The following is a 53961-nucleotide window of genomic DNA, read 5'->3' on the forward strand; positions in this document are numbered from 1 at the left end:
AAGCCTGCACTCCACGGAAAATCGGCAGGTAACCCCACAACCGAGATAAAAAATGCGCAGTATATTGCTCAACTGATCTTAGTTACGCATGATGCAACACATACCTGACTTTTACCCTGGAAGACGCCCCGCAATGAATGAGCAATCCCGCAGCCTGACCTCGACCCTGTTCCCGGTTGGCCTGCTATTAATAGCCATGGCGTCGATTCAGTCCGGCGCCTCCCTGGCCAAGAGCATGTTCCCGGTGGTCGGCGCTCAAGGCACCACAACCCTGCGCCTGATTTTCGCCAGCGTGATCATGATCCTCCTGTTGCGCCCCTGGAAGGCCAAGCTTACCGCCCGCTCACTGCAGACCATAGCGGTCTACGGCGTGGCGTTGGGTGGCATGAACCTGCTCTTCTATATGTCGCTGCAAACCGTTCCACTGGGCATTGCCGTGGCACTGGAGTTCACCGGCCCCCTGGCCGTAGCAATCTACGCGTCACGCAAGGCCATCGACTTCCTGTGGATTGGCCTGGCCATCGTCGGCTTGCTACTGCTGGTCCCCACTGATGCGGCCAGCGCGAGCATTGACCTCATGGGGGCCGGTTATGCACTGGCAGCGGGCGTCTGCTGGGCGCTGTACATTCTCTTCGGGCAGAAAGCCGGCGCCGACAATGGCGTGCAGACAGCCGCCCTGGGCGTGATGATCGCCGCTATCTTCGTCACACCCTTCGGTGTTGCCCACGCCGGCACTGCCTTATTCACGCCATCGCTGATTCCCGTCGCACTGGGCGTCGCAGTATTGTCCACGGCCCTGCCCTACACCCTGGAAATGATCGCCCTGACCCGAATGCCAGCGCGCACCTTTGGCACCCTGATGAGCGTTGAGCCTGCCATTGCAGCCATGTCCGGCCTGCTGTTCCTCAATGAGTACCTGTCAGTGGCCCAGTGGATGGCCATCAGTTGCATCATCCTGGCTTCGGTGGGTGCTACTTTGACCATGGGCCGTGAAGCCAAACCTATGGTGGCGACTGATTGAGAAACATTCCTACAAAGGTCTGGCATTTCTCTTTCAATTAGGCCATGTTTAGTCGCTATCCGGCATTTGACATGGACAGTTCGGATAGAGAACTTACACCCCGTAAAGCAAAAGCGTAGGCTGTCAGGCTCGGTTGCCAGACCCGAGACCGCAATAGGGAAAGGAATGAAACGATTTTTGGTATTTATAGCAGTACTTGCCATCGCAGGATGCGCCGCAACCTCTAAAACCGAAGTCAAGCGCGGGAAGAAAGGCCTGCATATCAATTGCTCCGGCCTTTCCTCTTCGTGGGACCAATGCACGGCGACCGCCGTCAAGGCGTGTGGACCAAAGGGCTACAGAGTCGTCGCCAAGTCCGGGGACAGCGTTGAAGACTCGGGGGACTATCCCTTCGGCCTCAACCCTGCCGGCTATACCAGCCGCAGCATGATTATCATCTGCAAGTAACAGCATCGGCGCTCGCGGTTCAGCGAGCGCCTATCTGGCGTGTGATCTCTTCGTAGCTCGAGGACAACACGCTGCTCTGGATCTGCGGGCTCACCAGCATTCGCGCCACCACCAATGCCCCGACACATTGCGACAGAATCGCCCACGCCAGGCTGTCACTCTGCAGAATGGCTGCCCAGTTCTCGTGCAACCGGCAGATCCAGTGCTCGGCCTGCTGGCGCACCGCAGTGTCGGCACGGGCAATTTCGGCGCCCAATGCTGGCAGTGCGCACCCGGCGCCTGGCTGTTCGACATGGGCCATGCTCAAGTAGTGCTTGAGGCAACGCTCCAGCCTGACGCGACTTAATTCACCGTCGCCACTCAAGCGCTCAAGACTCTGGCGTAATTCACGCTCGACGATTGAGGCAAAGAGCTCGTCTTTCGACGAGAAGTGACTGTAGAACGCACCGCCACTGAGACCAATGGCTTTCATCAAGCCATCCACTCCCACGGTGGCAAACCCCTCCTGCTTGGCGGACACCGAGCTGCTTTCCAGCAGTTTCTGCCGGGTTTCCAGCTTGTGACTGGCTGAGTAACGCATCGCTGCTCCCAAAATTGCATCGTCTTGACGTCGCGCTGATCGTAGCATAACGTTCGTTTAGTTAACGACCGTTTACCAAAGAGCGATGACTATGACCACAGCTACCCATAACAACAAAGTCGTGCTGGTTGTCGGTGCCGGCGACGCCACTGGCGGAGCCATTGCCAAACGTTTTGCCGAAGAAGGATTTATCGCCTGCGTCACTCGGCGCAGCGCCGATAAGCTGCAGCCGCTGGTTGACGCGATCAATGCCAATGGCGGCCAAGCCCACGGCTTTGCCTGTGATGCGCGCAAGGAAGAGGAAGTCATTGCGCTGGTCGAGCAGATCGAGAGTCAGATCGGCCCCATTGAAGCGCTGGTCTTCAACATCGGCGCCAATGTCCCCTGCAGCATCCTCGAAGAAACCGCGCGCAAATATTTCAAGATCTGGGAGATGGCCTGTTTCTCGGGGTTTCTCAATGCCCGCGAAGTGGCCAAGCGCATGGTCACCCGCCAACGCGGCACGATTCTGTTTACCGGGGCCACTGCCGGCCTGCGCGGCGCCGCAGGTTTTGCTGCATTCGCCGGGGCCAAGCATGGTATCCGTGCCCTGGCACAAAGCATGGCCCGGGAGCTGGGGCCGCTGAACATCCACGTCGCGCACGTGGTGGTCGATGGCGCCATCGATACCGACTTTATTCGCGACAGCTTCCCGGAAAAATACGCACTCAAGGCCGAAGACGGAATTCTCAACCCTGAGCACATTGCCGAGAACTACTGGTTCCTGCACAACCAGCCGCGCGATGCGTGGACCTTCGAGCTGGACCTGCGACCCTGGAGCGAACGCTGGTAAGCACTGCCTCCCAACAATAGTCAGAGTGCATCGAACATGAGCAAGTGCGTGGAGTTTTTCTTTGACCTGGGCAGCCCGGCCACTTACCTGGCCTACACCCAACTGCCAGGCATCTGTGAACAGACCGGCAGCCAACTGATTTACCAACCGATGTTGCTCGGCGGGGTATTCAAGGCGACTGGCAACGCGTCACCCGCAACCATTGCAGCCAAGGGGCGCTACATGTTCCTGGACCTGGATCGCTACGCCAGACGCTACGGCGTCGAGTTTTCGCTCAATCCGCATTTCCCGATCAACACCCTGTTGCTGATGCGCGCTGTCACCGGCATGCAGGTGCACCATCCCGAACGTTTCCTCGACTTTATCGACTGCCTGTTTCGGGCGCTCTGGGTCGATGGGCGCAACCTCAACGACCCGGCGACCGTTGCCACAGTCCTCACCGAGCACGGCTTCGACCCGCAGGAGGTACTGGCGTTGACCGTCGACGATGAGGTCAAGGCCGCGCTCAAGGACAAGACCGAGCAAGCGATTGCGCGGGGAGTATTTGGCGCGCCGAGCCTGTTTGTCGGTGACCAGTTGTTCTTCGGTCAGGACCGCCTGGACTTTGTCCGCGAAGCATTGAGCTGACGCAGCGCGCCGCAGCCGCAAGGGCTGAGGCGCACTCTGTAGTCAAATGGCAGCAGTGCGCGTGAGCAACCACTCAAGCGCTGGCCCTTCGAGCAACGGGCTCAGGCGCCGGCGCACTTCGGCGTGATAGCCGTTGAACCACTCGCGCTCATCCTCGGTCAGCAAGGAGGTTTCCAGGCAGCGGGTGTCGATCGGACACAGGGTCAGGGTTTCGAACCTGAGGAATTGACCAAATTCGCTGCTGCCCGCCTCGCGGTTCAACACCAGGTTCTCGATACGTACCCCCCAGCGTCCCGGACGATAAGTGCCAGGCTCGATGGAGGTAATCATCCCCGGCTGCATCGCGGTCTGTGGCGCGGCCGCCGCCTGATAGGCAATCACCTGCGGGCCTTCGTGCACATTGAGGAAGTACCCGACGCCATGCCCGGTGCCATGACCGTAATCCACGCTTTCGGCCCAGATCGGCGCCCGCGCAATGGCGTCGAGCAGCGGCGAGAGAATGCCCCGCGGAAACTGCGCACGGGACAAGGCGATCACGCCCTTGAGGACTCGGGTGCAGTCGCGTTTCTGCTCGGCAGTCGGCGTGCCGACCGGGACCATCCGAGTAATGTCGGTGGTGCCGCCCAGATACTGGCCACCGGAATCGATCAGCAGCAGGCCGTCGCCTTCAATCACCGCATGCTCTTCTTCGGTCGCGTGATAGTGCGGCATGGCACCGTTGGCGTTGTAGGCGGCAATGGTGTTGAAGCTCAGCGAGACATAACCCGGGCGTCGGGTCCGAGCCGCGGTCAGGTGTTCGTCAATGGTCAGCTCGGTAATACGCTCGCGCCCCAGCGCGCTGTCGAGCCAGGTGAAGAACTCGCAGAGGGCAGCGCCGTCCTGCTCCATGGCCTGACGAATGTGCTCGGCATCGGCCAGGCTTTTCTGCGACTTGGCCAGGGTGGTCGGGTTCAAACCCTCCACCAGCTTCACGCCGCTGTGCAGGTTGCCCAGCAGGCCGGCTGTGACCCGCGCCGGGTCGATCTGCAGGCTGCTGCCACCCGGAATGGCCGCCAAGGCCGCAGCCACTTCGCTGTAATCGCGCAGCGTCACGCCGTCCTGCTCGAGGATCGCCCGCAGTGGCGCATCGACTTTGCTCAAGGCCACAAACAAGGTTGCCTGCTGCTGGCTGATCAGCGCAAAGGACACGAATACCGGGTTGAACGACACATCGGCGCCACGCAGGTTGAACAGCCAGGCAATGTCGTCGAGGGTGGCGATGAAGTGCCAATCGGCACCGCGGGCGAGCAGGGTTTCGCGCAAGGTAGCGAGCTTGTCGCCACGGCTGACGGTCGCCTGGGGTGGCAAGTGCTGATAAATCGGTTGGTCCGGCAAGCTCGGGCGATCGCTCCAGACTTCGCTCAACAGGTCGAGATCGGTGCGCAGGCGTGCCCCGCGCTCTTCCAGCTTGCTACCCAGGGTACGCGCCGAGGCAACGGCCATAACCGCGCCATCCACCGCTACCACGCAGCCTTCCGGCGTTTGCTCGGCCAGCCACTCCAGAGGCCCCGGCTGGCCCGGTTGCAGTTTCACCAACTCGATACCGCTGCCCTTGAGTTCCTTGCCCGCCTGTTCCCAGTAACGGCTGTCGGCCCAGATGCCGGCAAAGTCCTGGGTGACGATCAGTGTCCCGACCGATCCATGAAAGCCCGACAGCCACTGCCGCCCTTGCCAGTAACCCGGCAGGTACTCGGACAGATGGGGATCGGCCGACGGCACCAGCAACGCGTGAATACCCTCCCGGCTCATCAGCTCGCGGGTGCGCGCCAGGCGCTGGGGGACCGTTCCCTGGGTCAAAGGCTGCGTACTCATCATGTCTCCTGCTAACCACTTCAATATTGTTATAGGGCGCTGACTTATGGTCGGCGCATCAGGGTTGGGCGGTCGCCCAGAACGCCGGTGCACTGGCGGTTGCCGCCTTGATCAACTGGGCGGCCTGATCGATATCCTGCTCACGGGTGAAGCGCCCAAGGCTCAAGCGAATCGTGCGCCCCGCCGCCCGGGCATCGTGGCCCAGGGCCAGGAGCACATGGGAGGGAGCGTTGCTAGCGGAATTGCAGGCCGAGGTCGCGGAGAACGCTATCGAAGCGCTCAACGCCTGGGCATTGAACTCGCCTTCGTGGAAGGTCAGGCTCAGGGTGTGGGGAATACGCTGGCTCGGACTGCCATTGAGCCGCAGGCCCGCGATGCCTCCGAGTTGCTCCAGCAAGCGCTCGCGCAACCGCGAGATGATCCCGGCCTCCTCGGCAAAGTGTTCGGCCGCCAATGCAAAGGCAGCGCCCATGCCCGCGATCTGATGAGTCGCCAGGGTGCCGGAGCGTAAGCCGCCTTCGTGTCCGCCACCATGGATCTGCGCCTGCAGGCGCTGCTCGGCCCGCGGGCCGACGTAGAGCGCGCCGATGCCCTTGGGGCCGTAGATCTTGTGGGCGGAAAACGACATCAGGTCGACCGGCCACCGCGCAAGGTCAATCGTCACCTTGCCCGCGCCCTGGGCGGCATCGACGTGGAACAAGGCCCCGTGTTCGCGCACGCGCTGGCCGATGGCCGGGATGTCGTTGACGGTGCCCAACTCGTTGTTGACCAGCATCAGCGACACCAGGAAGGTGTCTTCGCGCAGCGCCGCGCTGACCGCTTGCGCGGTGATCAGGCCATCGGCGTTGGGCAGCAGATAAGTCACATCGACCCCGGCATCCTGCAATTGTCTGGCCGTATCGAGGATCGCCTTGTGTTCAATCTGGCTGGTGATGATGTGCCCGTCCGGCTGTTGGCGGGCCTGGGTCACCCCCTTGAGGGCCAGGTTGTTGGATTCAGTGGCACCGGAGGTCCAGACGATCTGGGATGCCTGCGCACCCACCAGGTCGGCGACTTGCTGACGCGCCAGTTCGACCGAACAGCGGGCCTGCTGGCCAAAGGCATGGGAGCTGGAGGCGGGGTTACCGAAGTTGCCGTTGAACCCCAGACAATCGACCATCACCTGGATGACCCGCTCATCCACCGGCGTGGTGGCGGCGTAATCAAAATATAAAGGACGTGTATTCATAAAAAAGGCTCGCAGAGCAGGTTCCGGGATCAGGTGCGGCGGATGCACTCACTGCGCGGTGCCCGCTTGCGATGGCGCATGACGGCAGGAGTTCCAGCAATACCTGATCGGATGCAGTTAAAGAAGGACAACTTCATTAAAAGTGCGTAGGAACGCTCCTGAAGTTGAGCTTAACAGGCATCTGCCACCGGGTTGAAGCACCAGTCAGCCAAAGCTCTGCTGCAACATGGGGTACAGCGAAGCCACCAGCAACAATGCCATGCCCCAGTTGAACAGGCGCAGCCAGCGCCGGTCCCGCAGGACATTGCGCAACAGCGAGCCACAGACCACCCAGACACCGACGCTGGGCAGGTTGATCAGGGCAAACACGGCCGCGATCACAATCACATTGGTGAAGTAGCCCTGCAGCGGTGTATAGGTACTGATGGCACCAATTGCCATGATCCAGGCCTTGGGATTGACCCACTGGAAGGCCGCCGCGCCCAGGTAGCTGATGGGCTGGCCGCGCCCCTCTTCGCTGTCCGAGACCGGCCCTGCGTGGGCAATCTTCCACGCCAGGTACAGCAAGTAGGCTGCGCCGACAAAACGCAGCACGTTATAAAGCAGCGGATAGGTTTGAAATACCGCTCCCAGGCCAAACCCCACGGCCAGCACCAGGACAAAAAAGCCGCAGGTAATCCCCAGCATGTGCGGGATGGTACGGTTAAAGCCGAAATTGACCCCGGAGGCCAGCAACATGGTGTTGTTCGGCCCGGGCGTGATCGAAGTCACCAGGGCAAACAGAGCAAAGCCGAGCAGTACATCCAGGGAGAGGGTCATGGTGCGATTCCATCAGGTCAGTCAGGACTCGACCCTATCGCAGCGTCCACACGGCGGGCACGCACAGTTAGCAAAAACTTCAAGCAGTACAGTCGCTCAACTCGCCCGGCCGTGCAGTTGTGGGGAGCGCTCGGCGTTCATCTCGGCCTGCGGGTCAAATCCGCCGGCTTTGCTTGGCTGGGGTAGCAACTGGGCCTTTTTCGCCTGGTATTCATCAAACGACAAGCCACGACGACTCAGCGCTTCCAATGCCAGTTCGCGGCTTTCCTCCGCCGAATAAGGCCGCAGTTCCGGGGCCGGGTGAGTGGCGCAACCGGCAAGCAGCGAGACGATCAACAACAATGTGGCGCTGGGTAAATGATTCATGGGGGCGATTCCTGAGAGCTGTCCTGAAGCAATGGACACAGGCTACGCCCCAGCCTTTCTCGAGAAAAATCATCGCGCTCGATAGTCCTTATCGAGTTTTTTGCGCGTTAGCGCGTCCTAGCCCACCAGGCTGCATTGCAAGGCATTGTCCGGGCTGCGCTCAATGCTGCGCAGAACCTGGAACGAGCCGAAGGTCACACCCTTGGCCTGATGGGTGCGGATCAACTGCCAGAAATCCTGCTCACCGCTTTCGAAACTGCGAAACGCCGCCTCACCTGCCTCACGGGTTTGCCACTGCAGGTAATTGAGCACTCGCCGTCCGTCATCGCTGGCCTGCACACTGGCGCTGAGAAAGCCGCTGTGGTGCTGGGCCAGTCGCTCGGTCTGGGCGGATAACGCCGATACCAGACCATGTTGTTGATGGGGCTCGATCTCGAATTCGATCAGTTGGGTAAAACTGCGATTGTTCTCTATCGATTGCATGAGGATTCCCCCTGGCACGTAAGTCGCATCTTGCGAATTGAAGGTTGGCAGGATAAAACCTCTAGTTAAGTCAAGGTCAAGTGGCAATTGAAATGATCAGCAAGGAACACCTGCACAAAGAGTTGAGTGTCGGGCAACTGGCGCAGCGCAGTGGCGTGGCGGTTACCGCCCTGCACTTCTATGAGTCCAAGGGGCTGATCCACAGCAACCGCAACCCGGGCAACCAGCGTCGTTACCCACGGGAAGTGCTGCGCCGGGTGGCGTTGATCAAAGTGGCCCAACGCCTGGGCATTCCCCTGGCGGAAATCGGCGCGGCCCTCAAGTCCCTGCCTGACCATCGCGCGCCGACGGCGGCAGACTGGAAACTGCTGTCGGAAAAATGGAGCAATGACCTTGATGAACGGATCCGTCAACTGAGCCTGCTGCGCGACAAACTCAATGGCTGTATCGGTTGCGGTTGCTTGTCGATGGAGGCCTGCCCGCTGCGCAACTACGGGGATGTGCTGGGTGAGCAAGGCGCCGGCGCGCAGTTGCTGGTACCGGGTCATTGATAGCCCCTGATTGATAGCCACTTGCTGGCCATGCAGCAACCCGTCGGCCGATCCGTGGCGACATCAGGGCTGGCCTATAGTTACTCGACCGCAAATCGGCGAGAAACAGTGCGCCATCCCCCACCCACCCTGGAGAACCGTCATGAGCGTTAAACCCATCCCGGAGGGTTATCACAGCATCACGCCTTACCTGGGAATCCACAAAGCTGCCGAAGCCATCGAGTTCTACAAAAAAGCCTTTGGCGCCACTGAGGTCATGCGCCTGTCGATGCCCGACGGCAGCATCGGCCATGCCGAACTGCGTATCGGTGACTGCCCGATCATGCTTGGCACGCCGTGCGACCAAGGCCCCTTGAGCAATCCCGACACCTCGCCCTCAGTCGGCCTGCATCTGTATGTCCAGGATGTGGATCAAAGCTACGCCCAGGCAATCAACGCCGGTGGCATCGTGGTGTCCGAGGTCAAGGACCAGTTCTACGGCGACCGTTCGGGCACCCTGAAAGACCCCTACGGCCATTTATGGTTTCTGGCCACCCGCAAGGAAGACCTGACTCAGGAGCAGATCGAACAGCGCGCCAAGGACATGTTCAATCAGCAATAATCCCCAGCCCCTATAGGAACTGGCTTGCCCGCGAACCACAATCTTCAGCCTGAGTGCTTGTTTTCCGGGCGCTGGCGATTGTTTTTGCTGGCAAGCCCGGGCCAACCATTGCGGCGCCTGCAGCCATGAATGCGTCTTGGAAACATTTGCTTTCATATTGTTTTTCGGGATTTTTGATTCTCATTCGTCTTAAATAGATGCAGCAGGTCGCGTAGGCAAAAGCTACGGCCGGCTTTTTCGGGAATCACGGTGCATCCACACCGCTCCTCTCATCGAATCAAGACCCTCATTCATGTCGAAGAAGTCCCGTTCCAAACTGTGGTTTCTGGTGCACAGCTGGCTGGCATTGCCCATCTGGTTCTTTGTACTGATCGTCTGCGTCACCGGCACCCTGGCGGTAGTCAGCCAGGAGATCGTCTGGCTGGCCAATCCGGACATCCGTGCCGGCCAACCATCCGACGACGCCGAACTGTTGAGCTATGACCAGGTCATTGCCGCAATCAAGCAGGCCGAACCACTCACTATCGTCGAATCCATCAGCCGCCCGGATGAATCGCACTTCGCCCTGTCAGCCCAGGTGAGCTACCCGGACGGACGCTCGGTCGAGGTCTATGTGAACCCCTACAGTGGCGTGATTCAAGGGATCAGCCCGGACTTCAACTTCCAGGCCTTTACCCGTGCACTGCATGGCTGGTGGCTGGTGCCCTTTACCAACGGTTTCAGCTGGGGCTGGTACCTGGTGTCGTTCCTCGGCATTCCACTGCTGGTGTCTTTGATCACTGGCCTTGTGGTGTACAAGAAGTTCTGGAAGGGCTTCTTCAAGCCCACCCTGCGGTTCAACCACGGAGCGCGGATCTTCTGGGGCGACTTCCATCGCCTGAGCGGCATCTGGTCGATCTGGTTCATCGCGGTGATTTCCATCACCGGCATCTGGTTCTTGATCCAAGCCCTGTTGTTCGACAACCAAATTTCCATCTCCAGCGAGCCGGTGGTCCCGGTGGTCGCCCGCGAAAGCGTGCCCCTGTCGGCTGATGGCTCCCCGCCGAAAATGCTCGACCTGGACAACGCTATCCTGATCGCCCAGGAGAAAATCCCCGGTTTGGAAGTGAGCTTCGTCAGCCTGCCGAGCAACGCCTACAGCCACCTCAACATCGGTGGCCGTGGCTGGTATCCGCTGATGTTCCAGACCGCCACGATCAACCCCTACAACGGCGACATCGATGCCTCGCGGCTGCTCTCGGACCGCACCGGCCTGGAGTTCGTCACCGAATCCATGCGCCCGTTGCACACCGGCGACTTCGGCGGCCTGTGGATAAAACTGATCTGGTTCTTCTTCGGCCTGGTCCTCAGCATGATGGTGCTCAGCGGCTTGCTGATCTGGACCAAACGCACCGCCCTGGCCACCGCCCACGCGCTGAAGCGCAGCAACAAGACGCCCCGCCCGGCCAAGGTCGAACAGCCAGTGGCAGCCATCAACGACAACTCGCCGGAGGGTAACCTGTGAGCAAGGCCATCACCGCAGTCCCTCCTTCGCGCCTGAGCGTGTTCTGGCGTAAATGGCGCTTTCACATCAACATCCTGCTGCTCCTGATTCCACTGGGGTTCATGCCCAAGTACTTCGCCGACGTCGCGCTGTTTCGCGGCGACAGCGGCCTGGGTGAGCGGGAAGTCGGTGAAATCCAGGTCGGCCCCTGGAGCCTGCGCCTGGCCGAACTGCGCAATCAGGAGCCGCAACTGTCAGGCCCGGCCGGCTACATGAAGAGCTTTAACGCGGCGCTGTGCCAATCCTGCATCGGCCAGGTCAAGGCGACTTACCTGCGCATTGGCAAACCCCGCAGCCTGCGCGCCGCCGGGGTGATTTTCTTCGGCGCCCCCTATCGCATGGGCGCGACCTTGCCGATCCCCGAGAAGAGCAAAACCGACGCCGAAATCTGGATCACCATGGAAGGCTGGGACGGCAGCATGCATCAGGCGGCCGTGCCGCTTGCCCAAGCATCCCCGGCCACTATCGCCTGGCTGAACAAACAAGGAGGCAAACCATGACCGTTGCCCGCAGCTTGACCCCTTTGCGCCTGCTTGGCAGTGCGCTGGCCCTGGCCCTCGGCGCGGGCTTCAGTGCCCAGGCGCTGGCCCACAACCCGATGTGCGAATGCAAGGCCATCGACGCCGAGCAGATCCAGTGCACCGGCGGCTTCTCCGATGGCAGTGGCGCTCCTGGCGTGACCCTGGATGTGATCGGCTATGACGAAACCATCCTGGTGCCGGGCAAACTCGGCGCCGACTCGACCCTGACCTTCAAGAAGCCCGGATCCGAGTTCTATGTCTTGTTCGACGCCGGCCCAGGCCACGTGGTCGAGATCGACCAAGCGGATATCGAGGCCCCATGAGTACGCCCACCACACAGCTCGTCCGCCCGGCCGGTGCCGGCCATGAAACCCTCTACGTACTGTTGCTGTGCCTGGCGATTCTCGCGGTTGCCGGCTCCGTGGTGCTCTGGCGTGGCGAGCCCGAGGTGGTCAGCAGCGTGCAGACCCATCAACTGGATGCGCGGCGCGATCTCGGCGCCTCGGAGCAAGGCATTTATGCCGACCTGCGGGTGACCCTCGATGAAATCCACCTGCTGCGTGAAGAGCAGCAAGCCCTGCCGACCCCGCAAGTCCTGGCCGACGAGGGTTTTGCGCCTTTCGCCCAAGACGCCAGCTCCGTCAGCCGTGGCGCTCACGCCTGGCAGTTGCTGGGCAGTGGCGCGTACTTCGGGCAGAGCCAGGCACCAAGTGTCGCCGGTTCCTTCCTGATGCGCCTGAATGCGCACGGCAACACCGAACCGGATATCTGGCTCAACCGCAGCGCCAGCCTCCAGGCCCCTGCCGATCTGGCCGACGCCGCGCTGATCAGCGCAGGCTGGCAGCAGGTCATCGCCCAATTCGACGCCGGTGTCACTCGCCAGCATCGTCACTGATTTGCGTATTTACCCCAGAGAAGACCGTTTGCTCATGCCTAGTTCATCTGCGCACCATCGTTTTCTGTACCGTGCACGCCTGCTACTGGCAGGCCTGCTGGCCCTGGTGGTCATGCCCCTGGCCAGCGCCGAAGAGGCCAAGCGCCTGCGCATCGGCATCACCTTGCATCCGTACTACAGCTACGTGGCCAATATCGTCGGCGACAAGGCCGAAGTAGTGCCGTTGATTCCGGCCGGCTTCAATCCCCATGCCTATGAGCCTCGTGCCGAAGACATCAAGCGCATCGCCGGCCTGGACGTAATCGTGCTCAACGGAGTCGGCCACGACGACTTCGCCGACCGCATGATCGCCGCCAGCGAAACCCCCAACGTCAAGGTGATCGAGGCCAACGAAAACGTGCCGCTGCTGGCGGCCACCGGGATTGCCGCGCGGGGCGCAGGCAAGGTGGTGAACCCGCACACTTTCCTGTCCATCAGCGCCTCCATCGCCCAGGTCAACAACATTGCCCGGGAGCTGGGCAAGCTTGACCCCGCCAACGCCAAGACCTACACCCAGAACGCCCGCGCCTACGGCAAACGCCTGCGGCAGATGCGGGCCGACGCCCTGGCCAAGCTGACCAAGGCGCCCAATGCCGACCTGCGGGTGGCCACGGTCCACGCGGCCTACGACTACCTGCTGCGCGAATTCGGCCTGGAAGTGACCGCCGTGGTCGAGCCGGCCCACGGGATTGAGCCGAGCCCGAGCCAACTGAAAAAAACCATCGACCAACTGCGCGAACTGGACGTCAAGGTGATCTTCTCGGAGATGGATTTCCCCTCCGCCTATGTCGACACCATCCAGCGTGAGTCGGGGGTAAAACTCTACCCGCTGTCGCACATTTCCTACGGTGAATACAGCGCCGAGAAATATGAAAAGGAAATGACCGGCAACCTCGACACCGTGGTCCGGGCGATCCAGGAGGCCGGGGCATGACCATCCAGCAAACCCTCACCACGCCACTGGCCGGACCCGCCATCGAGTTCGCCGACGTCAGCCTGACCCTTGGCCGCACGACCATCCTCGACCAGGTCAGCTTCCAGGTCCAACCCGGCAACGTGCACGCCCTGGTTGGCCCCAACGGCGGTGGCAAGAGTTCTCTGATCAAGACGCTGCTTGGGCAAATGCCCCACCAGGGCCGCTTGAGCCTGCAATGGCCGGGTGAGCCCGGGACCATCGGTTATGTGCCACAGGCCCTGGAGTTCGACCGCGGGTTGCCGATGACCGTCGACGATTTCATGGCCGCGATGTGCCAGCGGCGTCCGGCGTTTCTCGGCATCAGCCGGCACTACAGTGTGGCCATCGGCGAAGCCCTGGAACGGGTTGGCATGCAGGACAAGCGCAAGCGCCGCATGGGCGCGCTGTCCGGCGGTGAACGCCAGCGCGTTCTGCTGGCGCAGGGCTTGATCCCGGCGCCCCAGTTGCTGGTGCTCGATGAGCCGATGTCGGCCCTCGATGAAGCCGGTATCCAGGTGTTCGAACGTTTGCTGGGAGACTGGCGTCAATCCGGGATCAGCGTGCTGTGGATCGAGCACGACCTGGAAGCCGTCGGCCGCCTGGCCGACCGCGTCACCGGCCTCAATCGCCGGGTGCTATTCGATGCCACACCCAAACAGGCCCTGACCCCGGAGCGTTTGCTGAGCCTGTTTTCCACCCACCCACGGACGAGCGGGAGCGCTGCGTGATGAGTTACGAAGCCTTTCGTTTGATGATCCAGGGCTGGGCGTCTTCCGGCTATCTGCCCGAAGCGCTGGCCTACGGGTTTGTGGTCAACGCCCTGCTCGCGGGCCTGTTGATCGGCCCGGTACTGGGCGGCCTGGGCACCCTGGTGGTGGTCAAGCGCTTTGCGTTTTTCTCCGAAGCCGTCGGCCATGCGGCGCTGACCGGCGTGGCCATCGGCATCCTGCTCGGCGAACCCTACACTGGCCCCTATGGCAGCCTGTTCGGCTACTGCCTGTTGTTCGGCATACTGCTCAACTACCTGCGCAACCGCACCGGCCTGGCGCCGGACACCCTGATCGGGGTGTTTCTCTCAGTGTCGCTGGCCATGGGCGCGAGCCTGCTGCTGATTCTCGCCGGCAAGATCAACGTGCACATTCTGGAGAACGTGCTGTTCGGTTCGGTGCTGACGGTCAACGGTAACGACCTGCTGGTGCTGGCCATCGTCGGCACGCTGGTGATGGGCTTGAGCCTGCCGCTGTACAACCGCATCATGCTGGCCAGCTTCAACCCACAACTAGCAGCCGTTCGCGGGGTGGCGGTGAAGACTCTCGACTACCTGTTCGTGATCCTGGTGACGCTGATCACCGTGGCGGCAGTAAAAGTCATCGGCGCGATTCTGGTGGGCGCCCTGCTGGTTATTCCAGCCGCTGCGGCGCGCCTGTTGAGCCAATCGCTCAAGGGCTTTTTCTGGTGCTCGGTGCTCATCGCCACCATCAGCACCCTGTGCGGGATTCTCGCGCCGATTGTCTTCGACCTGCCGATTCCGTCCGGTGCGGCAATCATTCTGGTGGCCGGTATCGCCTTCGCCCTCGCCGCCATTGCGCGCGGTGTGGTGCCCAGCCTCAAAGGGAATATTGGATAAATGGCTTTCTCCATGCGTCAGCTGACTTTGGCCATCGCCCTGTGCGGCCTGGCCACCAGCAACACCTTCGCCACCGACCGCTTCGAACCGATGCGCCTGGTGGCCAATAACGGCGTCGGCAACACCGTGCTGCATGCGGCCACCTCGGCCCACAAAGTGCGGGTGCTGGCCTCGCTACCCATCACCTATGGACTGGCCAACAGCCTAGTCGAAGGCAGCGAGATCATCCTGGAACGGGCGGCTGCGGCCAACCTCCCCGGCTCGCGCCAGGCCGCCTACTTCACCGGTCGCGGCGCACCCGCGCTGCACAAATTGTCCATGGACGCCGATGCTGTGATCGGCCTGCGCTCGATCTGGGCGGATGACCCGCTGTACCCCAACGCCCGACGCAGCAATATCCGCATCATTGAAATCGACGCGGCGCGCCCGGTCGATGGCGCGCTGCCTGGCGTGGCGCTCCAGCCGGGCACCAGCGACGGGTTGAACAGCCAACCGTGGATGGCCACCAACAACATGGGGCGCATGGCTGACGTAATCGCCGCCGACCTGGTGCGCCTGGTGCCAGAAGCCAAACCGCAGATCGAGGCCAACCTGGCTGCGCTCAAGCAGCGCCTGCTCAAGCTCAGCGCCGACAGCGAAGCGAAACTGGCCGAGGCAGACAACCTCAGCGTGTTCAGCCTCAGCGATCACTTCGCTTACCTGATCAGTGGCCTCAATCTGGAGCCGGTAGGTGTCGATGCCCGCGCCGATAACGAGTGGACGGCCGACGCCCTGCAACAACTGAGTACCACGCTCAAGGACAACGACGTGGCACTGGTGCTGCATCATCGCCAGCCGTCGGCCGCCCTGCAGGCCGCCATAACTGCCGCTGGCAGCCAACTGCTGGTCCTGAGTACCGAGGGGGTGGACCCGGTGGCCGAACTGTCCGGCAACATCGAACAAGTACTCAACGCCCTGCTGCAGAAGTCCTGAAGCGCCCCGCCTGATTGCGCGGGCCCCGGTGCCCGCGCTTACAAAATCCCTCAAGAAACCCCGTCCCTGCCGGTGCTAGTCTGCCCCGCACATAATCAGGACCGACCAGGATGGGGTCTTCACCATGAGTGACTATATCTCGCTGAACAAGGCCAACTGGGACGAGCGCGCCCCGCTCCATGCGGCCTCCAGGGACTACGCGACCCAGGCCTTCGTCGAGGCCGCAGATCATCTGTCGCAGGTGGTGCGCTTCGACCTGCCATTGCTGGGCAACATCCGCGGGCTGCGCGGGGTGCACCTGCAGTGCCACATCGGCACCGATACCCTGTCGCTGGCCCGTCTGGGCGCGCAGATGAGCGGACTGGATTTTTCCCCCGCGGCCCTGGTCCAGGCGCGCTCCCTGGCCCTGCGCTGTAACACACGGATCGACTATGTCGAAGCGGATGTCTACAACGCCTGCTCCGTATTGCCCGCGGCCTCCTTCGATCTGGTCTACACCGGCATCGGCGCATTGTGCTGGCTGCCGAGCATCGACGCCTGGGCGCGCACGGTCAGTGGCTTGCTCAAGCCCGGTGGCCGGCTGTTCATTCGCGAAGGGCATCCAGTGCTCTGGTCACTGAATGAAAGCCGTGCGGACCTGTTGTCCATCGAACAACCCTACTTCGAGCGCGAGACTCCGCTGGTGTGGGATGACGACAGCACCTACGTCGATACCGACGTTTCACTCAAGGCCACACTGACCCATGAGTGGAACCACGGCCTGGGGGAGATCATCAGCGCACTGCTGAACCACGGACTGGCCATTAGCGGATTGGTCGAGCATCAGAGTATCCCCTGGGACGCCCTGCCAGGGCAGATGAGCCGCGATGAACAAGGTGAATACCACCTCAAGCAGGCACCTTGGCGCCTGCCGCTGAGTTACACCTTGCAGGCCATCAAGCACGGCGCCTGAAGCGCAAACACGAAAAAGCCCGTTGAACCGAAGAATCAACGGGCTCGGGGGGCATCAATTGCTTCGCGGGCACGCCTTGCTCCTACGGGCCTGGGGTCAGGCCTGGAGCGGCATGGTCAGCTCGACGCGCAAGCCATCAGGACGGCTGTCGAAGTGCAGGACACATTCGCAGCGCTGGACAATTGCCTGGACAATCGCCAACCCCAGGCCACAACCGGTGCTCCCGCCGTTGCGCCAGAAGCGCTGGGTCAGGTGCTGCAGGTCATCGTCGGCGATTCCCGGACCATGGTCGCGGACCTGGAAGCGCACTCGATTAGCAGTGGTTTCCAGGCTCAGCTCCACCGGTCCGTCATCGGGTGTATGCCGCAGCGCGTTGTCCAGCAGGTTACGCAAGGCGGCAATCGCCAATACCGCGGGCATCTGCAGCGGTGCCTGGGAACAACCCGGCGGCACATGCAACTGGATCCGCCGGCGATCACCGCTGGACGCGTCCTGGATGGCCAGGCGGGCGACCTGCTCGGCATTGCACTGCACGCCGTCGTCGAACGACAGGCTGCCCTCGACCCGTGCCAACAGCAACAACTGCTCGAGGGTCCGATGCAGACGATCGGCACCCTCCTCCGCACGAGCCAGGGATTGGTCGCGGGCCGCGCCCTCGGTCATGCGCGCCACTTGCAGATGGGTCTTGATCGCCGTCAGTGGACTGCGCAGCTCATGGGCGGCATCGCCGGTCAGGCGCCGTTCGCGTTCGATGGCCTTGCCGATACGCTGGAACAGTTGGTTCTGGGTTTCCAGCAACGGCTTCAATTCACTGGGAAATGCCTGCAATTGCAAGGGTTCCAGCGAGTCGGCATTGCGCCGCATCAAGGCTTCGCGCAGACGGTTGAGCGGTGCCAGGCCCTGGCCGATCCCCAGCCACAACAGGCACAGGCAGCCGAGCAGCGCCACCGCCACCGGCACCGAGGCCGCCAGCAGAATCGACATGTTCAGGGCCTCGCGCTCGATCTGCCGATCCGCCGTGGTGATCCGCACATCGCCCCGAGCCAGGGTGAAGCTGCGCCACGGAGCGCCGTCGATCATCTGGTCGTGGAAGCCCATCTTCTCGGCTTCCAGCGCCTGTTCGGGATGATTGTGGCTGCGGGCCAGAATTTCGCCGCGCAACGAGCTGACCTGGCAGGCCATACCCCCAGGCACGTTCAGTTGTTCGGCGCTGAAATGGGTGCCCTCGCCCTTGCTCGGCAGGCTCGGCAACTGCTCCAGCAACCCGGCTACCATGCGCGCCGACGCCACCAGACGCTGGTCGAGGGAAAACATCATCTGGTTGCGCAGGTCACTGAGCATCCAGGCCGCGGCCAGGGCCCAGATCAGTGCAAATGCGGCGCCGAGGGTCAGGCTCAGGCGCAGGCGCAGACTCATCACTTGCTTGGCCCTGCCCCATCCGCCGGCCCCAGGCGATAGCCCAGGCCGCGCACGGTTTCAACGATGCCTTTGCCGAGTTTGCTGCGCAAATGGTGGATATGTACGTTCAGCGCGTTGCTCTCCAACTCGTCGTTGAAACCGTACACGCTGTCCTTCAGTTGCTCGGTCGACAGCACCCGGCCGCGGTTATGTAGCAGCGCTTGCAACAGCGCTTGCTCGCGACGCGAGAGGTCCACCGGCTGGCCGGCCAACAGGGTTTCCCGGCTGCTGGGGTCATAGCTCAGGGCGCCATGCTCGATCAGGTTGACGCTGCGCCCCGCAACCCGGCGCAGCAGGGTGTGCAAGCGCGCGGCCAGTTCGCGCAGGTCGAAGGGTTTGAGCAGGTAGTCATCGGCACCGGCTTGCAGGCCGTCGACGCGGTCGGTGACCGAGTCCCGGGCAGTCAGGATCAGCACCGGAATCTCCAGGCCCTGGTGGCGCAACTGCTGCAGCAGTTTCAGGCCGTCTTCGTCCGGCAACCCAAGGTCGAGCACCATCACATCGAACTCGGCAACCTTGAGCATGGCCCGGGCCGCAGATGCCGTGGCCACATGCTCGACGGTCAGGCCCTGAGCGGTCAGGCCGGCTACAATGCCGCTGGCAATCAGCTCATCATCTTCACAGACAAGTACATGCATGGTGAGACCTGTAGAAAAATGTTGATTAAGAAGGCGACGGATTAAGCGGACATTATGCACCGCCCGCCGTTGCCACAAGGATAACGCGGTTAATCATCGGTTAATCGTCACCCCTCATGGTGCATCCAAATTGCACCGGTATAAGGCTTGCTCATGCGTCGTCTGTTTTTACTGTTCCTGGTTTTTTTTGCCAGCCTGGCCCAGGCCGCGTCGAACCCGTTCGAGACCAAACCCGATTTCCTGCCCGTCGGCAAAGCCTTCGTTTTTACCTCCGAGCGTCTTGAGTCGGGCGAAACCCAACTGTTCTGGCAGATAGCCGACGGTTACTACCTGTACCAGAAGCGCATGAGCTTCAACGGCCTGGCCGAGGCCCACAAGCCGGCATTGCCTGAGGGCGAGGCCCACAGCGACGAGTTCTTTGGCGACCAGCAGGTCTACCGCCAAGGACTGGAACTGAAGATCCCGGCCGGCGCCACCGGTCAGATCAAGGTCGGCTTCCAGGGCTGTGCCGATGCCGGCCTGTGTTACCCACCACAGACCCAGGTGGTCGACCTCGGTGGCGGCGCGGCGCAAGCCAACGCCAGTGAGGCGCCGGACCAGGCCCTGGCCAGCGGCCTGCAACAACACGCCCTGGGTTGGAGCCTGCTGGTGTTCTTCGGCCTGGGCCTGCTCCTGGCCTTCGCCCCTTGCTCGTTGCCAATGCTGCCGATTCTCGCCGGCCTGGTGGTTGGCAGCGGAGCCAGCGCCAAGCGCGGCTTTGCCCTGGCCGGCAGCTACGTGGTGAGCATGGCGCTGGTGTATGCCGCGCTGGGGGTCCTGGCCGCCCTGCTGGGGGCCAATTTACAGGCCCTGTTGCAGAACGCCTGGCTGCTCGGCAGTTTTGCCGTGATCTTCGTGCTGCTGTCGTTGCCAATGTTCGGCTTCTTCGAACTGCAACTGCCGGCCGCCCTGCGTGATCGCCTGGAGAATGCCAGTCGCAAGCAAGGTGGCGGCAGCCTGGTCGGCGCGGGCATCCTCGGTGCGCTGTCCGGCTTGCTCGTGGGGCCGTGCATGACCGCACCGCTGGCCGGCGCCCTGCTGTACATCGCCCAGAGCGGCAATGCCCTGCACGGCGGGCTGATCCTGTTCAGCATGGGCCTGGGCATCGGTTTGCCGCTGCTGCTGCTGGTGACCGTTGGCAATCGATTCCTGCCCAAGCCCGGCGCCTGGATGAACCTGCTCAAGGGGGTTTTCGGCTTCCTGTTCCTGGGTACCGCGCTGGTGATGGTGCGCCCAGTGCTGGACCCGGTGCTGTGGGTCGGGTTGTGGGGTGGACTGTTGCTGGTCATCGCCTACAGCGCCTGGCGCCAGACCGAAGGTTTTGGTCGCGCCACCCACCTGTTCGGGGGCCTGGCCCTGTTGTCCGGGTTGTGGGGTAGCCTGCTGCTGATCGGGGCCGCCGGTGGCAGCGACGACCTGTTCAATCCGTTGCAGGTGTATCGCGCGCCGAGCTCCAGCGCGATCGCTGCGCCGACCGCCCACGATGCCTTCATCACCGTCAAGGAGCCCGCCGAGTTGCAACGCCAGCTCGACGATGCCCGCGCCCAGGGCCAATGGGTGCTGCTGGACTACTATGCCGACTGGTGCGTGTCCTGCAAGATCATGGAGAAACAGGTATTCGGCAAACCCCAGGTCATGGAGGCCCTCAAGGAAGTGCGTCTGCTGCGCCTGGACGTGACCGCCGACAACCCTGCCAGCCGCGAACTGCTCGCTCGCTACAAGGTTCCGGGGCCACCCAGCCTGTTGTGGATCGGTGCCGACGGTGTCGAGCGTCGCAGCCAGCGCATTACCGGCGAGGTCGATGCCGCCGGTTTCCTGCAGCGCTGGGACATTACCCGGGACGCGCGCTGATGCTGACCTTCACCCTCGGTACCTTCGCCATCGCCCTCAATCACCTGCTGCTGATCAGTGCCCTGGCACTGGCGACCTTTGTCGGCTGGCGGGTGGCCAAGCGTGGCGGAGATAACCCCGAGTCGGTGCTGTTCGGCCTGTTCATGCTCGGCATGCTGGCGGCGCGCCTGGCTTTTGTCGCGTGGTACTGGCCCCACTACCGCAACGATCCCTGGCAGATCATCGACCTGCGCGACGGCGGCTTCCTCGCCTGGCCGGGGGTGATCGTGCTGTTGCTGGCCGCCTTGTATCGCGGCTGGCGGCGACCCGGGCTCCGACGCCCGATGGGTTTCGGCGTCGCCAGCGGCCTGGCGTTCTGGCTGCTGGCAAGCCTGTCGCTGAGCATCTACGAACAAGGCACGCGCCTGCCGGATATCACCCTGCGCAACGCCGCCGGGGAAACCCTGCAACTGACCGACTACCAGGGCGGCCCACTGGTAATCAATCTGTGGGCCACCTGGTGCCCACCCTGCCGCCGGGAAATGCCGGTGCTGGAAAACGCCCAGCAACAACGCCCCGACCTGACGTTCCTGTTCGTCAACCAGGGCGAAAGCATGCAAAGCGTCGCTACCTTTCTCGAGACCCAAGGCCTGAGCCTGAGCAACATGCTGTTCGACCGCGGCGGCCGCCTGGGCCAGGCCGTGGGTTCGATGGCCCTGCCGACCACGCTGTTCTATAGCCCGGACGGACGCCTGCTGAGCAGCCACCTGGGCGAACTGTCCAATGCGAGCCTGGCCCACGCCCTGGAAGCCTTCGAGCCCTCCACCCCTGCCACAGCACCCGCCACCTCTGTAAGGAAACTGCCATGCCCCGCCTCCGCCACCTGCTGACGCTGACCCTGGGCGCTGCCCTGTTGCACCTGCCGTCGGTGCAGGCCGAAGAACTGCCCGCCGCGATCAAACAGATGGAAGCCAAGGGTGCAAAAATCATTGGCAGCTTCGATGCGCCCGACGGCCTGCGCGGGTATGCCGCGCAATACCAGAACCGCGGCATGGCCTTGTACCTGACACCCGATGGCAAACACGTATTGCTGGGCAATTTGTATGACGCCGAAGGCAAGGACCTGAGCGCCGAGCCGCTGCAAAAACTGGTGTATGCACCGATGGCCAAGGAGGTATGGGCCAAGTTCGAGACCAGCCACTGGATTCAGGACGGCAACCAGGATGCACCGCGCGTGGTGTACCTGTTCAGCGATCCCAACTGCCCTTACTGCACGCTGTTCTGGGAGCAGGCACGGCCTTGGGTGAAGTCCGGCAAGGTGCAGTTGCGACACATCATGGTCGGCATCATCCGTGAAGACAGCCCGGGCAAATCCGCCGCCCTGCTGGCCAGCAAAGACCCAAGCAAGGCCTTGGACGCCCACGAGAAGGCCGGCAAACAAAGCACCCTCAAGGCGCTGAAAACCATCCCGGCAGACGTGCAGGCCAAGCTCGACGCCAACTTGCAGTTGATGGACGAACTCGAACTGTCCGCCACCCCGGCGATTTTCTACCTGGACGCCAAGGGCGAACTGCAACAGCAACAAGGCGCGCCGTCGCCGGCAAAACTGGCCGCGATACTCGGGCCGAAATAACCCACCGCTCTCAACGACATTGCAAGACTCGGCAGCCTTTTCGCTGGCAAGCTCCGCTTGCCAGCAATGAGCCTGGATTATCTTCAACGTAGGACCGTCAACGATTGGCCAGGAATGCCAACAACGCCTCGGTGACGAATTGTGGGTTTTCCAGATTGCAGATGTGCCCCGCCTCGGGCACCAGTTGGTAAGGGCAACCGATCAACTCGGCCATTTCCATGGTTTCTGAAGGCGGCCTTGGCGTGTCCTGCTCCCCGCACATCAACAGCGTCGTATCCGGGCTCAATTGATTCAGGCGCGCCAGCATGTCTTCGCGACCGAAGGTGATACGCCCCAGCGGCACGATGCTCCTGCGCAGCCGTTCGGCTGGCAGCGCGGCCAATGAGTCGCGCAACTGTCGATACAACGCTGATTGCGGGTCGATTCCCGGCCGGAAGAAGATTGGCACCACGACATCGAGGATCTGCGGTGTAATTGCACCCGCCTCCTCAATCTGCTTGAGCAGTAAGAAATAGTATTGCCGAGTGGCTTCGGGCTCAGCCCCCAGGTACGTGTCCATCAGTACCAGGGCGCTTATGCGTTGCGGGTGCGACAGGGCCAGGCGCGCTCCCCACATTCCGCCCACTGAAAGACCCACCAGTGCGACACGCTCAATGCCCAGGTGATCGAGTAACGCCAGTGCCTGGCGCGCCAGGTCATTGAGTGAAGCGGTTCCCTGCGGCAGCGTCCCGGACTCCCCGTGCCCCCACAAATCCAGGGCAATCACCCGATAGTGTGAGGACAACGCGGCAATCTGCGGCGCCCACATGGCATGGTCCCACAAGTAGCTTCCAGCCAGGAGCACGGCAGGGCCTGTGCCCTGATCAACATAGTAAAGGGGCTCACCATCAATAGTAACGAAGGGCATCCTGTATCTCCTGCGTAGGCTCTGTTGAAAAAATGCCCGCAAAGACTGTCCCGCCCGGGTACCTCCGTCAATTCAAGCCTTAACAGTAGATATTACAGAGCCCCCGACAACAGAAACCACGACCGCGATCTGCAGTAATGGCTATCTCAAACTCACAACCGGCTTACACGCGATGATCTCCCCCAATGGTTCGACGGCTTTAACAATTAGTCTAAAACACCGAGCGCAAGTTAATCCTTCACTGCATTCCAAAGATGAAAAGCAACACTAACAAACTGTAAAACACCCACAAAGACTTCCACCAATAAAAATACTACTTTCAGGGCTTCAAAAACCCATTGAAAAGTAGAGCTCATACAATGAACAGCATCAGCGACTACACACGCAACTTTGAACGCAGCGCCAATATCAGCGAACTCAGAATATCTGCAAAAATAGCCGAGGAAAACTGGGCAGGCACCGATGACAAAGTATACATAAGCATGGGCCATCATAATAACTTCCAGTTGTTTTCCGACGCCCCCAGGGTGGGTGAAATCATTAGCGTTGACATTGATATTTCCCGCCTGTTCGGAAAACAAAGCATTCACATCAGTGAACTGCAAAATATCTCCCTGCACCAAGTACCTATTGCTCACCCCATCGCCAGCGACAACTGGGAGCTAGAGTCGCTGATACTGACCGCCAATGGCGTTTTCACTAACCGTTCCTTCAAACAAATTCATCAGTGGCTGCATGCCTCTTCCTCACATCTCCAGCAGGTTTGGGCTGGACATATCAATTGGTCAGACTGGAGCAACTCCGACAATCGTCCCGTCGATATCAACACCCAAACCTATCCCGTGCGCTGGATGCCCTGGATCGGCGATATCAAATCATGGCGAACCTACGATCCCTCGACTATCGAGGGCACAGGCCAACTGGTCGGCATGGTCGATGGAAGGCTGCTGGGCGAACTGTTGAAAGACCGACAGACAGAAGTACTAACGCCAAACACCCCCAACGATAGTTACACCTGGGTGTATACCCCAGAGGGTGCAATTATCTACAGGCGTTGGAAACATGAGTCGCGAAACGACTACATCAGGCATAGCCAACTGGGCAGTGGACGACCGGTCATCTGCGCAGGCGAATTCAGAATAGAGAGTGTCAACGATGGTATTGCCTTGCGAGACGTTATCGCTAGCGTCAATGACGCCTCCGGCCACTATCAACCCGATGGAGGATTATGTTTGAAGTACGTAGAGGAAAAGCTCAACGGATTAGGCATTGATACCGATGATACCCATTGGTACTTCAAACAAAAATAAGTCCTCTGTAACGACTTCGCGGCAGGTCGGATCGAGACCCGACCTACCGCGAACAGGCCGTCGATGTGTTCAAGCGCGGGCTTGGCAAGCAGGACGTAACCAGGACGCAATTGCCCCATACGAACGGATGGAGCAACGAGCGAATTGATCCTGGCGGGGCAGCCAGCGCCGCAACTCAAAGCGTGTCAGCGTGAGCTTGTCGGCGAAAGTCAAACGGAATTAATTCTTCCTCTCAATTGACAATTATTATCATCTAGCCTAGCTTGTCGCTCAATGCGTAGGACGGATCCGAAGCGCTGGTCGTCCCACTAACTTTTTGCAGCGAGGTGACTTCCATGGCGCAATCCGTTTCCACAGACAGCTGCGACTCATCCTTACTCCAGGCGTTCGTCGACAACCGGCTGATGCTGGTGAAGACTGCGGCACGCATTACGGGTTGCCGGTCGCGTGCCGAAGACGTGGTGCAAGACGCTTTCTTCCGCTTGCAATCGGCGCCCCAGATCACCTCTTCGTTCAAGGCCCAGCTCAGCTACCTGTTTCAGATCGTGCGCAACCTGGCGATCGATCACTACCGCAAACAGGCCCTGGAGCAGAAGTACTCGGGCAGTGAAGAAGAAGGCTTGAATGTGGTCATCCAGGGTGCTTCACCGGAAACCTCGCACATCAACTTCCGCGTCCTGGAAAACATCGCCGATGCCCTTGGCGAATTGCCCAGCCGGACCCGCTACGCCTTCGAGATGTATCGCCTGCACGGCGTGCCACAAAAAGATATCGCCAAGGAACTGGAGGTCTCGCCGACCCTGGTGAACTTCATGATCCGCGATGCGCTGGTGCACTGTCGCAAGGTCTCGGACACCCTCAGCGATACCTTCGCCCGCCGCTGACCAATCCCTCCCCCCGACCTCGCAGAGTGATGAGTTGATTTCAGCCCTGGGGCACAGCGACGAGCGCAATCTTGTAAGGCTGGAAAATCTTCAGCATCTGGCCGTTATCCCGCAGGCCCTGCAACATCTTGCCGAACGCTTCGCCACTGAGCGGTGCCTGCGGACGGATCAGGGCGTAATGGTGATAGACCTGATCAACCCGCTCGGACACCAGCAAGTGGGAGGCGACCTGTTCGTTGCGCAACACGTAGTCACTCAAGAACGAGCGGGTAACCAGGGCGATGTCGGCACGACCGCGCAGCACCATCAGCAGGTTGCTGTCGTGGGAATACGTCAGCGTCACGTTGTAGCGGCTGGCGAGGTAGCGGGTGTCGGAATTGAAGTCGGCAAAGGCATAGTGATAGCCATTGAACAGCGCGAGGCGTTTGTCCTGCAGATCGGAAAAATAGCTTTGCGCGCGCTCAGGGAGCAGTTGCGAGACGAACACCTCCGCATCCTCCAGGCCCATGTCGACGGCGGTGTGCGGGACATCCTTCCAGCCCCACTGGGGATTCTCGAAGATAGCCACGTCGATCCGGCCCTGCTTGAAATCACCGAAGCGGCGCGGAATGGAGGTGGGCACCTGGACAAATTGATAGTCGCCCTGCAACTGGTTGAGGGCGACGATCAATTGCGCGAGAAGACCGGTATCGGCGCCGGTTTCCGGGCGAATGGTGTAAGGCGGGAAATGCGCCGCGCCGATGCGCACCAGTTGTGCGGCCGAACTCGGCGCTACCGACAGCGCACCTAGCGCCATCAACAACATCCGCGAAGCCATCCGAACTGGCGAATACATCAACCAACACCACCCCTGAAAATAGACCCACCTGGATTAAGCTAGGCGGTTTCGCCCACTAAGACAACGCGATGGTGGCTATTTAATGCGTTTTGCCCAAATCGTCATGCTTGCGTCAGCACCAGAATCAACGCCTCATCGGCCAACTGATCGAGGTTCATGCTGCCATCGGGGCGAAACCAGGTGGTGGTCCAGGACAATGCACCGGTGAGGAAACGACGGGTGATGAACAGGTCCCCGCGTATCAGCCCCGCGTCCTTGGCTTCTCCCAGTACCTGCAGCCAGATCTGCTCGTAAATGTCGCGCAGCGCCAGCACCTGGGCCTGCCCGCCTTCGGACAACGAGCGCCATTCGTAGACCAGCACCGCCATCGCCTCGCCGCTGCCGCCCATGATCGACTGCAACTCGCAGCGGATCAGCGCCAGGACTCGCTCGCGCACGCTGGTGGATTGCGCCAGGGCGGCGCGCATCAACGCGGTGTTGTAGCGAATGGTTTCCTCCATCACCGCGCGCAGGATTTCGTCCTTGCTCTTGAAGTGATGAAAAATGCTGCCGGACTGAATCCCTACCGCACTGGCCAGGTCGCGCACCGTAGTGCGTTCATAGCCCTTGTTGCGAAACAGGTGGGCCGCCATCTGCAGCAGTTTGCCGCGAGCGCTGTCCGGATCGGTCAGTTGCCCGTTATCGACCAACTCGCGCATTACCAGCAGAGCTTTTTGCTCGTCCACCCATTCTCTCCTACAGTCGCTCGAACCCAATGCACACACCACAAATGCCGTGGCTGGCGCGGGCAATTTAAGCCGCCGAAGGAAACCAAGCAAGCGCTCGGGTAAAAGTCCTGCCCGGGATTTACAAACCAAGCGCTTGCTTGGTAGTCTCGAAACACTTCTGTCGGAGGCTTGCCATGAACAAGACGGTTCGTATCGGATGTGCCAGTGCCTTTTGGGGGGATACCTCGACCGCTGCCGCTCAACTGGTGGAAGGCGCCGCCCTGGACTATCTGGTCTTCGACTACCTGGCAGAAATCACCATGTCATTGCTGGCCGGGGCGCGCATGAAGGATCCCCAGGCCGGCTACGCCAGCGACTTCGTCGAGGTCCTCAGTCCGTTGCTCGGGCAGATCGCCGAACAGCGCATTCGGGTGATCAGCAACGCCGGCGGGGTCAATCCACTGGCCTGCGCCGCCGCCTTGCAGCGCGCCTGCGACCAGGCCGGCGTGCCTCTGAAGATCGCCGTCCTGCTGGGCGATGACCTGCAACCGCAGTTCAAGCAATTGGCCGCCAGTGGCGTGCGCGAGATGTTCAGCGCAGCGCCCCTGCCGCCCGTCTGCGTATCGACCAACGCCTACCTTGGCGCTCCCGGCATTGTCGAAGCCCTGCGCCTGGGGGCGGACGTGGTCATCACCGGGCGAGTCGTGGACAGCGCGGTGGTCAGCGCAGCACTGGTGCATGAGTTCGGCTGGGCGTGGCACGACTACGACCGCCTGGCCCAGGCAGCACTGGCCGGGCACATCATCGAGTGCGGCGCACAGTGCACCGGCGGCAACTTCACCGATTGGCAGCAGGTGCCGGACTACGAGCACATCGGTTTCCCCGTGGTCGAGTTCAGCGCCGACGGCCAGTTCATTGTCAGCAAACCCGAAGGCTCCGGTGGTTTGGTCACGCCCTTGAGCGTGGGCGAACAATTGCTCTACGAAATCGGTAATCCACGGGCCTACCGGCTGCCGGACGTAATCTGTGATTTCAGCCAGGTCAAACTCCAGCAGCAGGGCCCGAACCGGGTCCAGGTCCACGGCGCCAAAGGCTTTCCGGCACCGGCGCAGTACAAGGTCAGCGCCACCTACCCGGATGGTTTCCGTTGCACCGCCAGTTGCTTGATTGCCGGGATCGACGCCGTGGCCAAGGCGCGCCGGGTGAGCGAGGCGATCATCAACAAGACCGGGCAAATGTTCAGTCAGCGCGGTTGGGCACCCTATAGCGAAGTGCACATCGAACTGCTCGGCAGCGAGGCCACCTATGGTCCTCACGGGCAACGCCAGGACAGCCGCGAAGTGGTGATCAAGCTCGCGGTACGGCATCCGAACAAACAGGCACTGATCCTGTTCTCCCGGGAAATCGCCCAGGCTGCCACCGGCATGGCGCCGGGCCTGACCGGCATTGTCGGCGGCCGTCCTACGGTCTACCCGCTGATCCGCCTGTTCTCGTTCCTCATCGACAAAAACGCCTGCACCCTGCAGATCGACCTGCAAGGCCAGCGCCACCCTTGCACCCTGCCCGCCCTCGATCACCTCGACAGCGCTGACCTGCCCTTGCCCTTTATTGCCCCCAAACCCCAAGGCCGTGCCGATGCCAGCGTGGCACTGGTGAAACTGGCGGTGGCGCGCTCCGGTGACAAGGGCAATCACAGCAACATCGGGGTCATGGCCCGCGCCCCCGAATACCTGCCGTGGATCGCCGAAGCACTGACTCCCGAGGTGGTCGTGGACTGGATGAGCCACGTGCTCGACCCGCTCCTGGGGCGCGTCGAGCGCTGGTACCTGCCAGGCAGCCACAGCCTCAATTTCCTCCTGGAAAATGCCCTTGGCGGTGGTGGCGTGGCCAGCCTGCGGATCGATCCACAAGGCAAGGCATTCGCCCAGCAACTGCTGGAAATCCAGATTCCGGTGCCGCAAAGCATCGCTGACCAAGTCAACTAGAGGGCTGTCGCCGTGGCTTTTGATTCGATCTTCAAACCCGAGCTGTTTGCCGGTCAAAACATCATTGTCACCGGTGGCGGCAGTGGCATCGGCCGCTGCACCGCCCACGAACTGGCAGCCCTTGGCGCCCACGTGCTGTTGGTGGGGCGCAAGGCGGAAAAACTGCAGCAGGTCGCCGCCGAAATTGCCGCCGACGGTGGCCAGGCCAGTTGGCAAGCTTGCGACATTCGTGAGGAGGAAGCGGTCAAGCAACTGGTCAGCGAACTGCTCAAGACCCACGGCCCGATTCATGGCCTGGTCAACAACGCCGGCGGCCAATACCCTGCGCCACTGGCGTCGATCACCCAGAAAGGCTTCGAGACGGTGATGCGCACTAACCTGGTGGGCGGTTTCCTGATGGCCCGGGAGGTGTTCAACCAGTCCATGTGCAAGACCGGGGGCGCCATCGTCAACATGCTCGCCGACATGTGGGGCGGCATGCCGGGCATGGGCCACTCGGGGGCTGCGCGCTCGGGCATGGACAACTTCACCAAGACCGCCGCCTTCGAATGGGGCTACGCCGGGGTCCGGGTCAATGCCGTGGCCCCCGGCTGGATTGCGTCCAGCGGCATGGACACCTATGAAGGCGCGTTCAAGGCGGTGATCCCGACCCTGCGCGAGCATGTGCCGCTCAAGCGCATTGGCAGCGAATCGGAAGTCAGCGCCGCCATCGTGTTCCTGCTGAGTCCTGCGGCCGCCTTTGTCAGCGGCAGCACCTTGCGCATCGACGGTGCAGCCAGTCTCGGCAGTCGGGCGTGGCCATTGCACAAGGCCCAGCACAGCGAGTCCTTCAATGGCTTTCACCGCGCCTTCCTGCCCGATGTACTCAAGGACGAGGACTAAGCGATGCCCATGATCGAATCCCAACTCGACCCCCACAGCCCGCAGTTCGCGCAGAACCGCGAGGCGATGCTGGCCAGCATCGAGCAGGTCCGCCAACTGGAACGTAATCTGCTGGCCAAGGCCGCCGAGGCCAAGGCGAAATTCGACCGGCGCGGACAACTGCTGCCACGTGAACGCTTGAATCTGCTACTGGACCTCGGCGCGCCGTTTCTCGAACTGGCGAGCCTGGCCGGCTATAAATTGCACGACGACAAAGACGGTAGCCAGGCAGGCGGCGGCTTGATCGCCGGGATTGGTTATGTGTCCGGGGTGCGGGTACTGGTGGTGGCCAACAACAGCGCGATCAAGGGCGGGACCATTTCCCCCAGCGGCCTGAAAAAATCCCTGCGCCTGCAGCAGATCGCCATGGAAAACAAACTGCCGGTGATCACCCTCGCCGAAAGCGGCGGCGCCAACCTCAACTACGCCGCAGAGATTTTTGTCGAAGGCGCGCGCAGCTTTGCCAACCAGGCGCGGATGTCGGCCATGGGGTTGCCACAGATTACCGTGGTGCACGGCTCGGCCACCGCTGGTGGAGCCTATCAGCCCGGGCTTTCGGACTACGTGGTGGTGGTGCGCGGCAAGGCCAAGCTGTTTCTCGCCGGCCCTCCGCTGCTCAAGGCTGCCACCGGGGAAATCGCCACCGATGAGGCCCTGGGCGGCGCCGAAATGCACGCGCAGACCGCCGGCACCGCCGAGTACCTGGCCGAGAACGATGCCGATGGGCTGCGCCTGGTGCGCGAGATCGTCAGCCTGTTGCCGTGGAATGCCCGTCTGCCACTGCCCGCCCGCACCGACTTCGATGAGCCGCTGTACCCCATCGAGGATCTGCTGGGACTGATTCCCACCGATCCGAAAAAACCCTACGACGTGCGCGAAATCATCGCGCGTATCGCCGACGGTTCGCGCTTCCTCGAGTTCAAGGGCGAGTTCGACCAGCAGACCCTGTGTGGTCATCTGAAAATCCAGGGCCGGCCCTGTGGTTTTATCGGCAACAACGGCCCGATCACCCCGCAAGGCGCGAGCAAGGCGGCGCAGTTCATCCAGCTGTGTGACCAGAGCCAGACTCCGCTGCTGTTTTTCCACAACACCACCGGCTTCATGGTCGGCACCGAGTCGGAACAGCAAGGGGTGATCAAGCATGGCTCCAAGCTGATTCAGGCCGTGGCCAATGCCCGGGTGCCGAAGCTGACGCTGGTGGTCGGCGGCTCCTACGGTGCCGGCAACTACGCGATGTGCGGCCGGGGACTCGATCCGCGGTTCATCTTCGCCTGGCCCAACAGCCGCACTGCGGTAATGGGCGGCGCCCAGGCCGGCAAGGTGCTGCGTATTGTCACCGAGGCCAGGCAGCTCAAGGATGGCCTGGTCCCGGACCCGAAGATGCTCGACATGCTGGAGCAGGTCACCGCACAGAAACTCGACAGCCAGTCCACCGCCCTATACGCCAGTGCCAACCTGTGGGATGACGGGCTGATCGATCCACGGGACAGCCGCACGCTGCTGGGCTACCTGCTGGATATTTGCCAGGAGGCCGAGGTTCGTCAGCTGCATCCCAACAGTTTTGGTGTCGCCCGGTTCTAGCCCGGCCAAAGGAGAACAACAATGATCTTTACCCAGGAACACGAAGCCCTGCGCCGTACCGTGCGCCAGTTTGTCGACAGCCAGATCAACCCCTACGTCGATGAGTGGGAGAAGGCCGGGCGCTTCCCGATCCACGAGATTTTTCGCCAGGCCGGCGAACTCGGCCTGCTGGGCATCAGCAAACCGGAAAAATTCGGCGGCATGGGCCTGGACTACAGCTATTCGATAGTCGCGGCCGAAGAGTTCGGCACCATTCACTGTGGCGGGATCCCCATGTCCATCGGCGTGCAGACCGACATGTGCACCCCGGCGCTGGCGCGCTTCGGCTCCGATGAACTGCGCGAGGAGTTCCTGCGTCCGGCCATCAGCGGCGAACAGGTCGGCTGCATTGGCGTCTCGGAAGTCGGCGCCGGGTCCGATGTCGCCGGGTTGAAGACCACCGCGCGCAAGGACGGCGACGACTACGTGATCAACGGCAGCAAGATGTGGATCACCAACGCACCGAGTGCCGACTTCATCTGCCTGCTGGCCAACACTTCCGACGACAAGGCGCACATCAACAAGTCGCTGATCATGGTGCCGATGAACACGCCGGGCGTCAGCCTCGGCTCGCACCTGGACAAACTGGGCATGCGCAGCTCGGAAACTGCCCAGGTATTCTTCGATGACGTGCGCGTGCCGCAACGTAACCGCATCGGCCACGAAGGGGCCGGGTTCATGATGCAGATGCTGCAGTTCCAGGAAGAACGCCTGTTCGGCGCGGCCAACATGATCAAGGGCCTGGAGTACTGCGTCGACAGCACCATCGAGTACTGCAAGGAACGCAAGACCTTCGGCAATGCCCTGATCGACAACCAGGTCATCCACTTCCGCCTGGCCGAACTGTCCACCGAGATCGAGTGCCTGCGGGCGCTGGTCTATCAAGCCACCGAGCAGTACGTCAAAGGCCAGGACGTCACCCGCCTGGCGTCCATGGCCAAGCTCAAGGCCGGTCGCCTGGGCCGGGAAGTCAGCGACAGTTGCCTGCAGTACTGGGGCGGCATGGGCTTCATGTGGGACAACCCGGTGGCCCGCGCCTACCGCGACGTGCGCCTGGTGTCGATCGGCGGCGGTGCCGACGAAATCATGCTGGGGATTATCTGCAAGCTGATGGGTACCCTGCCCGGGAAGAAAAAATGAGCACCCTGCCCGATTGCCAGACCCTCTTGCTGGAACTGCACAGTGGCGTGCTGCACATCACCCTGAACCGCGCCGATTGCCGCAACGCCATGAGCCTGCGGATGGTGGCCGAGTTACGTGCGGTGCTGGCGGCGGTCCGCGATGACCGGCAGGTACGCGCACTGGTCTTGGGCGGTGCCGGCGGGCATTTCTGTGCCGGCGGCGACTTGAAAGACATGGCCAACGCCCGAGCCCAGGGCGCAGACGCTTACCGGGAACTGAACCGGGCCTTCGGCGCGTTGCTGGAAGAAGCCCAGCACGCGCCTCAAGTGCTGATCTGTGTGTTGCAGGGCGCGGTACTCGGCGGCGGCCTGGGCCTGGCCTGTGTCAGCGACATTGCCCTGGCCGACCACAAGGCACAATTCGGTCTGCCGGAAACCAGCCTGGGGCTGCTACCGGCGCAGATCGCGCCCTTTGTGGTCCGGCGCATCGGCCTGACTCAGGCCCGGCGCCTGGCCCTGACGGCGGCGCGTTTTGACGGGCACGAGGCACGGCGCCTGGGCCTGGTGCATTTTGTCGAGCAGGATGCGCAAGCCTTGGCCGAACGCCTGGACGCGGTACTCGAGCACGTCCTGTGCTGCGCGCCAGAGGCCAATGCCGCGACCAAGGCCCTGCTGCTGGCCAGCACCGAACAACCGTTGGGGCCATTGCTCGACCAGGCCGCCGAGTGGTTCAGCGCTGCAGTGACAGGCGCAGAAGGCGTCGAGGGCACCCTGGCGTTTGTCCAGAAACGCAAACCAGGTTGGGCGCCCTGACAACATCGCAAGCAGGCCCTTACCGACTCCGCACTCACCAATGGGAACCCGACCATGCCGACCCTGCGCAAAATTCTCATCGCCAACCGCGGTGAAATTGCCTGCCGCATCCAGCGCACCGCCCAGGCCCTGGGCTATCGCACCGTGGCCGTCTTCAGCGATGCGGATGCCGACGCCCTGCATGTGCAACTGGCCGACGAAGCCGTGCACATCGGCCCTGCTGCGGTGGCCCAGTCCTACCTCAATGCCCAGGCGATTCTCGACGCAGCACGACGCAGCGGGGCCGACGCGATCCATCCCGGCTACGGTTTCCTCTCGGAAAACGCGCCGTTCGCCCAAGCCTGCGCCGACGCCGGGCTGACCTTTATCGGCCCAAGCCCCGAGGCCATCGAACTGATGGGCAGCAAACGCCTGTCGAAAATCGCTATGCTCGCTGCGGGCGTGCCGTGCATCGCCGGCTACCAGGGCGCAGAGCAGGACGATCAGACCCTGGCGCGCGAAGCCGAGCGCATCGGCTATCCCTTGATGATCAAGGCCAGCGCCGGTGGTGGTGGACGCGGCATGCGCCTGGTGCACGAGGCCGACCAGCTAGTGGAGCAACTGCGCACCGCGCGTTCCGAGGCCCTGAATGCCTTTGGCAGCGCCGAGCTGATTCTGGAGCAGGCACTGATCGCTCCGCGCCACGTTGAAATCCAGTTGTTCGGCGATCAACACGGCCACCTGATCTATCTCGGCGAGCGTGACTGTTCCATCCAGCGCCGCCATCAGAAAGTCATCGAAGAGGCGCCTTGCCCGGTGATGACCCCACAGCTGCGCCAGGCCATGGGCGAAGCCGCACTGAAGGCGGCGCGCGCGGTCAATTATGTCGGTGCCGGCACCGTGGAGTTCTTGCTCGATAGCCGGGGGCACTTTTACTTCCTCGAAATGAACACCCGGTTGCAGGTCGAACATCCGGTTACCGAACTGATCACCGGTCTCGACCTGGTGGCCTGGCAACTGCAGGTCGCCGCTGGATTACCCCTGCCGTTGCGCCAGGAACAGGTCGAACTCAAGGGGCATGCCATGGAGGTGCGCCTGTATGCCGAAGACCCGGCGCAGGCGTTCATGCCGCAGACCGGGCGCGTCCATCACTGGTTGCCGGCGCTGCAAGAGGGTGTGCGCATTGACCATGGCCTGCTCGAAGGGCAACAAGTCAGCCCGTTCTACGACCCCATGCTGGGAAAAATCATCGCTTACGGCGCTACTCGCGAAGAGGCGCGGCGCAAACTGTTGCGGGCAGTCGAAGACACGGTCCTGCTGGGGGTGCAGACCAATCAGCGCTTGCTCGCCGCCCTGCTGGACCATCCGCAGTTCATCGCTGGCGAGTTCAGTACCGACTTTATCCCCGAGCATTTCAGCGCTCACCCAAGCCTGCACCCCCACACCCCCAACGCCGAAGAACTGGCAATCGCCGCGGCCTTGTTCTACCAGCAGTCCGCCCAGGTGCACGGCGCAGGGCTCACGGGCTGGCGCAACAATGCCAGTGCCCCGCTGCAACTGCAGATCGGCCTGCAGGATGCCCGTTGGTCTGCGCAGATAACGGTGCTGGCCGAAGGTCAGTTGCGCATTGAGGTGGCCGCGCAAACACTGCACCTGAAGTTGCTGGAGATCAGCCCGCACTCAGCCTATCTGGAGCTCGATGGTATCCGCCGGCGTTGTGCCTATGCCTTGGCCCACGACCAGCTCTGGCTGGGCACCCGTCCTGGCGCCCTGGTGCTGCAAGACCAGACGCTGGCACCGGTGCGTGGCCAGGCCGCCGCCAGTTGTGGGACCCTGAAAGCGCCGATGGACGGGGCGATCGTCGATGTGTTGGTCAGCGAAGGCGCACAGGTCAGCAAGGGCCAATTGCTCCTGGTACTGGAGGCAATGAAGATGGAACACCCGCTCAAAGCCGGCATCGACGGCGTGATCAAACGCTTGCAGGTCAGCCGGGGCGATCAGGTGAAAAATCGTCAGATTCTGTTGGAGGTTGAATAAGTCCCTAGGCGGAACCGCCGCGGTTGGCTACGCTCAGCCTCATCAGTACGCGGATACCGGGAAAGCTGCGATGCCTCATTGGCTGGTAATTGATCTTGAAGCGACAACTGATGATGGCGGCTGGCCTATCGAAGAGATGGAAATCATTGAAATCGGTGCCACCCTGGTCAACCGCCAGGGCCGCGAGCTGGATCACTTCCAGCGCTTCGTCCGGCCGTTGCGACGGCCCTTGTTGACCCCATTTTGTCGGGAACTGACCCATATCACCCAGGCCAACATTGACGCGGCCCAACCGCTGGCAGACGTCTGGCTGCAGTTCGAACGCTGGCTCGGCCAGCATCACAGCCGCCTGGAGGGCTGGGCCAGTTGGGGCGACTACGATCGCAAACAATTACTCCAGGAATGGCAGCGCCTGCAACTCGACAGCGCCCTGAGCCGGGTGCCGCACATGAATCTCAAGCAGCGCTTTGCCAAGGCCCGCCGACTGGAGCGGCCACTGGGCCTCAATGCGGCCCTGCAACTGGCCGGCCTGCAGTTCAGCGGGCAACAGCATCGGGCGCTCGAGGATGCGCGCAATACCGCCCGTTTATTACCGTTGACCCTGCCCGCCACTCCTTGAGTGCAACAGGTGACGGGCGAAAAGGCCTTGTGCATACTGGCCGGCCTTTTTAGCCCTTTTCGAGGAATCGCCCATGTTCAAAGTCAACGAGTACTTCGACGGCACCGTCAAGTCGATTGCTTTCGGCACTGCCGAAGGTCCGGCCACCATCGGCGTCATGGCAGCGGGCGAATACGAGTTTGGTACTAGCCAGCGCGAAATCATGCACGTGGTCTCCGGCGCCCTGACCGTCAAACTGCCGGACAGCGACGATTGGCAAACCTTCGCCGCCGGCAGCCAGTTCAATGTTCCGGCCAACAGCAAGTTCCAACTCAAAGTGGCGGTCGACAGCGCCTACCTGTGCGAATACCGCGGCTAAGCGTTATTGCGCTACAACAAAAATGCCCGTGTCCTGCGACACGGGCATTTTTCGTTTTGCACCCACGGGATTACTCGAGAATCGTCACCGGCATGCCAACTTCCAGCCGCCCATTGGCGTCGTTGACCAGATTCTGCCCAAACATCGCACCATCGGCTTGCGCGCGATACTGCTGCAGGGTTGCCAACGGCTCGCGGTCAGCACTGCGCTCACCGGTCTGCGGGTCGATGGTGGTCAGGATGCAGCGCGAGCACGGCTTGACCACACGGAACTCGACATCGCCAATACGAATCCGCTTCCAACCGTCCTCGGCAAACGCTTGGCTGCCTTCGATCACCAGGTTGGGCCGGAACCTGAGCATCTCCAGCGGCCGACCGACCCGTTGCACCAGGTCATCGAGCGAAGCCTGGCCAATCAACAGCAGGGGGAAACCATCGGCGAAGGCGACTTTATCGTCATCCTTGCCATAGCCTGCCTGGGTGGTCCGGGCCAACACCTCGGGTACTTGCACCAGGCGCGTGGGCTTTCCGATAAACGCGCTGACCCAGGCAGCCGCGGCGTCACCGGCATCAGGCACCCGCAAGGTGTCGCGCCAGATGGTCACGCCACGCAGTTCGGCGTCGTCCACCGGCAAGGCCACCTCAATCGGCGAATGCCCAGGCGCCGCCAGTGTCAGGCCACCCGTGGCATTCCACAGGGCCGACAATTGACTCATCGCCGCAACCGCCCGCTGCGTCAGAAACCGCCCACTGGCCTCGTCCACCAGCATCCAGCGACGGTCACCGACCAGCCCCAGCGTGTCCAGGTGCGCCTGTTGCAGGACTTCACCCTTGGCGGACTTGAGTGGATAACGGTACAGCGCGCTCAGACGCAACATGGCCAGCTCCCTGATGGGCAAAAACGCCACCCTATACGAGCTTGATCGCCGAATCAAAGGCCGGGGGGCTGCCAACGCCTTGCAGGTGCGGATTTTGTGGGGCTGGCAACGCGAGTAGACGGAGCGCCGCTCGGCCCACAGTAAATCTGCCTGCCCGCAAATATTGTGTACCGCCAGCAAACCTGTGGGAGCAAGGCTTGCCGCGATAGCGGTGTATCGGGGGCCATCGATGTTGAATGGACCGGCCCCATCGCGGGCAAGCCCGCTCCCACAGTGGTTCTGGGTGTTCGCAGATTCTGGGTACACCCACTCAACCTGTGGGAGCTGGCGCCCGCTTGCGGCTTGCCCGCGATAACGGTGTGTCAGGCACCATCGATGTTGAATGGACTGGCCCCATCGCTAGCAGGTCGGCAGGCCGCCTCGCCCGCCCTTACCACTCATCAGGCTGGGACTTCATCGAGCATCAACCGCTGGCGCACCACATCGACCAGTTTGTCGGGCTGGAACTTGGAAAGGAAGTTGTCGCAACCGACCTTCTTCACCATCGATTCGTTGAAACTGCCGGATAGCGAGGTGTGCAGCACCACGTACAGCCCCCGCAAACGCGGATCGTTGCGGATCTCGGTAGTCAGGCGGTAGCCGTCCATTTCCGGCATTTCCGCGTCGGTGAAGACCATCAGCAGCTTCTCGGTCATCTCCACCCCACTGTCTGCCCAGCTCTTGAGCAGTTTCAAGGCTTTCAGGCCGTCGCTGGCAATGTGCATTTTCACCCCCAATTGGCTGAGGGTATCGCGCATCTGCGCCAGCGCCACGTTGGAGTCGTCCACCAGCAACACTTCACGATGGCGGGCACGCTCGAGTACTGGGTCCTCGAGTTTCTCGCGCGAGACCTTGGTGCTGTAGGGCACGATCTCGGCGAGGACTTTTTCGACGTCGATGATTTCCACCAACTGTTCATCGACTTTGCTGATGGCGGTCAGGTAATGCTGGCGACCTGCGCTAGTCGGCGGAGGCAGAATGGCTTCCCAGTTCATGTTGACGATGCGGTCCACACCGCCGACCAGGAACGCCTGAACCGAACGGTTGTACTCGGTGACGATAATCGTGCTGTTGGGGCCCGGCACCAGCGGGCGCATGCCAATGGCCTGGGACAAGTCGATCACCGGCAGGGTCTGGCCACGCAGATTGACCACACCACAGACAAATGGATGACGATGGGGCATCAGCGTCAGCTTGGGCAGCTGCAGGACTTCTTGCACCTTGAAGACGTTGATCGCGAACAACTGCCGACCGGCCAGGCGGAACATAAGGATTTCCAGGCGGTTCTCACCCACCAGTTGGGTGCGTTGATCTACCGTGTCGAGAATGCCGGCCATTATGACTCCTGGGTTTACCGATGAATTCACTCAGGCAAGATATCGGCGGCGGCCTGCACTTCTTGACCCTGGAGAGACGGGCCGCGTAAAAAAATTGATGTCATATTGGCATCATGCTCTACTGAATGAATCTCCCCCGGGTAACGTGCTCCACGAACAGCCCCCATCAGCCTTGCGTGTAGCGCATCAGGGAAACCCCTAGATGCAATCGGGACTCGCCTGATATTCGTGATATCCATTAGCCATTAATGTGACGCCATTCTCATTGCATGAATGGAGTCAGGCTTTTGTTGTTGATCGCGGAGCCACCGCCAGGCCCTCTTTACCCCCCTTCAAAACATTCAGCGAGAGCCTCACGACGCCGTGCCGCCGTCGTTCGTTGTGCTACCCCTGCCACCAACGCCGTAGCCCTATGGGTAACTGGTAGGGACCTGCCGGAAAAACCGGAACCGTCCTACAGACTTTGTGCAATTGCAGACAGTAACTTAGCCCCGTTCACCAGACGCCCGATTGCCCTACCTGACTTGAAGTCGTGGAGAAAAGCATGTTGATCGAACGGAATAACTGGAACCCTCGACTGCCTGAATTCCTGATTGAAGCCGAAATGCTGCTGGCAAAATCGGAGGAGTGCCTGGCGCACCTGCAATTGATCAAAAACGACCCGGACGCCATCCACTGCCTGCTTGGCACTCTGCTGACCCTGGCCAATCGCGCGGACGTCCTGGCCCTGGGCGCCATCTGTACATTTGCCCGCTCCCTTCACGCCGTACTCAGCCAGGTACGAGGGCAAGTCAATCTGCATGACCAGGCACTTGGTGCTTTAAAGGAGTGTTTGACGCTGATCGCCTGGCAACTGGAACTGGTCGATCGACATACCGGTGATCTGCGCCTCGACAACACCGAGCAGGCGTTTTTGCTTGAGGCATTCGTGGCGCAAATCGACTGTGCGGCCTTTCCGTTCGCCGGGCCGACCAGCGGCCTGGCCTGCGCAAACATGGCCACCAGGCGGGCGTAAAGCTCGTCATCAAGACCGTGCCGGGGCGATGTGCACAAGCGCGACCAACCGCACCTTAGGTGGTAACATGCGCACCAATTAATTGACGCTACAGAAATGACACTCTGAATCCCGGCCCTTGGCGGCGGGAAGTGCAAGGCTCTACCTTGCCCCTCAGACTGCTCTGCTTTGCAGCCGCCCGCTCCAGTCAATCACCCTGACCGGCCAGCCCACAGCGAACATTCATGGGTTCCCTGCGCCATGCACGCCAGCCTCAAATCAGTCATGAACTGGCGCCCCTCCCGACAGGCAGCACAACGCCTGACCCTGCTGCTTTGCCTTTGCACTGCCATCGGTTGCCTGCTGGCCTATTCCCTGTCCAGCCCGGTGCCATGGGCCTTGCTGGTGTTGAGCCTGGCGGCGGCAATCGGCGTATTGCGCCAATACCTGCGCTTGCGCAGCGCCATCAAGTTTCAGCCCCACGAGCTGGCGGACCGCTTGCTGCAGGTCCAGGAAAGCGAACGTCATCGACTCAGCCGGGAGTTGCACGACGACATCGGCCAATTGCTCACCGCAGCAAAACTGCAAAACGAATGGCTCAAGCGCCGCCTGCCAGCAGAACTGCACAGCCACTGCAACCTGCTCGGCGAAACCCTGGAAGACACCTTGGCCAAGGTGCACGACATCTGCGCCGTGCTCAATCCACGGCAACTGTCGAGCCTGGGCCTGGAAGCCAGTTTACGCGCCCATCTGCTCAAGACGCTGGCCAACAACAGCCTGCACTGGAGCCTGGAATGCCAGCAGCAACTGGCAGGCATTCCAGAAGAAATGGCGGTCGCGGCGTTTCGCGTCACCCAGGAAGCCATCACCAATGTGCTGCGCCACGCCCAGGCCGAGAATCTGCTGGTCCGTTTGCAACGTACCCCGGAGGGGCTGGCACTGTTGATCAGTGACGATGGCGTGGGCTTTTGTCCTGCCGCGTTTCCTGGCCGTGAAGGACAGCGTGGCATGGCGGGCATGTCGGAACGGGTCGAGCAGTTGGGCGGCAAGCTGGACGTCAGAAGTGACCCGGGCAAGGGGACACGGATCGACGCCCTTTTCCCCTGGGCACCCCGCACACTCGAACGAGCCGCCACCCATAAGGTTCCCCATTGACTTGCAATTTGCTACTGGTAGATGACCACTCGCTGATCAGGGCTGGCGTGCGTGCGCTGGTCCTGGATATTCCCGGCTATGCGGTGATTGGTGAGGCCGACGATGGGGCCCAGGTGCTGGAGATGGTCGAGACCTTGAACCCGGACATCATTGTCCTCGACCTCTCGATGAAGCAGGTCGGCGGATTGGACGCACTGCAAAGGCTCAAGGCGGTCCATCCGCAGAGCAAGGTGCTGATCCTGTCGATGCATACCGACCCGACGCTGGTCATGCGCGCCCTGGAGTCCGGGGCTCATGGCTACCTGCTCAAGGACACCACGGCCACGGAGCTCGCGCACGCCCTTGAAGCCCTGCGCAACAACGAACGCTACCTGAGCCCCGCCATCGCCCACACCGTGATCGACCAGGCGCTGGCACGGGCCCACAGCCCTCAGGCTCCCACCGTTGATAGCCATAACCTCACCGCGCGGCAACTGGAGATCCTGCGGCTGATCGTACGCGGCAAATCCACTCGCGAGATTGCCTGCGGCCTGGGGCTGAGTATCAAGACCGTGGAAACCCACCGCTCGCAGATCATGAAGCGCCTGCAGATCTACGAGGTGGCGGGGCTGGTGCTGTTTGCCGTGCGCGAGCGCATCATCAGCCTCGACGACTGACCCGGTTCACGCCTTGAGCAAAGGCGAGTCCGCGGGTAGATGCACGCGCAATGCGCCAGGACGCACCGAAAAGCGCAGGCTCTCGCCTTCCAGTGGCTCGCCATCAAGATTGATATAGAGCCCCTCCGAGACCTTGATCTCGACCCATGGCAGGCGCGCGCGGACAAACATGTTGTCGATGCCCCAACCGTCCGCCAACAAATCCTTGAGCGTGCCCACGACATCCTGCGGTGCCGGGAGGATGCTGACATCCAGCAGGCCGTCATTGACCAGCGCCTGCGGACATAACTCATGCCCGCCACCGGCCTGCCGGCCATTGCCGATCCCCAGTGCCAGTAACTGCCCATGCCAGTGAAAATCGGGACCTTGCAACTCGCCGTAGGCGGCATGCAACTCGCTGAAGCGCGACAGTCCGGTGAACAGGTAAGCCGCCCCGCCCAGCATCTTCTTCAGGTCTTCAGAGGTGTTCGCCGTCACCTGGCTGCCAAATCCGCCGGTCGCCATGTTGAGAAATACCTGACCGCCCACTTCCCCCAGGTCGATCGGTTGCGCCGGCACGTCGAGCAACGCGAGCGCCTCTCGCGGTACCAGGGAAACCCCTGCTGCGCGCGCAAAGTCATTGGCTGTACCCAACGGCAGCAGCACCAGGCTAGCTTGATCAGTCTGCGCCGCCAGCGCTTCAGCGATGTCGCGCAAGGTACCGTCGCCACCTCCGGCAATCAATCGGGTAAAGCCGGCAGCCAGTGCCTCTTGCACCAGACGCTGGGCGTCCCCGGCTTCCCACGTCAGGCGCACCGCCAGTTCCCAGCCTTGTTCGCGCTTTTCCTCGACCGCCGAACGGACCTCTTCGTTGAGTGCCTGCTTACCGTGCAAAATCAACAGCGCCTTGCGCTCACTCATCGTCATCTCCCCGGTTGATCTAAGGCCTCTGGCAAATGTTGACCACACACGCGACTGAAAGAGCCAACGACCGCGATAAGTTTCGAGTTTTTTCTTACAGCCTGTGACGAATCGGCCTAATTGACGCTGAATTGATATTGGAACACCTTGTGTCCAGGCATCTCAGGAACAGATCGGTAATACACAAGGAAGTGAATACTTATGAATGGCACCGCCCTCCAGACCCTGACCCGCTTCACAACAAAAAAACCTGCACCGACAACCCCCAAGGGCGACCCAGACTCGGCAACCCGTTGCACGTCCATACCAGCCGAAGGAAGCGACATGGAACCTCGTATCGCAGAACTGGAGGCCCATCTCAAGTCACTGCACAAGAACCTTTACCAGGCCCGGGACGAGTTGCAAGCTATCAGGTACAGGGTTGCCTACTCGACCGGCATCCTCATCGTGATCATCGGTCTCGCCAGCTGGATTGCCAACAGCCGCTTCGATCAACTGCTGACACTACTCAACTAAGCATGCGCCAGACCCGGGCTGCAGCACGGGCCTGGCGCGAATCAGCCAAGCACTTCACTCAATGGAATGAAGTTCACCCAATCACCTTCGACCAGGGTGCGCTCCTCCAGCACCTCGACCAGCCCTTCGGCCCACGCGGCACTGCGTAACACTCCGGAGCTCTGGTTGCGATAGACAATTGCCCGCCCCTGCTCCAGGCGTCCACGCAGGTATTCGCGACGGTTACCGGCCTTGGGCCAGACAAACCCTGCCGGGACCTGGAACTGCAGCGGGGTCACCTCCGTCACGCCCTGGCGTCGTAACAGATAGGGCCGCGCCAGCAAGGCGAAGGTCACCAGGGTCGACGCCGGATTGCCCGGCAAGCCAATCACCGGCACACCTTGAAAGTGCCCAAACGTCAGGGGTTTGCCGGGTTTGATCGCCAGCTTCCATAACGTCAGTTCACCCGCCTCGCGCAGCGCGATGCCGAGGAAATCCGCTTCGCCGACCGACACCCCGCCAGTGGAGAGGATCAGGTCGACGCTGCCCAGTTGCGCAAGACGCTCGCGGGTGGCCTGCAGGTTGTCCGGCAAGATGCCCGCATCCAGCACCTCACACCCCAGGCGCTGCAACCAACTGCACAGCAGCACCCGATTGCTGTTGTAGATCTGCCCAGGCCCGAGTGCCTGCCCCGGCTCCACCAACTCATCCCCTGTCGACAGCACGGCGACCCGCACTTTGCGGACCACCCGCAGCTCGGCATTGCCCAATGATGCGGCCAGGCCAAGTTCGATCGGTCCCAGGCGAGTACCGGCGTTCAGCACCCGTTCGCCCACGGTGGTCTCCTGCCCTTGCGGGCGAATGTTCTGCCCGACGTGCAATGGCTCACTGAAGCGCACCCGCTGATCGGCCAGGACCTCGGTGTTTTCCTGCATTTCAACGCAGTCCGCACCGGCCGGCACCGGGGCACCGGTAAAGATCCGCGCACAGGTACCTGGAGCCAATGGCTCGGGAGCCATCCCGGCAAAGATCTTCTGGCTGACGAGCAATGGTTCGCCTGTCCAGTCGGCGACGCGCACGGCGTAGCCGTCCATGGCACTGTTGGGCCACGGCGGCAGATCGAGGCTCGAGAGCAGATCCTCGGCCAGCACCCGGCCTTCAGCGGCCGCCAACGGCAGGTGCTCAAACTCGACAATCGGCGCAGCCTCGGCCATCTCCAGCAGGCGCGCCAATGCTACTTCGACTGGCATCAAGCTGCCGGTCTTGCCAGGCTTACCCACGGGATTCACAAGGTGCCGCCTGCTTCAAATGGGCGACAAAGTTGCACGGCCGGTGACGGACATCCAACTGCTCGGCCAGAATTCCATCCCAGCCAGTGCGTACCGCATTGGTGGAGCCCGGCAGGCAGCACACCAGGGTGCCATTGGCCAGGCCGGCCAGCGCGCGGGACTGCACCGTCGAGGTGCCGATGTCCGCCACCGATATCTGGCGAAACAACTCGCCGAAGCCATCGACCTGCTTGTCCAGCAGGCAACTGACGGCTTCCGGGGTGCTGTCACGTCCGGTGAAGCCAGTCCCGCCGGTAATCAGCACCACTTGCACCACGTCGTCGGCAATCCAGGTGGCTACTTGCGCACGTATTTTGTACAAGTCATCTTTAAGCAGCACCCGTGCAGCGAGGTGATGGCCGGCAGCGCCCAGACGGTCGACAAAGACCTGTCCCGAGGTATCGGTGTCCAGTGTGCGAGTGTCGCTGACAGTCAGCACCGCGATGTTCAGCGGGGCGAAAGGTACATCAGCCTTGGCTTTCATAGGCTCGTCCAGTTGTAGGAGAAACAGCCCGGTGTTATATCACAGCGCCTTGTTTTTTTGCCGCCCCGATGGAGTAGCGCCATGCCCTTGAATGTTCAGCTACCACCCTGCTCGATCCTGCTCCTGGCAGGCGGACGCGGCCAGCGCATGGGCGGCCAGGACAAGGGCTTACTCGAGTGGCAGGGCGAACCTTTGATCAGCCATCTGCACCGGCTGACGCGCAGCTTGACCGATGACCTGATCATCTCCTGCAACCGTAATCGGCACCGGTACGCGGCCTACGCCGACCAACTGGTGCACGACGAGATTGCCGACTTCCCTGGACCGTTGGCCGGCATTCGCGCGGGCCTGGCGGCGGCACGGCACGCCCATCTGCTGGTGCTACCGTGCGATGTGCCGCGCATTGATGCCCAGCTTGTGCACGACATGCGTGCAGCCGCCAGCCAGCACCCGGCCACCCCCTTGATGCTGCGCCAGGGTGAACATTGGCAACCGTTGTTATGCGTGATCCCGGTAGCGCTTGCGCAGGCGTTTGAAAGCGCCTGGAATACCGGTGAGCGCAGTCCTGGGCGTATCATGCGTAATCTGGGTGCTTTGGCCATGCAGTGCCCGGACCATGATCAGCGCCTGGCCAACCTCAATACGCCCGAGCTGTTAAGCCTGCACGCCAGCGTGTCAGAATGACGGCGCCAAGGAACTTGCCGGCGTGTCACACGTCTCAAGTCCAGTACTTAAAAGAATTCATTTGCGGAGACATCTCATGACTCAACGGACCCTCGCCACTTTCATGCTTGCTCTGGGCCTGGCCACCCTTGCTGGTTGCTCCTCGCCTGCAGTCATCACCTTGAATGACGGTCGCGAAATCCAGTCTGTCGATAGCCCTAGATTCGATTCCGAGTCGGGTTTCTACGAGTTCGAACAACTGGACGGCAAGCAGACCCGCATCAACAAGGATCAGGTTCGCACCGTTAAAGAGCTGTAACCCTCGGCCTCTACGGCTGCACGACAATGCCCGCCCTGCGCGGGCGTTGTCGTATCTGGGAGACGGAAAAACCTGTTGTGCAATTCCTATGGCGAAGACTCACCAGGCCAGTCTGATCCGGCTTTCGAAAACCCGCTCTACACCGCTCAGCGGATCGCTGAAGCGCAACCCCCTGGCCAACAGCTTCAGCGGATTGGCGTAGTCGTCCTCGACATCCTTCAGTACCTGCGGATAGAACGGGTCATTGCAGATGCTCGCCCCCAGCGCAGTCATGTGCACCCGTAACTGGTGCTTCTTCCCGGTCACCGGGGACAAGCCGTACCGCCAGAGGTCGCCATTCTTTTCCAGGACCTGCACCGCCGTTTCGGTGTTACTCACCCCTGGGCCTTCCTGCATGCGAAAGAAGGGTTCGCCATCCACCAGCCGGCTTTTGTGGACCAAGGGAAATGCCAGCTGGGGCAACGCCTGGGCAATGGCTTCGTAGTATTTGTCGATCTTGCGGGTTGGAAACAGCGACTGATACGCCGAACGGCTTTGCGGATTGGCGGAAAACAGCACCAGCCCGGCGGTGTGCCGATCGATGCGATGCAACGGCACCAGATGGGGATTGTCCAGGCGGCGAATCAAGCGGCGCAGCAGGGTCTGCTCGACATATTCACCCGCTGGCGTCACTGGTAGAAAATGCGGTTTGTCCGCCACGATCAGGTGCTCGTCGGCATACAGGATCGTTTCCAGAACCGGGATGACCTTTTCGTCCGGCACTTCGCGAAAGTAATGGATCCGCAAGCCTTCCTTGTAGGCCAGGTCCAGGGTAATCGCCTGGCCCTGGGCATCGAGGACGCGACCACGGGCGATCCGGTCCAGCCACTGTTCGCGCCCAATGGCACTGAAGTGTTCGCACAGGCAGTCAAGCACGGTGACCCAGGAACCCGGTGGCAGGTACAGCGTGCTGGCCTGGCTCTGGGCGGCGGAAAATGATGAAGTGGACATACACAGGCTCTTGCGGTTAATGCAGACGAGCATTATCCAGCAACAGCTGAAGCCCACCTAGGGAAGATTCCGTGCCGCCGTGGTTCAGGCCCCACAGGTGGCCATTGATTCGCGCAAGGCCGCAGCCTCGGTGAACTCTTTCAACCAGCGCAATACCTCCACCGCTTCCCAGCGCCCGGGATCATAAAGCGCGTAGAGCAAACCCTGATAACCCACCACATCCAGTTGCCGGTGATACCCGGCGCGCTGGAACAAGGCTTCGATTTCCGCAAAGCAGGTATTGAAGTGCAATTTGTTGAATGGGGTCTTCCCTTCCGTCACCAGGCCATCGAGCCGCAACTCCAGAACCGCCTCACGCACCACGTCGGCCGACATCCGGTTCACGCTGGCTTTCAACTGTTCGACATTGACCATGCTGTATCACTCCTGTTTCGTATGCGCCCGCTGATGCCTGACGCTTTATGCAAATGCCTGCTGGACCGCCCTCAGCCACGTCCCACATAGCTGACCACCCAGAGCACTACGCCCCAGATCGGGGCCGGGTCGAGATCGTCGAAGGCAACCGAGGCCACCGAGGGCCGGGCAGCCTTGAGCAGCAGCCCGCCCTTGGGGTCGGCCGCCAGCAAGCGCACGCAGTATTCGTTGTCGCCATCGAGGTGAGCCACCACGTACTGATCCTGAACCGGTCTGATCGAACGATCGACGATCAGGCGGTCACCTGGATAAATACCAAAGCCCAGCAAGCTGTCGTCTTCCACCAGCACCGCACGTACCTGGGGCGCGCCCAGGCCGACAATTCGGTCGAGGGAGAAGTTCTGGCCTCGAACTTCGGCGGCACAATGCACGGCGCTGAGGCTCAGCTCATCGGCATCGGGCAAGTGCAGGCGCTGGGTACTGGCGAGCAAGGTGAGGGACATGGCGGCCTCCCGGATAACTGTATGCACATACAGTAACCGAATATCCGGATGGGTGCCAATGCATGTCGCGTGGGACACGACAAACGGAGTGCATGGTGCTGAACTGGCTCCAGGTATCAGCGCAGGAAGGCGACGACTTGCTCGGCGTCGAAGGGCCAGCCCAGTTCCGCGCCGGTATCGACCCGGCGCAGCACCGGGATCCGCAGGCCATAGGCGTCGAACAGTTGCTGGCTATCGGCGATGTCCACCAGCTCTACTAACAGGCCGTGCTCGACCAGCGGCATCAGTTCCGCTTCGGCGAGTTCACACAGGTGGCAGCCAAGGGTGCCGAACAACTGGCATTCAGGGGGCATGACAGACGGACCACGAAAGAATGGGTGTTCATTCTAGGCTGGCCACCAAAAACCGTCGAGCACGGGGCGGCCACCATCAGTCCTGACTGACCGCGCCGATCTTGTGGATCGACAGGTCAGCGCCGTAGTACTCCTCTTCCTGGCTCAGGCGCAGTCCGTGCAGGCGCTTGATCACGCCGTATACCAACAGTCCGCCGAGTAGCGCGATGACAATGCCCAACGCGGTGCCGATCAATTGACTGACCAGGCTGACGCCACCCAGGCCGCCCAATGCTGTCTGGCCGAAAATCCCACAGGCGATGCCGCCCCAGGCCCCGCATAGGCCATGCAGTGGCCAGACACCGAGTACGTCGTCGATCTTCCATTGGTTTTGCGCTGCGATAAAACACCAGACAAACAGGGCGCCGGCAATGGCCCCCGTGACCAACGCACCGACCGGGTGCATCAGGTCGGAGCCTGCACAGATGGCCACCAGCCCGGCCAAGGGACCGTTGTGCAGGAACCCTGGGTCGTTACGTCCGACGATCAGGGCCGCCATGGTGCCGCCGACCATCGCCATCAACGAGTTGACCGCTACCAGGCCACTGACCCCTTGCAGCGTTTGTGCACTCATGACGTTAAAGCCGAACCAGCCAACGATCAGTATCCACGAGCCAAGGGCCAGGAACGGAATGCTCGACGGCGCAAACGCCACCAGTCGCCCCTCGCGGTATCGCCCGTTACGTGGCCCGAGCAGCAGCACTGCCGCCAGGGCCAGCCAGCCGCCCATGGCGTGCACCACCACGGAGCCCGCGAAGTCATGGAAGCTGGCGCCAAACTGTTCCAGCAACCAGGCCTGCAGGCCAAGATTGCCGTTCCAGACCATGCCTTCGAAAAACGGGTAGATAAACGCCACGATCAACGCCGTCGCGCACAGTTGCGGAACGAAGCGCGCCCGCTCGGCGATCCCTCCCGAAATAATCGCTGGAATGGCGGCGGCAAAGGTCAGCAGGAAGAAAAACTTCACCAGGCCATACCCGTGATCGGCGCTGAGCACGGCGGCCGGTTGCAGGAAATTGACCCCGTAGGAAATCCAGTAGCCTATAAAGAAGTAGGCCAGTGTCGAGACCGCAAAGTCGCTGAGGATCTTCGACAGAGCATTGACCTGATTCTTTTGGCGAACCGTACCCACTTCAAGAAAGGCAAAACCGGCATGCATGGCCAGGACCATCACCGCGCCAATCAGGATGAACAGGGTATTGGAGCTATGGACCAGGGTGGCCACTGCACTTTGCACATTTTCCATGGGATTGGCAGACCTTCAAACCGCAAATAGCACCAAAGCAGTTCGTCGAGCCTGTGCGCGCACCAAGTTGATACTTTCCCTGGTCTCAACCCGGTTTGACGGTGAACCGTTTTGGCGCAAAGACTTCAACGCGATCAATCATTGCTTCGATGTTGCCGCGAGTTTCTATTATTTGAGTTAAGGTTTTCGCCAGGCATGCCCGTTTCAGGACAATCGAAGCGCCCGGCGCACCAGGACATAGCAAAAGCTGTACCAGTCATTTGCACTGAACCTTAGTGCAAGGCCCATACTCGAACCTTTGACACGCCACTTATGGAGATCACCATGGCCAGCAAAACAGCAAAGACTGCTCAAGAAATCCTGATGGATGATTTTCAGACTCTGGTCAGCGACACCGAACGTTTGCTCGAGCACACCGCGACCCTGGCTGGCGATCAAGCCGACGAATTGCGTGAGCAGATTCATCAGAGCCTGTTGCGTGCCCGTGAAACCCTGCAATTGACCCAGGACTCCCTGACCGAACGCGGCAAGGCCGCCGTGACGGCCACCGAAGACTACGTCCAGGCCAACCCTTGGCAGTCCGTAGGGATCGCCGCCGGTGTCGGCTTCCTGATCGGCCTGCTGGCGACACGGCGCTGATATGGCTATCGGTGAATCCGGCTCGTCCGAGACTGGTACTGGCTCCTCGCCGCGACGCCTGGGCGCCGCTTTTCTGGGATTGCTGCACAGCCACGTAGAGCTGTTCGGCATCGAATTGCAGGAACAGAAAGCCCGTACCGTCAGCCTGTTGCTGTTTGCCGGCCTGGCCCTGGTGTTCGCCCTGCTGTTGCTGGTGGGGATTTCGGCACTGGTGATGATTCTGCTCTGGGACACTTACCGCCTGACCGCGATCATTGGCCTGTGCGTGTTCTATGCGGCCGCCGCGCTGTTTTGCGGGATGCGCCTGAAAGCGGCAATTTTCGATGAGTCCTCGCCATTCCACGCGACCCTCGAAGAGCTGGCCAATGACCGGGAGCGCCTGCTGCCATGAACCTGCCTGAAATCCCCAAGAACAGTACCCGCAAGGAAATGCGCAAGGCCCTGCTGCGCCTGCGCATGGAAATGCATCGCCAGGAAATCCGTCACGAGTCGCAACAATTGCTGCAGCCGCTGCAGCGTGTACGGGGCATGGGCCAGAGCTTCCAAGACGGCCTGGGCATCAAGCATGCGCCGCTGTGGGGCGTGGCTGCAGTCACCCTGCTCGGTTTTCTGACGGGCAAGGGCGCCAAGGGCGGCGGCATACGCAGTGCCACCCGCCTAGTCCGATTGGGCACTACGCTGCTGCCACTGATTCGTATGGTGCTACAAGGCGCCTCACGCAAGGACTGATCGGCACATCATTGTCAGCCCGACCGAACCTCTTGCCCGAGAGCTTCGGTCGGGCTTGCAGCCTGGCGCTTGAACCGGGAAGCTAGCGCATCAGTTCCCTGACGGAGAGATCAGCCTTGGATTGGCAGACCCTGCTTAACCGTGAACGCCTCGGCAAACCTGTGCACAGTCCGGAAGAACTTGGCCGCAGCCCTTTCCACAAGGATCATGACCGGGTGATTTTCTCCGGGGCCTTCCGTCGCCTGGGCCGCAAGACCCAGGTCCACCCGGTTCACAGCAACGATCACATCCACACGCGCCTGACCCATTCGCTGGAAGTCAGCTGCGTGGGGCGTTCGCTGGGCATGCGCGTCGGTGAAACCATCCGCAGTGCCCTACCCGACTGGTGCGAGCCCAGTGACTTGGGGATGGTGGTGCAATCGGCCTGTCTGGCTCATGACATTGGCAATCCACCCTTTGGCCACTCCGGCGAAGACGCCATTCGCTACTGGTTCCAGCAAGCCGCGAACAAAGGCTGGCTGGATGCAATGAGTGAAGTGGAACGTAACGACTTCCTCAACTTCGAGGGCAATGCGCAAGGCTTCCGAGTGCTGACTCAACTGGAGTATCACCAGTTCGATGGCGGTACCCGACTGACCTACGCCACCCTTGGCACCTACCTCAAGTACCCCTGGACCGCACGACACGCCGACTCACTGGGCTACAAGAAACACAAGTTCGGCTGCTATCAGAGCGAACTGCCCCTGCTCGAACAGATCGCCCAGAAGCTCGGCCTGCCGCAACTGGAGGAACAACGCTGGGCCCGCCATCCCCTGGTCTACCTGATGGAGGCTGCGGATGACATCTGCTACGCCTTGATCGACCTGGAGGACGGCCTGGAAATGGAGCTGCTGGAATATGCCGAGGTCGAATCGCTGTTGCTCGGACTGGTGGGCGATGACCTGCCGGAAACCTACCGCCAGCTTGGCCCCTCTGACTCACGCCGGCGTAAGCTGGCGATTTTGCGCGGCAAGGCCATCGAACACCTGACCAACGCCGCGGCGCGGGCCTTCGTCGAGCAACAGGACGCCCTGCTGGCGGGCACGCTGCAAGGTGACCTGGTAGAGCACATGCATGGCCCGGCTAAACGTTGCGTATTGAATGCCAAGGACATGGCCCGCAAGAAAATCTTCCAGGATAAACGCAAGACCCTGCATGAAATCGGCGCCTACACCACGCTGGAAATACTCCTGAACGGCTTCTGTGGCGCGGCGCTGGAGCAACACGGCGGCGGTACGGCCTCATTCAAGAACCGTCGCATTCTCGATCTGCTAGGTAATAACGCACCCGATCCACACGGTCCGCTACATGCCTCGTTTCTACGCATGATCGACTTTATAGCCGGCATGACCGACAGCTATGCCAGCGAAATGGCCATGGAGATGACCGGACGCTCCAGCCGACCGTGACCCATACACCCGTCGCGCCACCTCTTTGGGCCGCGACGGGTGATTACAGTCCTCGGCGCCTCCCAGGAATCATCCTACAGTTAGCGTCGAATTGAATGACGACGAGAGTATCGGTACACATACAACTTCGCTTCTATGCTGAACACTATGATCAAAAATCAATACAGCGGTAGATATCCAGCAACAGAAAAAAGATAATCCATCTCCTATTAAAGCTAACGCCGACACTCCCAAGGCCAATCTCTCTTCCAGGAAAGCCAAATGTTAACTTACAACTTACGCATCCTGCTGGTTGAAGACCACCCCTTTCAACTCAGGGCAACACTTTGCTTGCTTAACAGTTACGGCTTCACCCAAGTCACTACCGCCGACACTGCCGACAATGCACTACAAAAGATGAATCTGGCACATCAACCTTTTGAACTGCTACTCTGCGACCAATGCCTTCCAGATCTTCCCGGCCTGGAACTGATTGGCATTGCGAGCCTGCAGGGACTAATACAACAAGCCATTCTCCTGAGCAGCCTTGACAGCCTGGAATTAAACACTTTGAAAAAAGCCGCTGATGAACATCGACTACCCTTACTCGGTTATCTGGCAAAGCCGCTGAAAAAAACCGAGCTTATTAACCTGCTGATGTCAGAGCAGCGTAATCGCTGAGCATCGTCACTACTGCCCCCCCTGAGTCTCCCACCCAATTACAAGCGTCCTTCCCGTTACAACTTACAAGTTTAAACATAGGCTTTCGACAGCAGACTTCCTCCTGATATTCCTTCCTACTGCGTAATCCCTAGCCTTCTCTTATGTAGGACTCGTCCTATATTGCACTCCTGCCCCCCTCGGCTCATACGTCGCTACTGCTATCTGAGCTAAGGTGCTCGCTTTATTTGCGCACGTATGGGACTTGATTATGAACACCGTTTTTATTGTCGACGATCACCCCGTCATTCGTCTCGCCGTTCGTATGTTGCTGGAACATGAAGGTTACAAAGTCGTCGGGGAATCGGATAACGGCGTCGATGCCATGCAAATGGTTCGCGAATGCATGCCTGATCTGATTATTCTCGATATCAGCATCCCAAAACTGGATGGTCTGGAAGTTCTTTCGCGCTTCAACAGCATGAATACGCCCCTGAAAACCCTGGTACTGACCGCACAGAGCCCGGAACTTTTCGCCATTCGCTGCATGCAATCCGGTGCATGCGGGTACGTCTGCAAACAGGAAGACCTGAGTGAGTTGGTAAGCGCCATCAACGCCGTTTTTTCCGGCTATCACTACTTCCCCAGCCAGGCATTGAACCCCTCGCGCAGCAATGACGAACTGAACGCCGAACTCGACTTGTTCCGTTCCGTCAATGACCGCGAACTGATGGTCCTGCAATTGTTTGCCCAAGGCCGCAGCAACAAGGAAATTGCCAAAGGGATGTTTCTCAGCAACAAGACTGTCAGCACCTACAAAAAAAGGCTCATGCAAAAGCTCAAGGCACAATCTCTGGTGGAACTCATCGAAATGGCAAAACGCAACGCTTTAGTGTGAGAGACAGGATGCCCAGTTCTTTAAAGGACTATTTGTTGTATTTAAGTGTCGGACTTTGCCTGAGTGCCTCTGCCTGCATGGCAGACCCAGAAATCGGTAATTACTCACTGCTCAGTCGCTCGACGACCAAACCCATGGACGTTGAGTTGGATCTATCACAGCGCCAGTGGGTACAAGACCGACCCGGACTGGTCCTGGGGACTTCGGCA

General features: G+C 61.1%; 62 protein-coding genes (1 of these 62 only partly in view). 41 read left to right on the top strand and 21 right to left on the bottom strand.

What is annotated here, in order from left to right:
* The first annotated feature begins 133 nt into the window (after nucleotides 1–133).
* Nucleotides 134–1021: a threonine/homoserine exporter RhtA gene (gene rhtA / locus ACM6IP_RS26080; RefSeq protein ID WP_414862615.1), complete on the top strand. Its 888-nt coding sequence runs from the start codon at nucleotides 134–136 to the stop codon at nucleotides 1019–1021.
* Nucleotides 1022–1186: 165 nt separating this feature from the next.
* On the top strand, nucleotides 1187–1468 hold the full coding sequence (locus tag ACM6IP_RS26085) for a hypothetical protein (RefSeq protein ID WP_095168251.1): 282 nt from the start codon (nucleotides 1187–1189) through the stop codon (nucleotides 1466–1468).
* Nucleotides 1469–1487: 19 nt separating this feature from the next.
* Here the strand turns inward: ACM6IP_RS26085 and ACM6IP_RS26090 are convergent, their stop codons facing one another.
* Nucleotides 1488–2048, bottom strand: coding sequence for a TetR/AcrR family transcriptional regulator (locus ACM6IP_RS26090; RefSeq protein WP_414862616.1), 561 nt, complete (start codon nucleotides 2046–2048; stop codon nucleotides 1488–1490).
* Nucleotides 2049–2139: 91 nt separating this feature from the next.
* On the opposite strand from ACM6IP_RS26090, the gene ACM6IP_RS26095 reads away from it, so the two are divergent.
* Nucleotides 2140–2880 carry an SDR family oxidoreductase gene (locus ACM6IP_RS26095; RefSeq protein ID WP_414862617.1) on the top strand — a complete coding sequence of 247 codons (741 nt, stop codon included), beginning with the start codon at nucleotides 2140–2142 and terminating at the stop codon, nucleotides 2878–2880.
* Between the two features lie 36 nt (nucleotides 2881–2916).
* Complete coding sequence (locus ACM6IP_RS26100; RefSeq protein ID WP_414862618.1) at nucleotides 2917–3507, top strand: 2-hydroxychromene-2-carboxylate isomerase; 591 nt, start codon at nucleotides 2917–2919, stop codon at nucleotides 3505–3507.
* Nucleotides 3508–3549: 42 nt separating this feature from the next.
* On the opposite strand, the gene ACM6IP_RS26105 is transcribed toward ACM6IP_RS26100, so the two are convergent.
* The 5 genes from ACM6IP_RS26105 to ACM6IP_RS26125 form a co-directional block, all read right to left on the bottom strand.
* Nucleotides 3550–5358: an aminopeptidase P family protein gene (locus ACM6IP_RS26105; protein WP_095168244.1), complete on the bottom strand. Its 1809-nt coding sequence runs from the start codon at nucleotides 5356–5358 to the stop codon at nucleotides 3550–3552.
* 58 nt (nucleotides 5359–5416) lie between these two features.
* On the bottom strand, nucleotides 5417–6586 hold the full coding sequence (locus ACM6IP_RS26110; RefSeq protein WP_414862619.1) for a cysteine desulfurase family protein: 1170 nt from the start codon (nucleotides 6584–6586) through the stop codon (nucleotides 5417–5419).
* Nucleotides 6587–6790: 204 nt separating this feature from the next.
* Complete coding sequence (locus ACM6IP_RS26115) at nucleotides 6791–7405, bottom strand: LysE family translocator (protein ID WP_095168240.1); 615 nt, start codon at nucleotides 7403–7405, stop codon at nucleotides 6791–6793.
* Nucleotides 7406–7501: 96 nt separating this feature from the next.
* Nucleotides 7502–7771, bottom strand: coding sequence for a hypothetical protein (locus tag ACM6IP_RS26120; protein WP_414862620.1), 270 nt, complete (start codon nucleotides 7769–7771; stop codon nucleotides 7502–7504).
* 117 nt (nucleotides 7772–7888) lie between these two features.
* Entirely contained in the window at nucleotides 7889–8254 is a 366-nt protein-coding gene (locus tag ACM6IP_RS26125; protein WP_095168236.1) for an antibiotic biosynthesis monooxygenase, read from the bottom strand.
* A 92-nt stretch (nucleotides 8255–8346) separates the two neighbouring features.
* Here ACM6IP_RS26125 and soxR point away from each other — a divergent pair, with 92 nt between their 5' ends.
* The 11 genes from soxR to ACM6IP_RS26180 all read left to right on the top strand — a co-directional run bounded on the left by soxR (nucleotide 8347) and on the right by ACM6IP_RS26180 (nucleotide 16910).
* Complete coding sequence (gene soxR / locus ACM6IP_RS26130) at nucleotides 8347–8805, top strand: redox-sensitive transcriptional activator SoxR (protein WP_095168235.1); 459 nt, start codon at nucleotides 8347–8349, stop codon at nucleotides 8803–8805.
* 142 nt (nucleotides 8806–8947) lie between these two features.
* The gene (locus tag ACM6IP_RS26135; RefSeq protein WP_095168233.1) at nucleotides 8948–9406 is read left to right on the top strand and encodes a VOC family protein; all 459 of its coding nucleotides are present in this window, start codon (nucleotides 8948–8950) and stop codon (nucleotides 9404–9406) included.
* 292 nt (nucleotides 9407–9698) lie between these two features.
* Nucleotides 9699–10910, top strand: coding sequence for a PepSY-associated TM helix domain-containing protein (locus tag ACM6IP_RS26140; protein ID WP_414862621.1), 1212 nt, complete (start codon nucleotides 9699–9701; stop codon nucleotides 10908–10910).
* Entirely contained in the window at nucleotides 10907–11449 is a 543-nt protein-coding gene (locus ACM6IP_RS26145; protein ID WP_095168230.1) for a thiamine pyrophosphate-binding protein, read from the top strand. Before ACM6IP_RS26140 ends, ACM6IP_RS26145 begins: the two co-directional genes overlap by 4 nt.
* Complete coding sequence (locus ACM6IP_RS26150; protein WP_256585454.1) at nucleotides 11446–11793, top strand: hypothetical protein; 348 nt, start codon at nucleotides 11446–11448, stop codon at nucleotides 11791–11793. The genes ACM6IP_RS26145 and ACM6IP_RS26150 overlap by 4 nt, the downstream gene beginning before the upstream one ends.
* Nucleotides 11790–12365, top strand: coding sequence for a DUF6162 family protein (locus ACM6IP_RS26155; RefSeq protein WP_414862622.1), 576 nt, complete (start codon nucleotides 11790–11792; stop codon nucleotides 12363–12365). The genes ACM6IP_RS26150 and ACM6IP_RS26155 overlap by 4 nt, the downstream gene beginning before the upstream one ends.
* Nucleotides 12366–12399: 34 nt before the next feature.
* Nucleotides 12400–13338, top strand: a complete 939-nt coding sequence (locus tag ACM6IP_RS26160; RefSeq protein ID WP_095168226.1) for a metal ABC transporter substrate-binding protein — start codon at nucleotides 12400–12402, stop codon at nucleotides 13336–13338.
* Entirely contained in the window at nucleotides 13335–14087 is a 753-nt protein-coding gene (locus tag ACM6IP_RS26165) for a metal ABC transporter ATP-binding protein (protein WP_095168224.1), read from the top strand. Before ACM6IP_RS26160 ends, ACM6IP_RS26165 begins: the two co-directional genes overlap by 4 nt.
* On the top strand, nucleotides 14087–14986 hold the full coding sequence (locus ACM6IP_RS26170) for a metal ABC transporter permease (RefSeq protein WP_095168223.1): 900 nt from the start codon (nucleotides 14087–14089) through the stop codon (nucleotides 14984–14986). Before ACM6IP_RS26165 ends, ACM6IP_RS26170 begins: the two co-directional genes overlap by 1 nt.
* Nucleotides 14987–15958: a metal ABC transporter solute-binding protein, Zn/Mn family gene (locus ACM6IP_RS26175; RefSeq protein WP_320332757.1), complete on the top strand. Its 972-nt coding sequence runs from the start codon at nucleotides 14987–14989 to the stop codon at nucleotides 15956–15958.
* 124 nt (nucleotides 15959–16082) lie between these two features.
* Complete coding sequence (locus ACM6IP_RS26180) at nucleotides 16083–16910, top strand: class I SAM-dependent methyltransferase (protein ID WP_414862623.1); 828 nt, start codon at nucleotides 16083–16085, stop codon at nucleotides 16908–16910.
* A gap of 96 nt (nucleotides 16911–17006) precedes the next feature.
* Here ACM6IP_RS26180 and ACM6IP_RS26185 read toward each other — a convergent pair whose 3' ends face one another.
* A complete protein-coding gene (locus ACM6IP_RS26185) occupies nucleotides 17007–18326 on the bottom strand; it encodes an ATP-binding protein (RefSeq protein ID WP_095168217.1) in 1320 nt (439 codons plus the stop codon).
* Nucleotides 18326–19006, bottom strand: a complete 681-nt coding sequence (locus ACM6IP_RS26190; protein ID WP_095168216.1) for a response regulator — start codon at nucleotides 19004–19006, stop codon at nucleotides 18326–18328. Before ACM6IP_RS26190 ends, ACM6IP_RS26185 begins: the two co-directional genes overlap by 1 nt.
* Nucleotides 19007–19159: 153 nt before the next feature.
* On the opposite strand from ACM6IP_RS26190, the gene dsbD reads away from it, so the two are divergent.
* The 3 genes from dsbD to dsbG are packed head-to-tail and all read left to right on the top strand — an operon-like array spanning nucleotide 19160 to nucleotide 22508.
* A complete protein-coding gene (gene dsbD, locus ACM6IP_RS26195) occupies nucleotides 19160–20896 on the top strand; it encodes a protein-disulfide reductase DsbD (protein WP_414862624.1) in 1737 nt (578 codons plus the stop codon).
* Nucleotides 20896–21765, top strand: a complete 870-nt coding sequence (locus ACM6IP_RS26200; protein WP_095168212.1) for a TlpA family protein disulfide reductase — start codon at nucleotides 20896–20898, stop codon at nucleotides 21763–21765. The genes dsbD and ACM6IP_RS26200 overlap by 1 nt, the downstream gene beginning before the upstream one ends.
* Complete coding sequence (dsbG, locus tag ACM6IP_RS26205) at nucleotides 21741–22508, top strand: thiol:disulfide interchange protein DsbG (RefSeq protein WP_159997231.1); 768 nt, start codon at nucleotides 21741–21743, stop codon at nucleotides 22506–22508. The genes ACM6IP_RS26200 and dsbG overlap by 25 nt, the downstream gene beginning before the upstream one ends.
* Before the next feature lie 97 nt (nucleotides 22509–22605).
* On the opposite strand, the gene ACM6IP_RS26210 is transcribed toward dsbG, so the two are convergent.
* Nucleotides 22606–23415, bottom strand: a complete 810-nt coding sequence (locus ACM6IP_RS26210) for an alpha/beta fold hydrolase (protein WP_414862625.1) — start codon at nucleotides 23413–23415, stop codon at nucleotides 22606–22608.
* 359 nt (nucleotides 23416–23774) lie between these two features.
* Here ACM6IP_RS26210 and ACM6IP_RS26215 point away from each other — a divergent pair, with 359 nt between their 5' ends.
* Entirely contained in the window at nucleotides 23775–24725 is a 951-nt protein-coding gene (locus tag ACM6IP_RS26215; protein ID WP_414862626.1) for a hypothetical protein, read from the top strand.
* Nucleotides 24726–25060: 335 nt separating this feature from the next.
* Nucleotides 25061–25609, top strand: a complete 549-nt coding sequence (locus ACM6IP_RS26220; protein WP_095168205.1) for an RNA polymerase factor sigma-70 — start codon at nucleotides 25061–25063, stop codon at nucleotides 25607–25609.
* Nucleotides 25610–25649: 40 nt separating this feature from the next.
* Here the strand turns inward: ACM6IP_RS26220 and ACM6IP_RS26225 are convergent, their stop codons facing one another.
* Nucleotides 25650–26444 carry a substrate-binding periplasmic protein gene (locus tag ACM6IP_RS26225; RefSeq protein ID WP_095168203.1) on the bottom strand — a complete coding sequence of 265 codons (795 nt, stop codon included), beginning with the start codon at nucleotides 26442–26444 and terminating at the stop codon, nucleotides 25650–25652.
* A 104-nt stretch (nucleotides 26445–26548) separates the two neighbouring features.
* Nucleotides 26549–27172 (bottom strand): TetR/AcrR family transcriptional regulator, encoded by a 624-nt coding sequence (locus tag ACM6IP_RS26230; RefSeq protein ID WP_095168201.1) that lies wholly within the window; start codon nucleotides 27170–27172, stop codon nucleotides 26549–26551.
* A gap of 176 nt (nucleotides 27173–27348) precedes the next feature.
* Between ACM6IP_RS26230 and ACM6IP_RS26235 the strand changes: the two genes are divergently transcribed.
* The 8 genes from ACM6IP_RS26235 to ACM6IP_RS26270 all read left to right on the top strand — a co-directional run bounded on the left by ACM6IP_RS26235 (nucleotide 27349) and on the right by ACM6IP_RS26270 (nucleotide 36607).
* On the top strand, nucleotides 27349–29139 hold the full coding sequence (locus ACM6IP_RS26235; RefSeq protein WP_414862627.1) for an acyclic terpene utilization AtuA family protein: 1791 nt from the start codon (nucleotides 27349–27351) through the stop codon (nucleotides 29137–29139).
* A gap of 12 nt (nucleotides 29140–29151) precedes the next feature.
* Complete coding sequence (locus tag ACM6IP_RS26240; protein ID WP_159997239.1) at nucleotides 29152–30021, top strand: SDR family oxidoreductase; 870 nt, start codon at nucleotides 29152–29154, stop codon at nucleotides 30019–30021.
* A gap of 3 nt (nucleotides 30022–30024) precedes the next feature.
* A complete protein-coding gene (atuC, locus tag ACM6IP_RS26245; RefSeq protein ID WP_414862628.1) occupies nucleotides 30025–31641 on the top strand; it encodes a geranyl-CoA carboxylase subunit beta in 1617 nt (538 codons plus the stop codon).
* Between the two features lie 21 nt (nucleotides 31642–31662).
* Nucleotides 31663–32820: a citronellyl-CoA dehydrogenase gene (gene atuD / locus ACM6IP_RS26250; RefSeq protein ID WP_401128676.1), complete on the top strand. Its 1158-nt coding sequence runs from the start codon at nucleotides 31663–31665 to the stop codon at nucleotides 32818–32820.
* Entirely contained in the window at nucleotides 32817–33614 is a 798-nt protein-coding gene (locus ACM6IP_RS26255) for an enoyl-CoA hydratase/isomerase family protein (protein ID WP_414862629.1), read from the top strand. The genes atuD and ACM6IP_RS26255 overlap by 4 nt, the downstream gene beginning before the upstream one ends.
* Nucleotides 33615–33668: 54 nt before the next feature.
* Complete coding sequence (locus ACM6IP_RS26260; protein WP_414862630.1) at nucleotides 33669–35630, top strand: acetyl-CoA carboxylase biotin carboxylase subunit; 1962 nt, start codon at nucleotides 33669–33671, stop codon at nucleotides 35628–35630.
* Nucleotides 35631–35700: 70 nt separating this feature from the next.
* The gene (locus ACM6IP_RS26265; protein WP_095168190.1) at nucleotides 35701–36249 is read left to right on the top strand and encodes an exonuclease domain-containing protein; all 549 of its coding nucleotides are present in this window, start codon (nucleotides 35701–35703) and stop codon (nucleotides 36247–36249) included.
* 73 nt (nucleotides 36250–36322) lie between these two features.
* Nucleotides 36323–36607, top strand: a complete 285-nt coding sequence (locus ACM6IP_RS26270) for a pyrimidine/purine nucleoside phosphorylase (protein WP_095168189.1) — start codon at nucleotides 36323–36325, stop codon at nucleotides 36605–36607.
* Between the two features lie 70 nt (nucleotides 36608–36677).
* Here the strand turns inward: ACM6IP_RS26270 and ACM6IP_RS26275 are convergent, their stop codons facing one another.
* Together ACM6IP_RS26275 and ACM6IP_RS26280 are read right to left on the bottom strand one after the other, a co-directional pair.
* The gene (locus ACM6IP_RS26275) at nucleotides 36678–37484 is read right to left on the bottom strand and encodes an MOSC domain-containing protein (RefSeq protein ID WP_320332765.1); all 807 of its coding nucleotides are present in this window, start codon (nucleotides 37482–37484) and stop codon (nucleotides 36678–36680) included.
* Nucleotides 37485–37924: 440 nt separating this feature from the next.
* Nucleotides 37925–38860, bottom strand: a complete 936-nt coding sequence (locus tag ACM6IP_RS26280) for a chemotaxis protein CheV (RefSeq protein WP_159997247.1) — start codon at nucleotides 38858–38860, stop codon at nucleotides 37925–37927.
* Between the two features lie 544 nt (nucleotides 38861–39404).
* Here ACM6IP_RS26280 and ACM6IP_RS26285 point away from each other — a divergent pair.
* The 3 genes from ACM6IP_RS26285 (at nucleotide 39405) to ACM6IP_RS26295 (ending at nucleotide 41665) form a co-directional block, all read left to right on the top strand.
* The gene (locus tag ACM6IP_RS26285; protein ID WP_414862631.1) at nucleotides 39405–39875 is read left to right on the top strand and encodes a hypothetical protein; all 471 of its coding nucleotides are present in this window, start codon (nucleotides 39405–39407) and stop codon (nucleotides 39873–39875) included.
* Nucleotides 39876–40115: 240 nt separating this feature from the next.
* Entirely contained in the window at nucleotides 40116–41009 is an 894-nt protein-coding gene (locus tag ACM6IP_RS26290; protein WP_414862632.1) for a sensor histidine kinase, read from the top strand.
* Nucleotides 41006–41665 carry a response regulator gene (locus ACM6IP_RS26295; RefSeq protein ID WP_401128662.1) on the top strand — a complete coding sequence of 220 codons (660 nt, stop codon included), beginning with the start codon at nucleotides 41006–41008 and terminating at the stop codon, nucleotides 41663–41665. Before ACM6IP_RS26290 ends, ACM6IP_RS26295 begins: the two co-directional genes overlap by 4 nt.
* A gap of 6 nt (nucleotides 41666–41671) precedes the next feature.
* On the opposite strand, the gene yegS is transcribed toward ACM6IP_RS26295, so the two are convergent.
* Complete coding sequence (yegS, locus tag ACM6IP_RS26300; protein ID WP_159997255.1) at nucleotides 41672–42565, bottom strand: lipid kinase YegS; 894 nt, start codon at nucleotides 42563–42565, stop codon at nucleotides 41672–41674.
* A 324-nt stretch (nucleotides 42566–42889) separates the two neighbouring features.
* On the opposite strand from yegS, the gene ACM6IP_RS26305 reads away from it, so the two are divergent.
* Nucleotides 42890–43081, top strand: coding sequence for a hypothetical protein (locus ACM6IP_RS26305; protein ID WP_095168175.1), 192 nt, complete (start codon nucleotides 42890–42892; stop codon nucleotides 43079–43081).
* Nucleotides 43082–43122: 41 nt separating this feature from the next.
* Here ACM6IP_RS26305 and glp read toward each other — a convergent pair whose 3' ends face one another.
* Both glp and moaB read right to left on the bottom strand, forming a co-directional pair.
* Nucleotides 43123–44310, bottom strand: a complete 1188-nt coding sequence (glp, locus tag ACM6IP_RS26310) for a gephyrin-like molybdotransferase Glp (protein WP_414862675.1) — start codon at nucleotides 44308–44310, stop codon at nucleotides 43123–43125.
* A gap of 22 nt (nucleotides 44311–44332) precedes the next feature.
* Entirely contained in the window at nucleotides 44333–44872 is a 540-nt protein-coding gene (gene moaB / locus ACM6IP_RS26315) for a molybdenum cofactor biosynthesis protein B (RefSeq protein WP_095168171.1), read from the bottom strand.
* An 81-nt stretch (nucleotides 44873–44953) separates the two neighbouring features.
* On the opposite strand from moaB, the gene mobA reads away from it, so the two are divergent.
* Nucleotides 44954–45556, top strand: coding sequence for a molybdenum cofactor guanylyltransferase MobA (gene mobA / locus ACM6IP_RS26320; RefSeq protein WP_095168169.1), 603 nt, complete (start codon nucleotides 44954–44956; stop codon nucleotides 45554–45556).
* 76 nt (nucleotides 45557–45632) lie between these two features.
* Complete coding sequence (locus tag ACM6IP_RS26325) at nucleotides 45633–45854, top strand: YgdI/YgdR family lipoprotein (protein ID WP_095168167.1); 222 nt, start codon at nucleotides 45633–45635, stop codon at nucleotides 45852–45854.
* A gap of 99 nt (nucleotides 45855–45953) precedes the next feature.
* On the opposite strand, the gene ACM6IP_RS26330 is transcribed toward ACM6IP_RS26325, so the two are convergent.
* The 5 genes from ACM6IP_RS26330 to ACM6IP_RS26350 all read right to left on the bottom strand — a co-directional run bounded on the left by ACM6IP_RS26330 (nucleotide 45954) and on the right by ACM6IP_RS26350 (nucleotide 49399).
* Nucleotides 45954–46844 (bottom strand): pseudouridine synthase, encoded by an 891-nt coding sequence (locus tag ACM6IP_RS26330; RefSeq protein WP_095168165.1) that lies wholly within the window; start codon nucleotides 46842–46844, stop codon nucleotides 45954–45956.
* Between the two features lie 84 nt (nucleotides 46845–46928).
* The gene (locus tag ACM6IP_RS26335; RefSeq protein ID WP_095168163.1) at nucleotides 46929–47258 is read right to left on the bottom strand and encodes a transcriptional regulator; all 330 of its coding nucleotides are present in this window, start codon (nucleotides 47256–47258) and stop codon (nucleotides 46929–46931) included.
* 71 nt (nucleotides 47259–47329) lie between these two features.
* The gene (locus ACM6IP_RS26340) at nucleotides 47330–47761 is read right to left on the bottom strand and encodes a LexA family protein (protein WP_159997263.1); all 432 of its coding nucleotides are present in this window, start codon (nucleotides 47759–47761) and stop codon (nucleotides 47330–47332) included.
* 116 nt (nucleotides 47762–47877) lie between these two features.
* Entirely contained in the window at nucleotides 47878–48114 is a 237-nt protein-coding gene (locus ACM6IP_RS26345) for a glutaredoxin family protein (RefSeq protein ID WP_159997265.1), read from the bottom strand.
* Nucleotides 48115–48190: 76 nt separating this feature from the next.
* Nucleotides 48191–49399 carry an ammonium transporter gene (locus tag ACM6IP_RS26350; RefSeq protein WP_095168158.1) on the bottom strand — a complete coding sequence of 403 codons (1209 nt, stop codon included), beginning with the start codon at nucleotides 49397–49399 and terminating at the stop codon, nucleotides 48191–48193.
* Between the two features lie 324 nt (nucleotides 49400–49723).
* Here ACM6IP_RS26350 and ACM6IP_RS26355 point away from each other — a divergent pair, with 324 nt between their 5' ends.
* The 7 genes from ACM6IP_RS26355 to ACM6IP_RS26385 form a co-directional block, all read left to right on the top strand.
* Entirely contained in the window at nucleotides 49724–50038 is a 315-nt protein-coding gene (locus ACM6IP_RS26355) for a DUF883 family protein (RefSeq protein ID WP_414862633.1), read from the top strand.
* Nucleotide 50039: 1 nt separating this feature from the next.
* A complete protein-coding gene (locus ACM6IP_RS26360) occupies nucleotides 50040–50429 on the top strand; it encodes a phage holin family protein (protein WP_095168154.1) in 390 nt (129 codons plus the stop codon).
* Nucleotides 50426–50767, top strand: a complete 342-nt coding sequence (locus tag ACM6IP_RS26365; protein ID WP_401128647.1) for a hypothetical protein — start codon at nucleotides 50426–50428, stop codon at nucleotides 50765–50767. Before ACM6IP_RS26360 ends, ACM6IP_RS26365 begins: the two co-directional genes overlap by 4 nt.
* A gap of 116 nt (nucleotides 50768–50883) precedes the next feature.
* Nucleotides 50884–52215 carry a deoxyguanosinetriphosphate triphosphohydrolase gene (locus ACM6IP_RS26370; RefSeq protein ID WP_095168150.1) on the top strand — a complete coding sequence of 444 codons (1332 nt, stop codon included), beginning with the start codon at nucleotides 50884–50886 and terminating at the stop codon, nucleotides 52213–52215.
* A gap of 261 nt (nucleotides 52216–52476) precedes the next feature.
* Nucleotides 52477–52875, top strand: coding sequence for a response regulator (locus tag ACM6IP_RS26375; protein WP_159997269.1), 399 nt, complete (start codon nucleotides 52477–52479; stop codon nucleotides 52873–52875).
* Nucleotides 52876–53125: 250 nt separating this feature from the next.
* The gene (locus ACM6IP_RS26380) at nucleotides 53126–53752 is read left to right on the top strand and encodes a response regulator transcription factor (protein ID WP_095168147.1); all 627 of its coding nucleotides are present in this window, start codon (nucleotides 53126–53128) and stop codon (nucleotides 53750–53752) included.
* A gap of 8 nt (nucleotides 53753–53760) precedes the next feature.
* On the top strand, nucleotides 53761–53961 hold the 5' portion of the coding sequence (locus tag ACM6IP_RS26385) for a transporter substrate-binding domain-containing protein (RefSeq protein ID WP_414862634.1). The gene runs 3426 nt beyond the window's last position; only the first 201 of its 3627 coding nucleotides appear in the window; it begins with the start codon at nucleotides 53761–53763; the stop codon falls past the right edge of the window.

This window comes from Pseudomonas sp. IT-P176, from assembly GCF_949767245.1.
Lineage (GTDB): Bacteria > Pseudomonadota > Gammaproteobacteria > Pseudomonadales > Pseudomonadaceae > Aquipseudomonas.

What these genes read in the sequence shown, in the direction of transcription:
- ACM6IP_RS26210 (WP_414862625.1), bottom strand. Translation starts at nt 23,415, where the DNA reads ATGCCCTTCGTTACTATTGATGGTGAGCCCCTTTACTATGTTGATCAG.
- ACM6IP_RS26200 (WP_095168212.1), top strand. Translation starts at nt 20,896, where the DNA reads ATGCTGACCTTCACCCTCGGTACCTTCGCCATCGCCCTCAATCACCTG.
- ACM6IP_RS26100 (WP_414862618.1), top strand. Translation starts at nt 2,917, where the DNA reads ATGAGCAAGTGCGTGGAGTTTTTCTTTGACCTGGGCAGCCCGGCCACT.
- atuC (WP_414862628.1), top strand. Translation starts at nt 30,025, where the DNA reads ATGCCCATGATCGAATCCCAACTCGACCCCCACAGCCCGCAGTTCGCG.
- ACM6IP_RS26190 (WP_095168216.1), bottom strand. Translation starts at nt 19,006, where the DNA reads ATGCATGTACTTGTCTGTGAAGATGATGAGCTGATTGCCAGCGGCATT.
- ACM6IP_RS26110 (WP_414862619.1), bottom strand. Translation starts at nt 6,586, where the DNA reads ATGAATACACGTCCTTTATATTTTGATTACGCCGCCACCACGCCGGTG.
- ACM6IP_RS26095 (WP_414862617.1), top strand. Translation starts at nt 2,140, where the DNA reads ATGACCACAGCTACCCATAACAACAAAGTCGTGCTGGTTGTCGGTGCC.
- atuD (WP_401128676.1), top strand. Translation starts at nt 31,663, where the DNA reads ATGATCTTTACCCAGGAACACGAAGCCCTGCGCCGTACCGTGCGCCAG.
- ACM6IP_RS26180 (WP_414862623.1), top strand. Translation starts at nt 16,083, where the DNA reads ATGAGTGACTATATCTCGCTGAACAAGGCCAACTGGGACGAGCGCGCC.
- dsbD (WP_414862624.1), top strand. Translation starts at nt 19,160, where the DNA reads ATGCGTCGTCTGTTTTTACTGTTCCTGGTTTTTTTTGCCAGCCTGGCC.
- yegS (WP_159997255.1), bottom strand. Translation starts at nt 42,565, where the DNA reads ATGAGTGAGCGCAAGGCGCTGTTGATTTTGCACGGTAAGCAGGCACTC.
- ACM6IP_RS26155 (WP_414862622.1), top strand. Translation starts at nt 11,790, where the DNA reads ATGAGTACGCCCACCACACAGCTCGTCCGCCCGGCCGGTGCCGGCCAT.
- ACM6IP_RS26345 (WP_159997265.1), bottom strand. Translation starts at nt 48,114, where the DNA reads ATGCCCCCTGAATGCCAGTTGTTCGGCACCCTTGGCTGCCACCTGTGT.
- ACM6IP_RS26160 (WP_095168226.1), top strand. Translation starts at nt 12,400, where the DNA reads ATGCCTAGTTCATCTGCGCACCATCGTTTTCTGTACCGTGCACGCCTG.
- rhtA (WP_414862615.1), top strand. Translation starts at nt 134, where the DNA reads ATGAATGAGCAATCCCGCAGCCTGACCTCGACCCTGTTCCCGGTTGGC.
- ACM6IP_RS26090 (WP_414862616.1), bottom strand. Translation starts at nt 2,048, where the DNA reads ATGCGTTACTCAGCCAGTCACAAGCTGGAAACCCGGCAGAAACTGCTG.
- ACM6IP_RS26360 (WP_095168154.1), top strand. Translation starts at nt 50,040, where the DNA reads ATGGCTATCGGTGAATCCGGCTCGTCCGAGACTGGTACTGGCTCCTCG.
- ACM6IP_RS26135 (WP_095168233.1), top strand. Translation starts at nt 8,948, where the DNA reads ATGAGCGTTAAACCCATCCCGGAGGGTTATCACAGCATCACGCCTTAC.
- ACM6IP_RS26335 (WP_095168163.1), bottom strand. Translation starts at nt 47,258, where the DNA reads ATGGTCAATGTCGAACAGTTGAAAGCCAGCGTGAACCGGATGTCGGCC.
- ACM6IP_RS26185 (WP_095168217.1), bottom strand. Translation starts at nt 18,326, where the DNA reads ATGAGTCTGCGCCTGCGCCTGAGCCTGACCCTCGGCGCCGCATTTGCA.
- ACM6IP_RS26380 (WP_095168147.1), top strand. Translation starts at nt 53,126, where the DNA reads ATGAACACCGTTTTTATTGTCGACGATCACCCCGTCATTCGTCTCGCC.
- ACM6IP_RS26120 (WP_414862620.1), bottom strand. Translation starts at nt 7,771, where the DNA reads ATGAATCATTTACCCAGCGCCACATTGTTGTTGATCGTCTCGCTGCTT.
- glp (WP_414862675.1), bottom strand. Translation starts at nt 44,310, where the DNA reads ATGCCAGTCGAAGTAGCATTGGCGCGCCTGCTGGAGATGGCCGAGGCT.
- ACM6IP_RS26305 (WP_095168175.1), top strand. Translation starts at nt 42,890, where the DNA reads ATGGAACCTCGTATCGCAGAACTGGAGGCCCATCTCAAGTCACTGCAC.
- ACM6IP_RS26085 (WP_095168251.1), top strand. Translation starts at nt 1,187, where the DNA reads ATGAAACGATTTTTGGTATTTATAGCAGTACTTGCCATCGCAGGATGC.
- ACM6IP_RS26125 (WP_095168236.1), bottom strand. Translation starts at nt 8,254, where the DNA reads ATGCAATCGATAGAGAACAATCGCAGTTTTACCCAACTGATCGAATTC.
- ACM6IP_RS26285 (WP_414862631.1), top strand. Translation starts at nt 39,405, where the DNA reads ATGTTGATCGAACGGAATAACTGGAACCCTCGACTGCCTGAATTCCTG.
- ACM6IP_RS26115 (WP_095168240.1), bottom strand. Translation starts at nt 7,405, where the DNA reads ATGACCCTCTCCCTGGATGTACTGCTCGGCTTTGCTCTGTTTGCCCTG.
- ACM6IP_RS26140 (WP_414862621.1), top strand. Translation starts at nt 9,699, where the DNA reads ATGTCGAAGAAGTCCCGTTCCAAACTGTGGTTTCTGGTGCACAGCTGG.
- soxR (WP_095168235.1), top strand. Translation starts at nt 8,347, where the DNA reads ATGATCAGCAAGGAACACCTGCACAAAGAGTTGAGTGTCGGGCAACTG.
- ACM6IP_RS26330 (WP_095168165.1), bottom strand. Translation starts at nt 46,844, where the DNA reads ATGTCCACTTCATCATTTTCCGCCGCCCAGAGCCAGGCCAGCACGCTG.
- ACM6IP_RS26215 (WP_414862626.1), top strand. Translation starts at nt 23,775, where the DNA reads ATGAACAGCATCAGCGACTACACACGCAACTTTGAACGCAGCGCCAAT.
- ACM6IP_RS26340 (WP_159997263.1), bottom strand. Translation starts at nt 47,761, where the DNA reads ATGTCCCTCACCTTGCTCGCCAGTACCCAGCGCCTGCACTTGCCCGAT.
- mobA (WP_095168169.1), top strand. Translation starts at nt 44,954, where the DNA reads ATGCCCTTGAATGTTCAGCTACCACCCTGCTCGATCCTGCTCCTGGCA.
- ACM6IP_RS26265 (WP_095168190.1), top strand. Translation starts at nt 35,701, where the DNA reads ATGCCTCATTGGCTGGTAATTGATCTTGAAGCGACAACTGATGATGGC.
- dsbG (WP_159997231.1), top strand. Translation starts at nt 21,741, where the DNA reads ATGCCCCGCCTCCGCCACCTGCTGACGCTGACCCTGGGCGCTGCCCTG.
- ACM6IP_RS26350 (WP_095168158.1), bottom strand. Translation starts at nt 49,399, where the DNA reads ATGGAAAATGTGCAAAGTGCAGTGGCCACCCTGGTCCATAGCTCCAAT.
- ACM6IP_RS26325 (WP_095168167.1), top strand. Translation starts at nt 45,633, where the DNA reads ATGACTCAACGGACCCTCGCCACTTTCATGCTTGCTCTGGGCCTGGCC.
- ACM6IP_RS26175 (WP_320332757.1), top strand. Translation starts at nt 14,987, where the DNA reads ATGGCTTTCTCCATGCGTCAGCTGACTTTGGCCATCGCCCTGTGCGGC.
- ACM6IP_RS26170 (WP_095168223.1), top strand. Translation starts at nt 14,087, where the DNA reads ATGAGTTACGAAGCCTTTCGTTTGATGATCCAGGGCTGGGCGTCTTCC.
- ACM6IP_RS26365 (WP_401128647.1), top strand. Translation starts at nt 50,426, where the DNA reads ATGAACCTGCCTGAAATCCCCAAGAACAGTACCCGCAAGGAAATGCGC.
- ACM6IP_RS26220 (WP_095168205.1), top strand. Translation starts at nt 25,061, where the DNA reads ATGGCGCAATCCGTTTCCACAGACAGCTGCGACTCATCCTTACTCCAG.
- ACM6IP_RS26260 (WP_414862630.1), top strand. Translation starts at nt 33,669, where the DNA reads ATGCCGACCCTGCGCAAAATTCTCATCGCCAACCGCGGTGAAATTGCC.
- ACM6IP_RS26150 (WP_256585454.1), top strand. Translation starts at nt 11,446, where the DNA reads ATGACCGTTGCCCGCAGCTTGACCCCTTTGCGCCTGCTTGGCAGTGCG.
- ACM6IP_RS26270 (WP_095168189.1), top strand. Translation starts at nt 36,323, where the DNA reads ATGTTCAAAGTCAACGAGTACTTCGACGGCACCGTCAAGTCGATTGCT.
- ACM6IP_RS26280 (WP_159997247.1), bottom strand. Translation starts at nt 38,860, where the DNA reads ATGGCCGGCATTCTCGACACGGTAGATCAACGCACCCAACTGGTGGGT.
- ACM6IP_RS26165 (WP_095168224.1), top strand. Translation starts at nt 13,335, where the DNA reads ATGACCATCCAGCAAACCCTCACCACGCCACTGGCCGGACCCGCCATC.
- ACM6IP_RS26105 (WP_095168244.1), bottom strand. Translation starts at nt 5,358, where the DNA reads ATGAGTACGCAGCCTTTGACCCAGGGAACGGTCCCCCAGCGCCTGGCG.
- moaB (WP_095168171.1), bottom strand. Translation starts at nt 44,872, where the DNA reads ATGAAAGCCAAGGCTGATGTACCTTTCGCCCCGCTGAACATCGCGGTG.
- ACM6IP_RS26355 (WP_414862633.1), top strand. Translation starts at nt 49,724, where the DNA reads ATGGCCAGCAAAACAGCAAAGACTGCTCAAGAAATCCTGATGGATGAT.
- ACM6IP_RS26375 (WP_159997269.1), top strand. Translation starts at nt 52,477, where the DNA reads ATGTTAACTTACAACTTACGCATCCTGCTGGTTGAAGACCACCCCTTT.
- ACM6IP_RS26255 (WP_414862629.1), top strand. Translation starts at nt 32,817, where the DNA reads ATGAGCACCCTGCCCGATTGCCAGACCCTCTTGCTGGAACTGCACAGT.
- ACM6IP_RS26290 (WP_414862632.1), top strand. Translation starts at nt 40,116, where the DNA reads ATGCACGCCAGCCTCAAATCAGTCATGAACTGGCGCCCCTCCCGACAG.
- ACM6IP_RS26275 (WP_320332765.1), bottom strand. Translation starts at nt 37,484, where the DNA reads ATGTTGCGTCTGAGCGCGCTGTACCGTTATCCACTCAAGTCCGCCAAG.
- ACM6IP_RS26225 (WP_095168203.1), bottom strand. Translation starts at nt 26,444, where the DNA reads ATGTATTCGCCAGTTCGGATGGCTTCGCGGATGTTGTTGATGGCGCTA.
- ACM6IP_RS26235 (WP_414862627.1), top strand. Translation starts at nt 27,349, where the DNA reads ATGAACAAGACGGTTCGTATCGGATGTGCCAGTGCCTTTTGGGGGGAT.